The organism is Arthrobacter sp. BGA-UO-ETr-C19, from assembly GCF_059568005.1.
This window is the reverse complement of the sequence record NZ_JCAQPC010000015.1, coordinates 284,029-341,699: the sequence shown is the minus strand read 5'-3', so window position 1 is coordinate 341,699 and position 57,671 is coordinate 284,029. Positions and strand designations below refer to the sequence as shown.

At 64.3% G+C, this 57,671-nt stretch carries 46 protein-coding genes and 3 pseudogenes (2 of these 49 only partly in view); 33 read left to right on the top strand and 16 right to left on the bottom strand.

Translation table 11 applies throughout. The features are described 5' to 3' along the window. A protein-coding gene (locus tag AC57BR_RS08770; RefSeq protein ID WP_496359553.1) for an MFS transporter crosses the window boundary here: on the bottom strand, positions 1-851 show its 5' portion. Its footprint begins 634 nt before the window's first position; 851 of the gene's 1,485 nt are visible here — the first part of the coding sequence; its start codon is at positions 849-851; the stop codon falls past the left edge of the window. A 250-nt stretch (positions 852-1,101) separates the two neighbouring features. Here AC57BR_RS08770 and AC57BR_RS08765 point away from each other — a divergent pair, with 250 nt between their 5' ends. Then, entirely contained in the window at positions 1,102-2,316 is a 1,215-nt protein-coding gene (locus AC57BR_RS08765) for an alpha-hydroxy acid oxidase (protein WP_496359551.1), read from the top strand. Positions 2,317-2,353: 37 nt separating this feature from the next. Here AC57BR_RS08765 and AC57BR_RS08760 read toward each other — a convergent pair whose 3' ends face one another. Next, positions 2,354-3,100, bottom strand: coding sequence for an IclR family transcriptional regulator (locus AC57BR_RS08760; RefSeq protein WP_496359549.1), 747 nt, complete (start codon positions 3,098-3,100; stop codon positions 2,354-2,356). A 132-nt stretch (positions 3,101-3,232) separates the two neighbouring features. On the opposite strand from AC57BR_RS08760, the gene AC57BR_RS08755 reads away from it, so the two are divergent. From AC57BR_RS08755 to AC57BR_RS08740, 4 genes are all read left to right on the top strand, one after another. Next, on the top strand, positions 3,233-4,705 hold the full coding sequence (locus tag AC57BR_RS08755) for an aldehyde dehydrogenase (NADP(+)) (protein ID WP_496359547.1): 1,473 nt from the start codon (positions 3,233-3,235) through the stop codon (positions 4,703-4,705). Beyond that, complete coding sequence (locus AC57BR_RS08750; RefSeq protein WP_496359545.1) at positions 4,702-5,898, top strand: fumarylacetoacetate hydrolase family protein; 1,197 nt, start codon at positions 4,702-4,704, stop codon at positions 5,896-5,898. Before AC57BR_RS08755 ends, AC57BR_RS08750 begins: the two co-directional genes overlap by 4 nt. Before the next feature lie 1,147 nt (positions 5,899-7,045). Beyond that, positions 7,046-8,221, top strand: a complete 1,176-nt coding sequence (locus AC57BR_RS08745; protein WP_496359543.1) for an NAD(P)/FAD-dependent oxidoreductase — start codon at positions 7,046-7,048, stop codon at positions 8,219-8,221. A 4-nt stretch (positions 8,222-8,225) separates the two neighbouring features. Beyond that, positions 8,226-9,101, top strand: a complete 876-nt coding sequence (locus AC57BR_RS08740) for an RNA polymerase sigma-70 factor (protein ID WP_496359541.1) — start codon at positions 8,226-8,228, stop codon at positions 9,099-9,101. A gap of 106 nt (positions 9,102-9,207) precedes the next feature. Here the strand turns inward: AC57BR_RS08740 and AC57BR_RS08735 are convergent, their stop codons facing one another. Beyond that, positions 9,208-9,624 (bottom strand): CBS domain-containing protein, encoded by a 417-nt coding sequence (locus AC57BR_RS08735; RefSeq protein ID WP_496359539.1) that lies wholly within the window; start codon positions 9,622-9,624, stop codon positions 9,208-9,210. Positions 9,625-10,001: 377 nt separating this feature from the next. Between AC57BR_RS08735 and AC57BR_RS08730 the strand changes: the two genes are divergently transcribed. Both AC57BR_RS08730 and AC57BR_RS08725 read left to right on the top strand, forming a co-directional pair. Continuing rightward, positions 10,002-10,286: a hypothetical protein gene (locus AC57BR_RS08730; RefSeq protein ID WP_496359537.1), complete on the top strand. Its 285-nt coding sequence runs from the start codon at positions 10,002-10,004 to the stop codon at positions 10,284-10,286. Positions 10,287-10,544: 258 nt separating this feature from the next. Beyond that, positions 10,545-11,105, top strand: a pseudogene (locus AC57BR_RS08725) (DNA/RNA non-specific endonuclease); the annotation flags it as partial. A 185-nt stretch (positions 11,106-11,290) separates the two neighbouring features. Here the strand turns inward: AC57BR_RS08725 and AC57BR_RS08720 are convergent. Continuing rightward, complete coding sequence (locus tag AC57BR_RS08720) at positions 11,291-11,788, bottom strand: response regulator transcription factor (RefSeq protein WP_496359535.1); 498 nt, start codon at positions 11,786-11,788, stop codon at positions 11,291-11,293. Between the two features lie 1,963 nt (positions 11,789-13,751). Here AC57BR_RS08720 and AC57BR_RS08715 point away from each other — a divergent pair. Further along, positions 13,752-14,189: a DUF7793 family protein gene (locus AC57BR_RS08715; protein WP_496359533.1), complete on the top strand. Its 438-nt coding sequence runs from the start codon at positions 13,752-13,754 to the stop codon at positions 14,187-14,189. A gap of 102 nt (positions 14,190-14,291) precedes the next feature. Here AC57BR_RS08715 and AC57BR_RS08710 read toward each other — a convergent pair whose 3' ends face one another. Then, positions 14,292-14,777, bottom strand: coding sequence for an Lrp/AsnC family transcriptional regulator (locus tag AC57BR_RS08710; protein WP_496359532.1), 486 nt, complete (start codon positions 14,775-14,777; stop codon positions 14,292-14,294). 220 nt (positions 14,778-14,997) lie between these two features. Beyond that, positions 14,998-15,684 (bottom strand): TetR/AcrR family transcriptional regulator, encoded by a 687-nt coding sequence (locus AC57BR_RS08705; RefSeq protein WP_496359529.1) that lies wholly within the window; start codon positions 15,682-15,684, stop codon positions 14,998-15,000. A gap of 226 nt (positions 15,685-15,910) precedes the next feature. Here AC57BR_RS08705 and AC57BR_RS08700 point away from each other — a divergent pair, with 226 nt between their 5' ends. From AC57BR_RS08700 to AC57BR_RS08665, 8 genes are all read left to right on the top strand, one after another. Continuing rightward, entirely contained in the window at positions 15,911-17,413 is a 1,503-nt protein-coding gene (locus AC57BR_RS08700; protein WP_496359528.1) for an amino acid permease, read from the top strand. 86 nt (positions 17,414-17,499) lie between these two features. Then, positions 17,500-18,381: an urea amidolyase associated protein UAAP1 gene (locus tag AC57BR_RS08695; RefSeq protein WP_496359525.1), complete on the top strand. Its 882-nt coding sequence runs from the start codon at positions 17,500-17,502 to the stop codon at positions 18,379-18,381. Beyond that, positions 18,378-19,055: an urea amidolyase associated protein UAAP2 gene (locus AC57BR_RS08690; RefSeq protein WP_496359523.1), complete on the top strand. Its 678-nt coding sequence runs from the start codon at positions 18,378-18,380 to the stop codon at positions 19,053-19,055. Before AC57BR_RS08695 ends, AC57BR_RS08690 begins: the two co-directional genes overlap by 4 nt. Beyond that, complete coding sequence (gene uca, locus AC57BR_RS08685; RefSeq protein WP_496359521.1) at positions 19,052-22,801, top strand: urea carboxylase; 3,750 nt, start codon at positions 19,052-19,054, stop codon at positions 22,799-22,801. Before AC57BR_RS08690 ends, uca begins: the two co-directional genes overlap by 4 nt. Next, on the top strand, positions 22,798-24,648 hold the full coding sequence (atzF, locus tag AC57BR_RS08680) for an allophanate hydrolase (RefSeq protein ID WP_496359519.1): 1,851 nt from the start codon (positions 22,798-22,800) through the stop codon (positions 24,646-24,648). Before uca ends, atzF begins: the two co-directional genes overlap by 4 nt. Before the next feature lie 459 nt (positions 24,649-25,107). Further along, positions 25,108-25,698: a sulfite oxidase-like oxidoreductase gene (locus AC57BR_RS08675; RefSeq protein WP_496359517.1), complete on the top strand. Its 591-nt coding sequence runs from the start codon at positions 25,108-25,110 to the stop codon at positions 25,696-25,698. After that, positions 25,649-26,446: a ferredoxin reductase gene (locus AC57BR_RS08670; RefSeq protein WP_496359515.1), complete on the top strand. Its 798-nt coding sequence runs from the start codon at positions 25,649-25,651 to the stop codon at positions 26,444-26,446. The genes AC57BR_RS08675 and AC57BR_RS08670 overlap by 50 nt, the downstream gene beginning before the upstream one ends. After that, positions 26,443-26,775 carry a DUF6510 family protein gene (locus AC57BR_RS08665; protein WP_496359513.1) on the top strand — a complete coding sequence of 111 codons (333 nt, stop codon included), beginning with the start codon at positions 26,443-26,445 and terminating at the stop codon, positions 26,773-26,775. Before AC57BR_RS08670 ends, AC57BR_RS08665 begins: the two co-directional genes overlap by 4 nt. Positions 26,776-26,977: 202 nt before the next feature. On the opposite strand, the gene AC57BR_RS08660 is transcribed toward AC57BR_RS08665, so the two are convergent. The 3 genes from AC57BR_RS08660 to AC57BR_RS08650 all read right to left on the bottom strand — a co-directional run bounded on the left by AC57BR_RS08660 (position 26,978) and on the right by AC57BR_RS08650 (position 30,229). Next, positions 26,978-28,006 (bottom strand): NADPH:quinone reductase, encoded by a 1,029-nt coding sequence (locus AC57BR_RS08660; protein WP_496359511.1) that lies wholly within the window; start codon positions 28,004-28,006, stop codon positions 26,978-26,980. A gap of 216 nt (positions 28,007-28,222) precedes the next feature. Beyond that, positions 28,223-28,507: a hypothetical protein gene (locus AC57BR_RS08655; RefSeq protein ID WP_496359509.1), complete on the bottom strand. Its 285-nt coding sequence runs from the start codon at positions 28,505-28,507 to the stop codon at positions 28,223-28,225. 816 nt (positions 28,508-29,323) lie between these two features. Further along, positions 29,324-30,229, bottom strand: coding sequence for a helix-turn-helix transcriptional regulator (locus AC57BR_RS08650; RefSeq protein ID WP_496359507.1), 906 nt, complete (start codon positions 30,227-30,229; stop codon positions 29,324-29,326). Between the two features lie 775 nt (positions 30,230-31,004). Here AC57BR_RS08650 and mgrA point away from each other — a divergent pair. The 3 genes from mgrA (at position 31,005) to AC57BR_RS08635 (ending at position 35,225) form a co-directional block, all read left to right on the top strand. Then, positions 31,005-32,051 carry an L-glyceraldehyde 3-phosphate reductase gene (mgrA, locus tag AC57BR_RS08645; RefSeq protein ID WP_496359505.1) on the top strand — a complete coding sequence of 349 codons (1,047 nt, stop codon included), beginning with the start codon at positions 31,005-31,007 and terminating at the stop codon, positions 32,049-32,051. 148 nt (positions 32,052-32,199) lie between these two features. Continuing rightward, positions 32,200-33,045, top strand: a complete 846-nt coding sequence (locus tag AC57BR_RS08640) for an aldo/keto reductase (RefSeq protein ID WP_496359630.1) — start codon at positions 32,200-32,202, stop codon at positions 33,043-33,045. A 194-nt stretch (positions 33,046-33,239) separates the two neighbouring features. Next, entirely contained in the window at positions 33,240-35,225 is a 1,986-nt protein-coding gene (locus AC57BR_RS08635; RefSeq protein WP_496359503.1) for a glycoside hydrolase family 15 protein, read from the top strand. A 531-nt stretch (positions 35,226-35,756) separates the two neighbouring features. Here the strand turns inward: AC57BR_RS08635 and AC57BR_RS08630 are convergent. Then, complete coding sequence (locus tag AC57BR_RS08630) at positions 35,757-36,266, bottom strand: MarR family winged helix-turn-helix transcriptional regulator (RefSeq protein WP_496359501.1); 510 nt, start codon at positions 36,264-36,266, stop codon at positions 35,757-35,759. Between the two features lie 59 nt (positions 36,267-36,325). Here AC57BR_RS08630 and AC57BR_RS08625 point away from each other — a divergent pair, with 59 nt between their 5' ends. The 5 genes from AC57BR_RS08625 to AC57BR_RS08605 all read left to right on the top strand — a co-directional run bounded on the left by AC57BR_RS08625 (position 36,326) and on the right by AC57BR_RS08605 (position 41,058). Beyond that, complete coding sequence (locus AC57BR_RS08625) at positions 36,326-36,967, top strand: LUD domain-containing protein (RefSeq protein ID WP_496359499.1); 642 nt, start codon at positions 36,326-36,328, stop codon at positions 36,965-36,967. A gap of 409 nt (positions 36,968-37,376) precedes the next feature. Continuing rightward, the gene (locus tag AC57BR_RS08620; RefSeq protein ID WP_496359497.1) at positions 37,377-38,609 is read left to right on the top strand and encodes a low temperature requirement protein A; all 1,233 of its coding nucleotides are present in this window, start codon (positions 37,377-37,379) and stop codon (positions 38,607-38,609) included. Between the two features lie 518 nt (positions 38,610-39,127). Further along, a complete protein-coding gene (locus AC57BR_RS08615; protein WP_496359495.1) occupies positions 39,128-40,120 on the top strand; it encodes a DUF5996 family protein in 993 nt (330 codons plus the stop codon). Positions 40,121-40,242: 122 nt separating this feature from the next. Then, the gene (locus AC57BR_RS08610) at positions 40,243-40,590 is read left to right on the top strand and encodes a UBP-type zinc finger domain-containing protein (RefSeq protein WP_496359493.1); all 348 of its coding nucleotides are present in this window, start codon (positions 40,243-40,245) and stop codon (positions 40,588-40,590) included. 276 nt (positions 40,591-40,866) lie between these two features. Beyond that, entirely contained in the window at positions 40,867-41,058 is a 192-nt protein-coding gene (locus AC57BR_RS08605) for a hypothetical protein (protein ID WP_496359632.1), read from the top strand. On the opposite strand, the pseudogene AC57BR_RS08600 reads toward AC57BR_RS08605, so the two are convergent. After that, positions 41,054-41,818, bottom strand: a pseudogene (locus AC57BR_RS08600) (response regulator transcription factor); the annotation flags it as partial. The gene AC57BR_RS08605 and the pseudogene AC57BR_RS08600 sit on opposite strands and share 5 nt — an antisense overlap. A gap of 821 nt (positions 41,819-42,639) precedes the next feature. Here AC57BR_RS08600 and AC57BR_RS08595 point away from each other — a divergent pair. The 4 genes and pseudogenes from AC57BR_RS08595 to AC57BR_RS08580 all read left to right on the top strand — a co-directional run. Further along, a pseudogene (locus AC57BR_RS08595) lies at positions 42,640-42,968 on the top strand (glutathione-dependent formaldehyde dehydrogenase); the annotation flags it as partial. A 337-nt stretch (positions 42,969-43,305) separates the two neighbouring features. Then, positions 43,306-44,208, top strand: a complete 903-nt coding sequence (locus tag AC57BR_RS08590; protein ID WP_496359491.1) for a TerC family protein — start codon at positions 43,306-43,308, stop codon at positions 44,206-44,208. A gap of 727 nt (positions 44,209-44,935) precedes the next feature. Beyond that, a complete protein-coding gene (locus AC57BR_RS08585) occupies positions 44,936-45,991 on the top strand; it encodes a helix-turn-helix domain-containing protein (protein WP_496359489.1) in 1,056 nt (351 codons plus the stop codon). 755 nt (positions 45,992-46,746) lie between these two features. Next, a complete protein-coding gene (locus AC57BR_RS08580) occupies positions 46,747-46,968 on the top strand; it encodes a hypothetical protein (RefSeq protein ID WP_496359487.1) in 222 nt (73 codons plus the stop codon). Between the two features lie 76 nt (positions 46,969-47,044). Here AC57BR_RS08580 and AC57BR_RS08575 read toward each other — a convergent pair whose 3' ends face one another. The 5 genes from AC57BR_RS08575 to AC57BR_RS08555 all read right to left on the bottom strand — a co-directional run bounded on the left by AC57BR_RS08575 (position 47,045) and on the right by AC57BR_RS08555 (position 52,231). Then, on the bottom strand, positions 47,045-48,772 hold the full coding sequence (locus AC57BR_RS08575; protein ID WP_496359486.1) for an FAD-dependent oxidoreductase: 1,728 nt from the start codon (positions 48,770-48,772) through the stop codon (positions 47,045-47,047). A 24-nt stretch (positions 48,773-48,796) separates the two neighbouring features. Then, positions 48,797-49,060 carry a UBP-type zinc finger domain-containing protein gene (locus tag AC57BR_RS08570; RefSeq protein WP_496359484.1) on the bottom strand — a complete coding sequence of 88 codons (264 nt, stop codon included), beginning with the start codon at positions 49,058-49,060 and terminating at the stop codon, positions 48,797-48,799. Positions 49,061-49,098: 38 nt separating this feature from the next. After that, entirely contained in the window at positions 49,099-49,671 is a 573-nt protein-coding gene (locus tag AC57BR_RS08565; protein WP_496359482.1) for an HdeD family acid-resistance protein, read from the bottom strand. Positions 49,672-49,738: 67 nt separating this feature from the next. Continuing rightward, positions 49,739-50,608, bottom strand: a complete 870-nt coding sequence (locus AC57BR_RS08560; RefSeq protein ID WP_496359480.1) for a S1C family serine protease — start codon at positions 50,606-50,608, stop codon at positions 49,739-49,741. Positions 50,609-50,956: 348 nt separating this feature from the next. Then, positions 50,957-52,231 (bottom strand): PucR family transcriptional regulator, encoded by a 1,275-nt coding sequence (locus tag AC57BR_RS08555; protein WP_496359477.1) that lies wholly within the window; start codon positions 52,229-52,231, stop codon positions 50,957-50,959. A 721-nt stretch (positions 52,232-52,952) separates the two neighbouring features. Between AC57BR_RS08555 and dnaK the strand changes: the two genes are divergently transcribed. The 5 genes in view from dnaK to clpB are tightly spaced (at most 8 nt apart) and all read left to right on the top strand, a layout consistent with a single transcriptional unit that may run on beyond the window. Next, the gene (gene dnaK, locus AC57BR_RS08550) at positions 52,953-54,851 is read left to right on the top strand and encodes a molecular chaperone DnaK (protein WP_496359475.1); all 1,899 of its coding nucleotides are present in this window, start codon (positions 52,953-52,955) and stop codon (positions 54,849-54,851) included. An 8-nt stretch (positions 54,852-54,859) separates the two neighbouring features. Then, positions 54,860-55,402: a nucleotide exchange factor GrpE gene (locus AC57BR_RS08545; protein WP_496359473.1), complete on the top strand. Its 543-nt coding sequence runs from the start codon at positions 54,860-54,862 to the stop codon at positions 55,400-55,402. Beyond that, a complete protein-coding gene (locus tag AC57BR_RS08540; protein WP_496359471.1) occupies positions 55,395-56,330 on the top strand; it encodes a DnaJ C-terminal domain-containing protein in 936 nt (311 codons plus the stop codon). The genes AC57BR_RS08545 and AC57BR_RS08540 overlap by 8 nt, the downstream gene beginning before the upstream one ends. Then, complete coding sequence (locus AC57BR_RS08535; RefSeq protein WP_496359468.1) at positions 56,327-56,641, top strand: chaperone modulator CbpM; 315 nt, start codon at positions 56,327-56,329, stop codon at positions 56,639-56,641. The genes AC57BR_RS08540 and AC57BR_RS08535 overlap by 4 nt, the downstream gene beginning before the upstream one ends. Further along, positions 56,638-57,671, top strand: the 5' end (the start) of a protein-coding gene (gene clpB / locus AC57BR_RS08530) for an ATP-dependent chaperone ClpB (RefSeq protein WP_496359466.1). Its footprint extends 1,603 nt past the window's final position; only the first 1,034 of its 2,637 coding nucleotides appear in the window; the start codon lies at positions 56,638-56,640; its stop codon lies off the right edge, out of view. Before AC57BR_RS08535 ends, clpB begins: the two co-directional genes overlap by 4 nt.

The window sequence follows — 57,671 nt, the reverse complement described above, 5'->3', positions numbered from 1 at the left end:
TATTTCTTGCTGACCAGCTTGCCCCACGCCTGGGCCATGGTCATCTGGAACTGCTTGCGCTCGGCACGGGGGTCGGCGGCGTCCGGGGCCACTTCAGCGTCGACTCCGTAGGTCTTCTTGAGGATCTTCGCGGCCTCGTGCAGGCCGAGGTTCTGTGCTGCCCAGGAGGGTGACTCCGCCATGTACTTCTGGCGGAAGACCATGATGAGGAGGGCCGGGACAGCGCCGAATCCGACGACGATCCGCCACATGTGGTTCTCACTCCAGTTCATGGACTGGAACAGGAAGTAGACGGGGATCAGGAGGGCGAAGGTGGAGGCAACGGCGACGTACCACATTGGCTGCCAGAGGGAGACGGTGCCTCCCTTCTTCTTGCGGGAGGCGTATTCGGCGAGGAAGCTGAACGCCACAGGGAAGTCGACGCCGATGCCCAGACCCATGATGAACCGGGCAATGATGAGGGTCCACACATCCGGAGCGATCGCGCAGGCGATGGCTGCGACTACGAAGAAGACCATGTCGGCCATGAAGACCTTGAACCGGCCCAGCTTGTCCACGAAGTAGCCGCCGAAGACCGATCCGACCAGAGCGCCGACCATGATCGAGGCGGACACCACGGCGAGCATCCCCGGGCTGAGGTTGAAGTCTTTGGCGATATACGGCATGCCGAAGGCAAGGGAGGTGAAGTCATAGGCGTCAAGGAAGATGCCGCCCAAAGCGATCAGCGTGATCGCGAAGGCCTTGCCCTTCTGCAGACGGCCGCTGTTGATCAGGTCGGTCACATCCTGGGCGGAACGGAGCACAACGCGCTCGATGCGTTGCTCCGAGGGAAAAGCGGGAACGTTTTTCACAACGTGTCCTTTCATGAACCCACAGCTTTGTGTGTTCTAAATTTCGAACATTGATCGAAGTAGCGGTGAATCCCGTAGTCCTGTTAGGGTGATCGGGAATTGTTTGAACTCTACGATTGATGCGATTTTCCGTCAAGCAGAGTGAGAGCGAAGCGGTCCCGCCTTGGGGTTCCCCAAGCCGCGATCGCGCTAGTGCGAATTGAAATATCAGCGCGCTGTCCTAAATATCGAACAACGAGGAAGTTGACTGATGGATGAACGTCAAATGCCAAAATGGTCGGATCTTCGGGAGCTGGTGAGATTCCGCAAGCTTGAGCTGGACCCGGTGGAGCGCAGGCTCGCATCGGCTTTCACCATCGCCGATCTTCGCGAGAGCGCGAAGAAAACAACGCCCAAGGCAGTGTTCAATTACACCGATGGCGCGGCAGAAGAGGAAATCACCATCAGCCGCTGCCGGCAGGCCTACAAGGACGTGGAGTTCATCCCCACGGTCCTGCGGGACGTGTCGGATCCCGATCCTTCAACTGATCTTTTTGGCAAGAAGATCGCCTTTCCGCTGGTCCTGGCGCCTACCGGCTACACGAGGATGATGCACAACGACGGCGAGAAGGCCGTCGCCAGGGTGGCCTCCAGGTTCAACGTGCCCTACACCCTCTCAACAGTAGGGACGACCACGGTTGAGGATGTGGCCGCTGCAGCTCCAGAAGGGAACAACTGGTTCCAGCTCTATGTGGCGAAGGACCGGCAGAAGACTTCGAGCCTGATCGACCGTGCCCTGAACAGCGGTTATGAGGTGCTGATGCTGACTGTGGACACCCAGGTGGGCGGTTCCCGAGTGCGTGAACTCAGGGACGGACTCACCATCCCGCCGACTCTGTCAGCGAAAACCTTTGCGGACATGGCCCTGCATCCCAGCTGGTGGTTCGACAAGCTCACGACGCCGCCGATTGAATTTGCTTCCCTGCGAGGCTTCGGTGGCAACTCCGCCGAAGTTGCTGATCAGATTTTCGATCCCGGCCTGACATTTGAGGACATCGCCTGGCTGCGGAAGGTGTGGCCGCACAAGCTGCTGGTCAAGGGTATCCAAAATGTCGATGACGCCGAGCGTGTGATTGAGCTTGGCTGCGATGGCGTGGTCCTGTCCAACCATGGCGGGCGTCAGCTGGACCGCTCCCCGACGGTACTCCGGATCCTTCCCGCAGTCAGGGAGCGTTTGGGTTCTGACGTGGCGGTTCTGATTGACAGCGGCGTGATGTCCGGCAGCGACATCCTCGCTGCGGTGGGGCTGGGCGCGGACGCGGCCATGGTTGGACGCGCCTACCTGTACGGGCTCATGGCCGGCGGCGAACGCGGCGTTTCCCGCTCTTTGGAGATCCTGCGCGGGCAATACGTCCGGTCGATGCAGCTTCTGGGTGTGCAGTCCACCGCCGGCGTCACCCCCGGCCATGTTTCCTTCGTCAGCTGACATGCGGTGGGGAAGGGGCGGCACGCGGTGGATGTCGTTACTGGAAGCCGAGCTCGGAACTGAACCGGGCTGCCCCTGTGGAGGCAAGCTCGCCCCATTCATCAGGAGTGCGCTGGTTCCAGCGCATGTCAGGAACGGAAATGCTCAAGGCCGCGATGACACTTCCGGTGTGGTCGCGCACTGGGGCGGCGACACAGGACACGTCGGGGTTGGATTCGCCGGCCTCGAACGCTATGCCGGACGCCCGGATCTGGTCCAACTGGTTGGCGAGCACATGGGGCTCCGTGATGCTTTTCGGCGTCAGCTTTGCCAGACCCTTTCGGAGAAGTTTTTTCCGCTCCGCCTCTGGAAGGTGGGCCAGCAGAGCCTTGCCCACAGCCGTGCAACTGGCCGGAACCCGGCCACCCATCCGCGAAACCATCCTCACCGACTGCGTACTGTCGACCTTGCAGACATACACAACGTCAGAGCCCTCCAGGATTCCGACATGGATTGTCTCGTCACACTCCTGCGCCACCGATTGGGCAACCCGGAGTCCCACCGAGTGCAGGTCCAGCCTCTCGGCGAAGGCATTGCCCAGACGGAAGACGCTCAGCCCGAGGTGGTAGGTGGCCGTCCTGTCGTCCCGCCGAAGGTACTTGCGCTCGGCCAAGGTGGTGAGCAGTTCGTGGGCCGTTGTCCTAGGAAGACCGGTCCGCTGCACAACTTCGGGGGCGGTCAGTCCGTGCCGGGCGTCCAGGAAAAGCTCCAGGACGTCAAGGCTTCGAACCACTGCGGGTGTCAAGCGGGCCATCATTCCCTTTCGTGCCGGCCGGGTGGATGCTCCGGCATTGACACCCATTCTACAAGCAGTTCGAAATATCGTACGACGTCCGGAAGCGGCGTCGCGCACAAGAGATAAGTAAGGAAGGCAGGAATGAAAACAACAGCTGAGAAGGCAAATGCCCAGATCACAGCAGCCCACGCCGCCTACGAGCACGCACGGGACACCAGCCCGAAGGGCCGCGGGCGTTGGCTGGAAGCAATAGCGTCCGCCTTGGAGAACCACGCAGACGAACTCGTCGATCTTGGCCAGCAGGAAACGCACCTGGACGAGGCACGACTCCGCTTTGAGCTCAGGCGCTCCGTCTTCCAGTTGCGGCTCTTCAAGGATGAAACGGTCCGCGGCGAGCACCTGGGGGTCACCATCGACCACTCCGACCCTTCCTGGGGCATGGGACCGCGACCCGACATCCGGCGCGTCAACGTTCCGCTGGGCGTGGTCGCCGTCTTTGGAGCCAGCAACTTTCCCTTCGCATTCAGCGTCATGGGCGGAGACAGCGCGTCAGCCCTTGCCGCCGGCTGCGCAGTCGTGCACAAAATTCACGAAGGCCACCTGCAGCTCGCCCTTCGCACCGGTGACATCGTCGTGGAAGCCCTTAACAGCGCGGGTGCCCCCAAGGGACTTTTCTCGACCGTCGTGGGACGAGAAGCCGCGGAAATCCTCGTCGGGCACCCGCTGGTCAAAGCTGTCGGGTTCACCGGATCCACCGCAGGAGGACGTGCCCTGTTCGACCGCGCCTCCCGCCGGCCCACCCCGATTCCCTTCTACGGAGAACTCGGCAGCATCAACCCCGTTTTCGTCACCGAAAAGGCATGGGCGGCCAGGAGAGAGCAAATCCTTGCCGGATACGCAGCATCCTTCACCATGGGAATGGGACAGTTCTGCACAAAGCCCGGACTGCTGTTCGCCCCCATCAACAACACCGAGGAAACCGCCACGCTGTTGCAGCAGGAACTGGATGCCAAGCAAAGCGCCCCCCTGCTCAGCCCAAAACTCCGGGAAGGGTTCGACGCCGCCCTCACGGCAGTCCGGACTGCCCCCGGAGTTGAAGTGCTCGTGGCAGGGAATGAAGCCGAGGCACCGCGCCCGACCGTCCTGATGACCACATCAGAGGCCGTAAAGGAAAACCCGGATCTCCTGGAGCAGGAAATGTTCGGACCGGCCACCCTCGTCATCCAGTACTCGTCCGATACCGACCTGGCCGAACTCGCTGCGCTCATGGAAGGGCAACTGACCGCGACCGTGCACGGGGAGCCCGACGAAGACCTGGGCGGCCTTCTGACAACGCTGCGGGAACGATCCGGGCGCCTCCTCTGGAACGCCTGGCCCACCGGAGTGACCGTCACATACGCCCAGCACCATGGAGGACCATACCCCGCGACCACGGCTGCGAGCACAACATCGGTCGGAACCGGCGCAATCGGGCGCTTCATGCGCCCCGTCGCCTACGACTCCTTCCCCTCATCACAACTGCCCCAGCCGCTCCTGGACGAAAACCCCTGGAGAATCACCCGCCGCGTAGACGGCATCTGGGAACCGGCGAATGAAAAGGAGGACCTGGCATGAGCCAAACACTTTCACAGCAGATATTGCCCTCTGAACACCAGGACGCGCTCCTCGTGGGCAGACTATGGGATCCACAGTCCGGGGGACCGAGGGTGGTTTCCGTGCGGGGGGAGGAGGTTTTCGACCTCACCTCCGCCGTAGGCACTGTCGCGGAACTGATGGAACGCGACGACCCGGCCGGAATCGTCCTCCACACGCAGGATACGCCGCCCCGGTGGAACCTCGCGGAACTCGCCGAGGCCGCCCTTGCCCAGGACCACAGCCGTCCGCACCTGCTCGCACCCGTCGATCTGCAGGTCATCAAAGCCTGCGGTGTGACATTCGTGGAAAGCATGATTGAACGCGTCATCGAGGAACGATGCGGGGGTGACTCCGAACGCGCGGCGGAAGTCCGCGGGTCCGTGATCAGCGCGCTCGGTGGCAACATCTCCGCCATTCGGCCAGGATCACAGGAAGCCAGGGAAGCGAAGGAAGTCCTCTCTGCGCAGGGCATGTGGTCCCAGTACTTGGAGGTGGGACTGGGCCCCGACCCTGAGGTGTTTACCAAAGCACCGGTGCTGTCCTCCGTTGGCTTCGGTGCAGACATCGGAATCCCTGACTTTTCCTCCTGGAACAACCCCGAACCGGAACTGGTCCTCATCCTCGACGCGACAGGAACGCCCAAAGGCGCCACCCTCGGCAACGACGTGAATCTCCGGGATGTGGAAGGGCGAAGCGCGCTCCTGCTGGGAAAGGCCAAGGACAACAACGCCTCCAGCGCGATCGGCCCATTCGTCAGGCTCTTCCACAATAGCTTCAGCCTCGACACCATCCGCAGCGAAGAAATCAGCCTAACCGTTCACGGGAACGACGGGTACAGCCTGGAAGGCCGAAACAGCCTCGCTCGGATAAGCCGGCCCTTCGAGGAACTCATTAGCGCAACCGTCGGCACGCACCATCAATACCCGGACGGCTTCGCCCTCTTCACCGGAACACTCTTCGCCCCCACCCAGGACCGAGACACGCAAGGCCTCGGCTTCACCCACAAACCCGGCGACGTCGTCACTATCAGCAGCCGGCATCTCGGTGCGCTGATAAACACAACGAGATCAACGAAAGACCTACCGCCCTGGACCTTCGGAATTCGGGCTCTGACAAACTACCTGGCCCGGTCCAACGCGCAAGGGCTGGTGGACAGCGGGATGTCGCCGTAACAACCGGCACCCAAGGACGGTTGGACTTGGTTCCCCGCCTGGAGCGGTGTCCGCGGCACCGCTCCAGGCGGGGAGCACGAGCGCGTCATGGCGATGGCCTTGCAGGGCTAAAAACGGTGCTTTTGAGGGTTCCGCCCACCGTTTGGCCGGTTCCCGCCCACCGCCCGCCCTACGTGGCCGACTCCGGTGAAGGTTTCAAAGTCCGTGTAATTCCGGGGTTTTTGGAGTCCCCGCCCTACCTGCCGACCCCAGACAGCTAACGGCAAGTACAAAGCGTCCGCGACAACCACCAAGGTCATCGCAACGAAACACTAGCTGTCTGCCAGCGAATTGGCCTCCTACGGCGTCCTAGCCGCGGCTCAACTGAGCTGATATTAACATCGCACAAGGAGACGTTCAGGTTCGTCCGGTGATTCGGGAAGAGGGTGCCGCAATGAGCCAGCCCCGTGCTGCTGGCCGCCGCCGTGGATGGCCCGGCGTTCTCCTCTGGACGCTTCTTGTCCTAGCGGCCATTGTTCTGATGGTCATTGGCCTGTGGAGGTCCATGTTCTTCGGCTTCATACCCGAACCCGGTCTTGTTGAGGACGCACACGTGGGGAGCCTGTACCTGCTGGCCGGCTCCGTGGCGTCTGTGGCAGCAGCAGTCTGGTCGCTTCTGCGGGGCCATCCTCACTGGGTTACTGCGTGTGTGGCAGCGCCGGCCATCATGGTCGGGGGCACCGCCCTGCTCATGCCGTATAGCCTGACGCGGCATCTCGTTGCCCTCGTCGCCCTTCCGGCCGCATTGGCTGGAGTAATTGGCGGCGCGGTGAACCGTACGATGAGCTCGTCTCGTTACTCTGACATTTGGGGGAATCCTTGAGCTATCCGTAATACCCGTCCCAGCAGCCCTATCCGCCGCATCAGCAGACCTGGCAGGGCGAACCGCCGCTGTGGGGACAGTGTTTCGACGAGCCGACGGGCTGCTGACCAGCATCGCCTCATTGCCCATGCAAGGCCCCGCCCTCGCGAACGCGAGGCCTTGCTCGTTGCTGCCAGCAAGTTCGACAGAACACCGCTTGCGAATGTCCTATGTCGGGCGCCTGTCACATTCCGTGTTCCGGCGGTGTCCTATGTTCAACAACGGATCTACTGATGGGAGTTGAAAATGTCAGCGCGTCGCGTGGTCATCATCGGAGCAGGGTATGCCGGCATCATGGCGGCGAACAGGCTCGCCGGGAGCAAGCAGGACGTTGAAGTATCGATGATCAATCCTGTAGCCGATTTTGTTGAGCGTATCCGGCTGCATGAGGTGGCTGCCGGGGCCAGGGCAACCGCGGCGGTGCCGATGGAGTCGCTGCTGAGTGAGCGAGTGGATTTCATTGAGGACAGCGCAGCGCGGATCGACGCGGAGAACCGCTGCGTGCACCTCTCAAACGGCCGCGCACCAGTCAGCTATGACGTGCTGCTCTACGCCGTCGGCAGCGGATCGGCCGCCTCGGGAGTCCCGGAGGGGGCGTACCGTTTCGGCGACGCAGAGTCTGCTGCCCGGCTCCGGGTGAAGCTTGCACGGCTGGCTCAGGGCACCACCGTGAGCATAGTCGGCGCTGGCCTGACCGGCCTCGAACTGGCTGCCGAAGTAGCCCAACAGTATCCGCAGCTGCAGCTCCGGCTCATCTCCCGCGGCCGCATTGGCGGCGACCTGTCCGTTTCGGGTACCCAGGCGGTGCGGACCCGCCTCGCCGCGCTGGGCGTCGACATGGTGGAGAATGCTCACGTGCAACGCTGCGACCGTTTGACGCTTACAACATCAGACGGGGTTACGCTTCCCTCTGACTGCACGGTCTGGGCCGCGGGATTCAATGTGCCGCGCCTGGGACGGGACAGCGGGCTGCCAACCGATGCGGAGGGCAGGCTCCTCGTCGATGAGTCCTTGTCCTGCCCGGACTACCCGGACATTTTTGGTGCAGGTGATGCGGTACGGGTTCCGGACTCGGTCGGCCGACATCTGCGCATGAGTTGCGCCTCGGCCCTGCCACTCGGGGCACACGCGGCGGACAGCATCATCGCCCGCCTGGAGAACCGTGCTCCGTCCCCGCTATCGGCCGGATACATGATTCGGTGCATCAGTCTGGGCTGCAGGTCCGGCCTCATCCAGACCGTCACCGCCGATGACCGACCACGGCCGTTAGTCGTGCGGGGGCGGCTGGCCGGGCTGGCCAAAGAACAGATATGCCGAATGACCGTGTCCTGGCTCCGAGGCGAGATGCGCCGGGGCGGTTCGTTCACGTGGCCCAAGGGCCCGCTGCCGGCGAACGTTCCGGTACCAGTGGAAGCCGGGTAGCAGGATGGGCTCGGCCAGCGTCTTCGAAGAACACCGCTCCCTGCTGTTCACCATTGCTTACGAAATCACTGGAACCGTCACCGACGCCGAAGACGTCCTCCAGGAAAGCTACCTGAAATGGTCGGCAGTGGACACCGGAACCATCAGCAACCAGCGGGCCTACCTGGCCAAAACTGTCACCCACCAGGCACTGAACTCCCTTCGGACAACCCAGCGGCGCCGGGAAGACTATATCGGTCCCTGGCTGCCCGAGCCAGTATTGACCCTCCCCGATGTGGCTGAGGACGCCATCCTGGCGGATTCGCTGTCCTTTGCCATGCTCGTGGTCCTCGAGAGCCTTTCCCCGGATGAGCGGGCCGTCTTCGTCCTCCGCGAGGTCTTCGATTTCCCGTACTCCGAGATCGCCGAGGCGACTGGCAAATCGTTGGCGGCCATCCGCCAACTGGCAAGCAGGGCGAAGGCGCATGTGCAGGCACGGCAACCACGCTTCGAAGTGGACGCACAGCGGCAAAAGACTGTCACCGACCGGTTTATCGCAGCCACTCTGGGGGGCGACGTCCAGGCGCTCATGGACGTTCTCGCGCCCGGGGCCGTCCTGCTCTCGGACGGTGGTGGAAAGGTCTCGGCTGCCCGCAGGCCCGTTATCGGTGCTGACCACGTCGCCCGCTTCCTGCTCGGCATCGCCAGTAAACCCCTTCCGGACATGCGGGTCGAGATGTCATCGCTGAACGGGATGCCGGCCATCCTGGTTTACAGCGGAGACAGGATAGACCTCGCGGTCATGGTGGAGTCCAACAATGAACACGTGATCGGCATTTACCTCGTCCGGAACCCCGACAAGCTCGGCGCCGCCAGGACGGCCAGGCACCTCACTCGCTAATGCGGGATCCGCTGGCCGATCTTGGGCGGTGGCCAGGCGGGGAGGGCCCCGCCACCACCAGGCAGCGGGCGCCTGTCGTTGCTGGGCTTGGGCAGAGCTGTTCAGGCTAGTAGAAGGAAATGAGCTCTACGAGTTCTCCGACCCGGTCCTCGGGGTAATTTCGGGCGATGTCGGCTTGGCTGATGATCCCGATCAGGTCGTGGCCATCGATGACGGGCAGACGGCGGACCTGATGCTCTCCCATCGTTCTGATGGCTTCTTCGATCGAGTCGTCCGCTCCGACGGTGACTGGCTTTCCCTGGCCGTAATCTCCAGCCTTGGCCGTGCGCGGGTCGCCGCCTTCGGCGAAGCATTTGATGACGATGTCGCGGTCCGTGATCATGCCTTTGAGCCGGTTGTCCTCCCCGCAGATCGGCAGGGCGCCGACGTCCAGTTCTTTCATCTTGCGGGCCGCCGCTTCCAGGGTCTCGTTTTCACCGACGCATTCGACGCCGCCGGTCATGATTTCGCGTGCTGTCGTCATGGCGCTCTCCTCAAACAGGGTGGCTGATTCTTGACCGCACCCGTGCCGCCGTCCTCCATTGGCTCGGGCACGCCTTAACGCTAAGAACGCTGGGCGTCAGTGTCTAGAGCGGGAAGGCGCCGGTGGCAAAACCGGCGGACGTCATAAGGGACCGGGTCCGGGGAGTCCGCCTTTCCCGGTGCCCAGCCGGCCTCGGCGCTGGCAGGTTGCGTGGCCGGCGTGCTCATCATCGGTGGGCCTTGGGAAAACTCCTAGGAGTGGAAGGCTGCCTGCTGAACCTTCGCTTGCGACTTGATCCAAGGGGCGCGTGCCGCGCCGTTGACGACACGCGGGGTGCCGTCCGCAAGGCTGTCGGTGGCCAGGAGCACCATAGTCCTATGACGGCTCCAACAGTGGAAGCGGCGATCAACGACCTGATGGATCGCGCGTGGAATGTTCTCTATGACCTGCTCTCTGAGCGGGGACTGCTCGGTGACGGGCTGGACGTCGAGGAGTACACCGGGATCCATTCCTGGGTGGACGACGCCATCCGCTACACCGTCGTCCACTCCCGGACCGTGGCGGTGCTTTTCGCCGACACCCGGCCGGTGGACGCTATCCCGTTCCATCACGACCTTCGCGGTGCGGACGACCCGAAGGCCTGGTTCAGCGTCCCGGAATAGGGCCGGCCGACCGGCCGTGAAGCCAGCGCACGGTCAGGGCAGCGCAAGGACGAGGTATAGGCCTGCGAGAACCAGTGTGGTCGGGGTCATGACAAGGCGTTCGGGTTTATCGCCGACAGCTGGTCCAACGTCATCAAAACCATCCTCTGTCCGGTCCCTTCCCCTGCGGCCCGAAGGGTCTGGGACCGCTCACCAGGGAGACATCTTCTGCGGCAAAACTATCGCATCGCTACGTCGTTCACTTAGCAGGCGGCCAAGTTCAACCAGGGCCTGGAGCTGTGGCTGGGCATCGAGGACTACCTTCAAGAACACGCGGCCCAGTACAGGCGTCGCATCGTAGTGTTCACCGGAGCGATCTTTAGCGCCGTCGATCCGGTGTACCGGGGCGTGGACATCCCGCTGCGCTACTTCAAGGCTGCTGCCTTCATCCACGAGCGCGAGCTGGCGGCCATCGGATACGTCGTGGACCAGTCCCCGCAGCTGGCCGAATTGTCCGACGTGCCACGGCGCCGGGTCACCGAAGACGTCCCGCCTCTGGGCCCATTCCGGACCTTCCAGGCACCCATCCCGGACGTCGCCGAACTCACCGGCCTGGACCTGGACAAGCTGATCGAGTCGGACCGGATGCCTATCGCCGCAACCATCGGCGCTGCCCCGGTCGGCTCCACTTGGCGGGAACTAGGCGACGTCCAGGATCTCACCTGGACTTCGACCTGGAGGACTAAGGCGCAAGGTCGTCCTGTTTGCGTATCGTTCCCAGGTTGGCACGTTAAGAGACCATTCCAGCAGGTACGTATTTGTGCTTATTCGGGCAAATAGCCCTTCTATATACTCTTGGGTTCAGCAGACATAGGACCACAATGATGTGGTTGCACTGGCACGAAGGCCATCTGCGATCGAATGGGGGGAAGCGCCCCGGCGAGCTCGCCGGGGCGCTTCGGGGTCAGGGCTTGCGTCTGTGGCTTTGCTACCTGAGCGATGGATCGGGCGGCGGCCGGACATCATCATGGATCAAAAGGCGTGCTGCTGGACTCGCCGGTAAGTACGTTGCCGGCGGGCGGTGTCATCAAGCCCAGGTCGTGCGCTCGTTTTACTGCCATCAGGCGGTCGCTGACGTCCAGTTTGCGGTAGATGTGCTCCAGGTGCTTTCCGGCGGTGCGCGGCGAAATGCCGAGCCGTCTGCTCAGGGCCTCGGCGGTCAACCCCTCGGTCAGCAGGGACAGGACGGTCATCTCGCGTGCCGTTAGATCTTGCGCGGAGCCGTCCAAGTTTGCTCCAAGATCTGACCGGGCAATCTTAAAGTGCACGGCAAGGGCGGTCAGGATCGGGTGCAACAGCCGGGCCAGGGCAAGCTCCTGGTCGGTGAAGTCGCGGTCTGGTCGGGAGACAAGCAAGGCATGAAGGTCAAATCCGCCGACTTGTAGCGGGAAGGTCAGCTGTTGGTTCACGCCCCACGGCCGGGCGACTTCTTCCCACGCCGATTTCAGCGTGCTGCTGGCCACAGTGTCAGGAACCCTCCCGAAGGTTTGTGGTCCTGTCTCTCCGGAATATGCATACCAGCGCAACAGTGGTTGTTGCCTAAAGTCATATCCCCCGGGTGGCTCGCTCGGTATGAAATTCCGGGGCCAGCAGGCGAGTATCTGATTCTCCCATTGAGGAGTCACCGCGTTTCGCGTAGTGCATGCCCCGTTGAACGATTGCGTGAGGAGCTCAAGGAGTTGCCCCTCAAACTGAGAGGACAAACCAAGCGGCTGCCGCAGGACTTCTCCTAAGAACTCCAGCCATGTCCGGTAGCACTCCTCATTGCGGGCCACGCCTGAATTTTAGACCTCGAAACAGCATGGCGACACGGGGAAAGTTTCCGGTGGTGCGGTTCCTGCGCTACCTGGGGAATTGACCTGGCTTCTGTGCCTGGACGGCGCGTACGTCATCGAGCAATTGCAGCAACGGGATCTGTAGCGCACCGGCCCGATGCGACTTGCCGGTCTCGCCCCGCGGCCCTGTACCGGCACGGCGGGCTTCCTTGGGCACCCTGGCGCAGCCTCTTCCCGGATCTTTCACTGGCCCGCAACCGGGTCGAGATGCACCCGTGTGCTGGCTCCGGTCGTGCCATGGGAGGGCCGGCTTGTCTTGTTGCCGGATCGGCGGTCCTGCTGTGGGGGCAACCAACCGTTTCCTAGGCTTTGCGAACGATGCTTGCACGTGTCCGGGATGGTGGGGTTTGAAGCGCCGTCACCGCCGGGACTGCCAGGTCCGGACGCGCACTCCCTGGGCATGGCAACCCGGCCCTGTCGGCGCGGAAGCGGGCAATGCGCGGTGTTGCTGCCATCTCGGATCAAGGTCACATCCATGATGCTGAAGATGCGGGGCGCCGATAAGGACCGACGACGGAGCCGGCGGGCATGGGGGACCCCGGCCAGCAGACCGCCGCCGGCCGCTTAAAATTCTACGCCCGGTGCCGGGTTGGAGGAGGGGCTGGCGTCTCACCCTAGGTCTCTACATGACGGCTTGCGGGGGAGGGGTCATGGAAGTTTCCCCGCTGTTGCAGCTTCGGGCGCCGGCGCAACTTCCGGCTCGGGAGCCGAGCGCAAGATCCGCCATATGATCACTCCGGCGGCCATAGCCGCCACGATGACAGGGATGAACCTCCAGAGGATCCTGGTTGACTTCTGCGCGGACAGTGCTTGTGCCGGCGTCTCAGCCACTGGCAGAAGCGTCGCTATCCGCTCGTGGAGTCGGGGGGACCGTTTCTACCCTGCCGGCGAGTTCATCGGCGATGGTCCGCAGGCTGGCCCGCAGGCGTGGTGACGCTGCCTCCAGCCCTGTGTCGATGCCTGTCAGGGTGCGGCGAAGGGCAGCTTCAATGCCTGGAGTAGCCCATTCCCTGCCCATGGCAAGGCGCGTGAGGAGAGCTTCCTGAAGATGGCGGGCCTGAGTCGCCTGGTCGATCTGGTCAGACGGGCAAAAGCCGGGTGCCCCTGGCCACCGCAGTCGCTGGAAACATCCTTCGGTGGACGCTTCCAAGATACTCCCGGCAGCTCCCGTGAGATGACCTGGCTCACTTTGCAGAACCTCTCCACGGTGACGAGTCAGCAGAAAGACCCGATAATCAGCAGCACGGGTATTCGGAAACCATGTAACCACCGGCTCGGGCTGGAGTGGCAGCCGTCGACTTTGGCGGCATACCGGGCTGCACCCTTGTCCCGCACTGGCCGGCGCCCTAGGTTGGAGAGCAGCAAGAGCACCTTCCGCCTCGGGGCCCTCGTGGCCACGGTGGAATGGTGAGTTCTCCCTGCAGGAGGGGCAGTCGGCGTCGTCGTGTCGCAGACATCTACATGTTCGTGATTCATGTCACAGCGCGGTGGTATTATGATCCGCATATCAGGCTGGCTCCGCCCCAACTCCTTATGAAGGTCCTTGGCAGGTGGAGCTGTGCGCATTCGCATCGTCCGGGGGATCAGAAATATGGAAACGCGCAGTGCCGCCAGTTCGGTGACGACCCTGCCGGCCAGGCTGGAAGGCCCAGTGAACTATGTGCCGCACGGCACTTTGGGCGGCGTAAGCGTACGCCGGATTGAGGACAATCTGGTGGCCATCACTCTTACTCCCGGGGCGCTTATCACGTCGCTGCACACTTCGCAGGTCCGCGAACAGCTCATCGCCGTCTTCAGTAATCAGCCCGCTGGCCTGCTACTGCATCTGGCTGACGTCGCGGCGATCGACAGGGACGCGATGGTCCTCTATGCGCGGGCCGTAACGGTAACCGCGTTGGCAGTTGTGGGACGAACCCCAGTGGACCGGGTCATAGCCCACAGGCTGCTGGGCATGACCTCCCCCCAGTGCCCCAGCCGATACTTCACAGGCACTCCGGCGGCACTCGAATGGCTTCGCCCGCGGCTATAGCCTCCGGCAATCTCGTCAGCACGGCAATAATTGCTGGTTCTTTGACTGAGCCTGCGACGTAGCCTGGACGAGATGCAACACGAAGTCAGCTCTCTGCCATGGCTACGGGTGCGAACTCATTGTGGCCACCTGTGCCATTACCGTCTCGCCCGAGGCTGCGGCCCAGCGGGTCACAGGAAGGCTTGCCAGGTACTCACTGACCCCGTGGACCTGTGCGTTCGTTCGGGTCAGGGTCAGCAGCGCCTCCACCGGGAAGCCAAGGACAGCAGGATCCACTACCGCCCTGATGAACAGGACGCCGGCGTTGATCATGGGCTCCAGCCGGCGGCTGACGGTTGCCTTGGACACGGACAGCTCGCTGGCCAGCTCCTCTACGGCAGTTTTGGTCTGCAGAAGGCCTCCGGCAGCAGCGCGCTTTGCCCCGCCGTGTTCCTCGGCCGGAGTGCCCGGGAGCACCACGCGCAGGCCGAGCTCTTCAGCCACCTCGTCCAGTGCAAGCGCTGCACCGAGCCCGGCGGTCGCGATGATGTTGTGTCCGCAGGCGTGGCCGATCCCCGGCAGGGCGTCATACTCAGCGCAGATCGCCACAGTGAAGTCGCCATCACCGCGAGCCGCTTCGAAGCAGGTTTCCAGCCGTACGCTCCGCGTTCTACCCCGAAGCCGGCTTCCTCGACAAAGGTGGCCAGCGTTTCTGCCGCCAGCCGTTCCTCGAAGGCCAGTTCCGGGTTGTCGTGGATGGTGCGGCTGACGGCTAACTCGCGTGCACCTTGCTTTCCCCCCCCGCGGCGCCTCTGTCCCTTGCCCCTGGTTATTCAGGGGCCTCCCTCGCGAGACGCGCGATGAGCGCGTGGCTCTCGGCCCGGATAGCGGGCAGTTCCCGGGCCAGCCCGCAGAGGATCAGTCCTGCGTCCGCCACCTGCAGCGGAGATTCAGGTGTGACCATTCCGTCTGCTCGAAGACTGATCAGGGATTCGACCAGGCGGAAGGTGAAATCGCCGCCCCTGGTGTCCGGGCTCCCGGCTCCGCCAGCGGGCGAGAGGCCGGTGCCCAGTTCCGCGTACAGGCCGCGCAGTTCCTGCCGGTCGGCCAGGAATCGTGCAAAGCGCGCGCTCCGGACTTCGGGAAGGTGGTACAGGATGCCGAGGTTCCAGCGTGCGCTGCAGAGTAGCGTTCCGTCGTAAAGCGCGACGGCGTGAAGCCGGCTTCCGGGAACAGCCTCGCCTGCTGCTTCGGCCGCGACGGCGCGGGCGAACTCCAGCCCGCCGGAGACGGTGCCCTCCAGCAGGTCCTCGAGAATATCGTCCTTGGTCTTGAAGTGGTGATAAAGCGAGGACTGCCGGATTCCGACAGCGTCCGCGATGGACCGTGTGGAGGTGCTGGCGAAGCCCTGCGTGGTGAAAAGCTCAGCTGACGCATCGAGTATTTCATCGCGGGCGGTCGCCCCCGGTCGGGAGGGCTGTTGATGGCGTGGTCGTCCCGGTCCGGCTGAAGTCACCGCATCATTCTTGCATTCCTGATGCCGCCGGACACGGTCAGCCGAACATGTGAGAGGACGGAAACAGGCCCGAAACAAGATGTCAATCTGCCTTTTACAGAAGTGAAACTGTTTGGGGACATCGCACTGGAAAACTGTCAAGTGACCGGTAATCAGCAGCCATCGGCCGAGCGCTGCGCTGCCGGGAGGCTTTACCCCCATGTCATTTCCAGACCCGGAGATTCCGATGACTTCAACCGTTTTGCCCACCGTCCACCAGGACGATGCGGATCTGACCTCTCTTGGCTATCAGCCCACCCTCCACCGAAAGCTCGGCCGCTATGCTTCCTTTGCAGCCGGTTTCTCCTTTGTTTCCATCCTGACCACCATCTTCCAGCTGTTCGCGTTCGGCTACTCGTTCGCGGGACCTGCGTTTTTTTGGACATGGCCTGTTGTGCTGGTGGGCCAGCTCCTCGTTGCCTTGAATTTTGCTGAGCTCGCCGCCCGCTACCCGCTCTCCGGTGCCGTGTATCAGTGGGCCCGGCGCGTAGGCGGTGAGGGAGTTGGCTGGTTCGCTGGCTGGTTCATGGCAATCGCCCAGGTGGTCACCGCAGCAGCCGCCGCCATCGCCCTGCAGGTGGTGCTGCCCCAGCTCTGGGACGGCTTCCAGGTGGTGGGCGGCGATCCGGCCCTCAATACTGTCACCGGTGCCGCCAATGCCGTGGTCCTGGGCGCCGTGCTCCTGGTGGCCACAACTGTTATCAACTCGTTGGGCGTGAAGCTCATGGCGCACGTGAACTCCGTCGGAGTGACCTGCGAAATCATCGGTGTCGTGGCTGTGATCCTTGCCCTCATCAGCGCCGCCCAGCGCGGACCTGACGTGGTCGCGGATACCAGTGTGCTGCACGGTTCAGAGCTCGGGGCGCTGGGAGCCTTCCTGGTCTCCGGGCTGATGGCCGCCTACGTCATGGTGGGCTTCAACTCCGCCGGCGAACTGTCCGAAGAAACCAAGGACCCCCGCCGCACCGCTCCGCGCACCATTCTTTCCGCGCTCCTCATCTCCGGCATCGGCGGCGCCCTGATGATCATTACTGCCCTAATGGCCGCACCCAGCCTCGACGACGGCCGGCTGGCCACCGAAGGGCTTCCCTACGTCCTCACGGCCGTGCTGGGCACGTTCTGGGGCAAGGTCCTGCTGGTGGACGTCGCCATCGCCATCTTCGTCTGCACCCTTGCGATCCAGACCGCCGGTTCCCGGCTGGTGTTCTCCATGGCGCGGGACGGGAAACTTCCCGCTTCAGCGTTGCTCTCCTCCGTGCACCCCACCCGCGGCACGCCAATGTGGCCGTCGATTGTCATCGGTGCACTGGCCGTTGGCGTGCTGGCCATCAACGTCGGCAACGCCGCCCTGTTCACGACCCTCTGCAGTGTCTGCATCGTCATGGTCTACCTTGCCTACTTGCTGGTGACCGTGCCGCAGCTGGTCAACCGCCTTCGCGGCGACTGGAACCGGGTGGGCCAGACCATGCCGGCCGGACTCTTTACGCTCGGCCGCTGGGGCCTGCCCGTGAACATCCTCGCAGTCCTCTACGGGGCCGTAATGGTGGTCAACCTCGCCTGGCCCCGGCCGGAGGTGTATGACCCGTCCGGCGAGAACGGGATCCTTCTCTATTCGGCGCCCGTGATGGTGGCGGCGGTCCTGCTCCTGGGCCTCTGGGTCCGCCGCCGCAACCTGGCGGCCAGTGCTTGACAGCGAACGGCAAAATGCCCGCCAGGCTTCACCGGCTCCCCGCCGGCCCGCCCCGGAACGACAGCCTCGAAAGAACCAGGACTGACATGACACAGACCATCGAAACACCAGCGACCGGCACGGCCACCACCGCCGGCGCCCGTGCCCACGCCCGGGAACAACACGGCCGGACTGCGGAGACCATGCGCCATGTACCGGCCGTTTCCGCCCCGGCGCGGCTTCTGGCCGGACTTCCCGACGGCGCCGCCGCTTCCCTCAGCTGGGCCGAATCACTGGCCTTTGGCCGTTACACCACCCTGCACCTGGCCCGCGGCGCCCGGGTCCGGCTCACCGACACCGCCGGTGATGCCTGCGTGCATACCCTCCTTTACCGGGCCGGGGCCCTCCACGAACGCCTCAACACCGCGGACACGGTCAAGGTTCCATGGCAGGCTTACCCCGGGGCGGGCCACCCCCTGCTGTCGGACGCCGGCCGCCTGATGGCCACCATCGTGGCTGACACCTCATCCCGGCACGACGCCCTGACCGGTGCCACCACGCTGGCCGGAAACACTGCACGGTATGGCGCCGGAACAGCCCACAGTGCGTCCCCCGCAGCCCGCGAGCTCCTCACCCTTGGGGCACTGAAGAACGGGCTGGGCCCCCGCGACGTGGCGCCGTCCCTGTCCTTCTTCAAGGGCATCCATGTTGATCCCGCTGGCAGCATCACTTTCACGGGAAGCGCCGGCCCGGGTGCCGCCGTCGAACTTCTGCTCCAGATGGACACGGTCCTGGTCCTCGGAAACACCGCCCACCCCCTGGACCCCCGACCCACCTTCACCGGAACCGCCGTGGACGTCGTCGCCTGGCAGGCACCGCAGGACCTCGCCGCACTGGAGGCGGGCAGCCTTGCCGGCCCCCTGGCGCCCGAACACCTGCAGGCACTCCGCAACACCGAACACGACCGCACCGCAAGGAACGCCCGATGAATACCTTCATTGAAACCCAGCCCATCCCGGACGCGGGCAAGACAGCACTGGTGCCCGGCACCGTGGTCCTCGACGAATTCGTGGAAGCCCGGGGCCCCTGGTCAGCCGTGCTGGCAGCCGGTGACGTGCTGACCATCGTGGACCTGGACGGAAACCAGGCGGTGGACTGCCTGCTGTACGCCGCCAAGGACACCACGGTCCGCTACTCCGCACCCGTCACCATCGCGCGGCAGCAGTCGATCGTGCTGACCACGGGTTCCGTGCTTCGGGCGGACACCGGAGCGCCGCTGATGACTGTGGTGGCCGACGAGGTAGGCGTTCACGACACCATCGGTGGCGCCTGCTCGCAGGAATCCAACACCCTCCGCTACGGCCAGCACACCCGTGAACAGCACGCCTGCGTTGAAAACTTCCTGATCGAAGGCTCCCGGTGGGGCCTGGGAAAGCGGGACCTGGTATCCAACATCAACTGGTTCATGAACGTTCCGGTTGACCCGGACGGCGCCCTGGGCATTGTTGACGGGCTCTCCGCCCCCGGCAAGCGGGTAGCGCTGCAGGCCGAGGTGGACACCCTGATACTTGTCTCCAACTGCCCGCAGATCAACAACCCGTGCAACGGTTTCAACCCCACCCCTGTCCGTATGATCGTCACCCGGCCGGAGGCAGCAAAATGAGCGGCTTTGACACCCTGCTGATTGCCAACCGCGGCGAGATCGCCTGCCGCATTATCGAATCGGCCAAGAAACTCGGATTGCGGACCGTTGCCGTGTTCTCCGAAGCGGACCGCGGCGCCCGCCACGTCCGCCTGGCCGACGAAGCAGTGCTCCTCGGCCCCGCACCGGCCAAGGAGTCCTACCTCCGCGTGGACGCGCTCCTGGCCGCGGCCAAATCCACCGGGGCAGGCGCCATCCACCCTGGATACGGATTCCTCTCCGAAGACGCCGCCTTCGCCGAAGCCGTGGAAACGGCCGGGCTGGTCTTTGTTGGTCCCACATCAGAACAACTCCGCATCTTCGGCACCAAGCACACGGCACGCGATGCCGCCCGGGCCGCCGGAGTGCCCATGATCGCCGGATCCGGACTGCTGGCAGATGTGGACGGCGCCGTAGCGGCTAGCACTACGATCGGCTTCCCGCTGATGCTCAAGGCCACCGGAGGTGGTGGCGGCATCGGAATGACGGTTTGCCGCACCGAGGCCGAACTGGTGGAGAGCTTTCCCCGCGTCGCCCGCCTGGCCGGGGCCAGTTTCGGCACTGCCGGCGTCTTCGCCGAGCGCTACGTCGAAAACGCCCGGCACATTGAGGTCCAGATCTTCGGCGACGGTGAGGGCCGCGTGGTCAGCCTCGGCGACCGGGATTGCTCACTGCAGCGCCGCCACCAGAAGGTCCTGGAAGAAGCACCTGCCCCGGACCTGCCCGAGGAGTTGCGCGAAGAACTGCACAGCAGCTCCCGGGCGCTGTGCGCCTCGCTCAACTACCGCTCCGCCGGGACAGTCGAATTCGTCTACGATTCCACCCGCCGCGAAGCCTCCTTCCTGGAGGTCAATGCAAGGCTCCAGGTGGAGCACCCCGTCACGGAGGCCGTCACAGGCGTGGACCTCGTGGAATGGATGCTCCGGCTGGCGCAGGGCGGCGCGGAAGCGGAGAGCGTGCTCGCCGGCGTCCCGCACAGCTTGCCTGTCTCAGGCAGCGCAGTGGAGGCCCGCGTTTACGCAGAAGACCCTTCCCGCGGGTTCCAGCCCAGCGCCGGAACGGTAACCAACGCCGTGTACCCGGCCACAGAGGACGTTCGAGTGGACGCCTGGGTGGAAACCGGCACCGAGGTGTCCACCAACTACGATCCGCTCCTGGGCAAGATCATTACGTCTGCAGCAACCCGCACGGACGCTTTCGACCGGTTGGCCGCCGCGCTTGCCGGGACCCGGATTGACGGCATCGAGACCAACCTCGGAATGCTCCGCGCCGTGGTCGGGTTGGACGTTGTCCGCAGCGTCGCACACTCCACCAGCACCTTGGACTCGGTGGGGGACCCCGAACCCCGCATTACTGTCGGCCGCCCCGGCCTTCAGACGAGTGTGCAGGACTGGCCGGGCAGGACGGGCCTGTGGCAAATCGGTGTTCCGCCCAGCGGCCCGATGGATGACCTCTCCTTCCGGCTGGGCAACACGGCGCTGGGCAACCCCGAGGGCGCCCCGGGCCTGGAATTCACCATGACCGGTCCCAGCCTGACCTTCACGCACGCCACCACCATCTGCGTCACCGGCGCCGAGGTGCCGGTCACCGTCAACGGAACACCGGTTCCCACCTGGGCACCGGTAACGGTTCCGGCAGGGGGAACGCTTGATGTCGACACCGCAGCAGGCCACGGGCTCCGCGGGTACATCCTGTTCCAGGCCGGTCTGGACATTCCGCAGTACCTCGGCAGCGCTTCCACCTTCACTCTGGGGCAGTTCGGTGGGCACGCCGGGCGTGTCCTGCGCACCGGTGACGTGCTCCGCCTCGTGAAGCCGGCCGCCACTGCAGTTGAAGAAGCCCCAGTGTCCGGGGTGCCGTTGGACAACCGGCCCGCCTTGACCTCAACCTGGGAATTGGCCGTGACAGAAGGCCCCCACGGGGCCCCGGAATTCTTCCAGCGTGAAGACATCGAAGAACTGTACGCGGCAGAGTACGAGGTGCACTTCAACTCCGCCCGCACCGGTGTCCGGCTGACCGGTCCCAAACCGCGCTGGGCCCGCACCGACGGCGGTGAGGCGGGACTGCACCCATCCAACATCCATGACACCGCCTACTCCGTGGGCGCCCTGGACTTCACCGGCGACACACCCATCCTGCTCGGTCCCGACGGACCCAGCCTGGGCGGGTTCGTTTGCCCGGTCACCGTGGTGACCTCGGAGCGGTGGAAGCTCGGCCAACTCAGGCCGGGGGACAAGGTCCGCTTCGTTCCCATCCAGGTCAGCCAGGCGCCCTCGGCCAAGGACCTCGGCCCTGGCCGCCAACTGCTCCTGCCCGGTGACGCCGGCTGGTCGGCTGAAATGTCAGTGAACCTGTCAGAAGAAACAGCAGGAACGCGGGCGGGCAAGCGCGCAACACGGGGGGATGGCGACGACGGCGTGCTGGGCCGGGTTCCGGAAGGACACGGCCGGCCCGCGATCACCTACCGCCGCTCCGGTGATGACAACCTGCTGGTCGAATACGGCCAGATGGTCCTGGACCTCAGCCTTCGTGCCAGGGTCCACGCACTGCACCAGCACATCGAACAACTCCGCGTGCCGGGAATCGTGGACCTCACGCCGGGAATCCGCTCCCTCCAGATCAAGGTCGACCCTTCTGTCCTGTCCACCAAGCGACTGCTCGATATTGTCCGGGACATCGAGGCCGCGCTGCCGGCGAGCTCCGAACTGGTGGTTCCCAGCCGTACGGTCCGGCTGCCGCTGTCCTGGGACGACCCCGCCACCAGGGAAGCGATTCAGCGCTACATGGCAGGTGTCCGGGACGACGCCCCATGGTGCCCCTGGAACATCGAATTCATCCGCCGAATCAACGGACTGGACTCCGTCAACGACGTATTCGACACCGTCTTCAACGCCGAGTACCTGGTCCTGGGACTTGGGGATGTCTACCTCGGCGCCCCGGTGGCCACTCCGCTCGATCCGCGGCACCGGCTGGTCACCACCAAATACAACCCGGCCCGCACCTGGACGCCGGAGAACGCGGTGGGCATCGGCGGGGCCTACATGTGCATTTACGGCATGGAAGGACCCGGCGGCTACCAGTTCGTGGGCCGCACCACCCAGGTGTGGTCGCGCTACGCAGACTCGGCTCCGTTCGAGCCGGGATCGCCTTGGCTGCTGCGCTTCTTTGACCGGATCTCCTGGTATCCGGTCAGCCCCGAGGAACTCCTGGACCTGCGGGCCGACATGGCCGCCGGCAGGGGCCGCGGTGTCGAGATCGAGGACGGCACGTTCTCCCTGGCAGAGCATGAACTGTTCCTCGAGCAGAACCGCGATTCCGTCACAGCGTTCCGGGAGAAGCAGGGCGAGGCTTTCGCCGTGGAACGTCAGGCATGGGCCGACGCCGGCGAGTTCGACCGCGCGGAAGCCCTGGCCGCCGTCGTGGCCCCCGCGGCAGACGACGTAGAGGTACCGGACGGCGGTTCCCTCGTCACGGCCCCTTTCGCCGCAAGCGTCTGGAAAGTCGATGTGAACCCCGGGGACCGCGTGGCCAAGGGTCAGCCGCTGGTTTCCCTCGAGGCCATGAAGATGGAAACCGTCCTGGAAGCGCCTTGCGACGGTGTGGTGCTCCGTGTCCTGCCAGCCGCCGGTTCACAAGTGGTCGCGGGCGAGGCAGTAGTAGTCCTTGGCGGCGATGACCTGGAGCCTGGCGAGCTCGAAACCCCGGAACTGGAAGAGGCAGCAGTATGAACAACACCACCACCACCGGCGCTGCCGCCCTGCGGGTGCGGGCGGCTCTCGCCGCCGTCGCCGCAGTGGACCGGCCCGAAATCTGGGTAACGCTGCGCCGCGAGGACGAACTGCTGGCCGAAGCCGCCTCCATCGACGCAGCCGTAGCCGGCGGCGCCAACCTGCCACTCGCCGGGCTACTGCTGGCGGTCAAGAACAACGTGGACGTGGCAGGCATCCCCACGACGGCCGCCTGCCCCGGCTTCGCATATATGCCGGACAAAGATGCCGAAGCGGTGGCCCGCCTCCGCGCCGCCGGGGCACTGGTCCTCGGTGCCACCAACCTGGACCAGTTCGCCACAGGACTTGTCGGCACCCGCAGCCCGTTCGGTGCTGTCCGGGACGCCCGCCGCCCGGAGTTCATCTCCGGCGGCTCCAGTTCCGGCTCCGCAGTGGCGGTGGCACTGGGCCTTGTGGACCTTGCCATCGGAACGGACACGGCAGGATCAGGGCGGGTGCCCGCCGGGCTCCAGGGAATCGTGGGCATCAAACCGACGCTGGACGTCGTGTCCACCGCCGGCGTGGTGCCTGCCTGCCGGTCCTGGGACGCCGTCACCATCTTCGCCCGGCAACTGTCCACGGCGGAGCTCGCGATGGGCGTCATGGCTGGCAGCGTCCGGACATGGCCGGCTGACGTCAGGCTGGCGGCACCAGCGAAGCCCCGTGTGGCCTACCCAGCCCGCCTGCCCGCCTTGCCGGATGCTTGGGCGGCAGAGTTCGGCCGCCAGGTCGACCGGCTCCGCGGCTCCGGGGTGGACGCCCAGGCGATCGAATTCGACGCTTTCCTTGAGGCAGCCCGGCTGCTCTACGACGGCGCGCTGGTGGCTGAGCGCTACGCTGCAGTCGGCGAGTACATCGAAACGGCCGGCGGCGGGATGGACGGGCAAGCGGGCATCGACCCCACGGTGGGGGGAATCGTCCGGGCAGCCGGCGCACTCCCCGCACACCGGTACGTTACCGACACAGCCAGACTGGAAGAGCTGAAGCACAAAGCCATGGCACAACTCGAGGGGTTCGATGCGCTCCTTGTTCCCACGGCGCCCTTCCATCCGACGCTGGCCGAGGTGGCCGCAGACCCGGTGGGGGTGAACTCCCTGATGGGCACCTACACGAACTTCTGCAACCTGTTCGACCTGTGCGCGGTGGCCGTCCCGGCAGGCGAGGTGGAAGGTGCCCAGTTCGGGTTGACGGTGGTGGGCCGGACCTTCGATGACGCAGTTGCTGCTGACATCGCCCGCAGGGTCGAAGCAGCCACTGCGGCGCCGGAGCTCTTCGCTGCCGGCGCGGTACCGGCGGTGGAGGCGGCGGCCGGCCAGCCGTCGTCGTGTACTCCCTGGCCGGTGGCCGGCGGCGCCATGGCCGTGCCGCTGGTGGTGGTGGGCGCGCACCGCAAGGGCCAGCCGCTGGCCCCGCAATTGGAGGAACTCGGGGCTGTCTGGGACGGGCCCGTGCGCACCGCCGCCCGCTACCGCATGGTGTCCCTTGACACCGTGCCGCCCAAGCCGGGCGTGTACCGGTCCGACGACGGCGCGGAGCTCGTCGGCGAACGATGGCTGCTGTCACCGGCAGGGCTGGGCTCGTTCCTGGCAGCACTGCCCGAACCGATGCTGCTCGGATCCATGCAACTCGCCGACGGCTCCACAGCCGTCGGGTTCGCCTGCGATGCCGTGGCAGCGGCGGGCGCCGAGGACATCACTTCTTCGGGGGACTGGCTAGCGGACCGGAACAACGCGGCCAAGGCACGAAACGTCTGGCAGAACCTCGGCGAGGCGGCCCTGGCCGGATTCAGCCGCGGCGAACAGCGCTAACCCGCGTTAGGCAAGGGGGAGGGCGGCCGGGGGCATCGGCCCTGAACTATTCCGACATCCGTAACGAGTCCATCCATCGCCACTTGTAGGAAGCCTGTCAATAATTGGTACCGGTTCCCTGCATTTTTCAAAGGACCGCATCATTCCTTCGTCCGTTCACCAAGGGGAAGCAGCAGGCCACGAGGTGAGTGGCCTGCTGGGCGGTAGCCGGGCGACGCGTCCCGGCAGTTTGAGCTGATTTGCGGACGCCGATAGTGGGGATTCGGTCAACCTGGCTTGGCGGTTCCGCCGAGGCATGGTGGGTGGGTCTGAGAGGAGGAGTCTCACGCCGTCAGGCATTGTTTATTGCCCGGCACACCGGTTGAGTCCCGTCGGTCCCTAGACCACGTCCAGACGTTGCCCTATGGTTGGGGCATCAACGGCCGTTGGCCGGGTGGGGCTCCACTGCGGAGGTGCATCGTGGGTATCATTTCTTCCGGTTTTCGTGGGCGGCGGTCCGAGAATTCTTCGCTGCCTCCTGGACAGCATGAAACACAGGACTTTCCCGTCCTGACCGCGGGACCCGCTCCGCTCATCCCCGTCGACGAGTGGGAGTTCTTCATCACCACGGAGAATGGCCAGCGGCTCTCGTGGTCCTGGGACGAATTCATGGCCTTGCCGCAGGAGGAAATCACTAAAGACATTCACTGTGTGACCAGCTGGTCAAAACTGGGAACAGTGTGGCGAGGAGTTTCGTTGGACACGCTCTTCGAAAACGTGGAAACCACCAGCGACTTCGCCACGGCCCATTCCTTCGGCGGCTACACAACCAACGTTCCGCTGTGGGACCTCCTGGGCGGCAAGGCGTGGGTGGCCTGGGAATTCGATGGCAAACCTCTTGAACGGGCCCACGGCGGCCCGGCGCGGCTTTTGGTGCCACATTTGTATTTCTGGAAAAGCGCCAAGTGGATTCATGGTTTGGAACTGACAGGGGAAGACGTTCCCGGGTTCTGGGAATCGAATGGGTATCATCTTCACGGCAATCCGTGGCGCGAGGAGCGGTACTCGTGAGGCTCTTGCAGTGAGTTCTGTATGGCGTGTCGCTGAAGTGGTGGGCGGGGTACCGGAAAACGCCGCGGCCCGGACCATTAGGCTGCGGGTGGATGGTTTGATGGGGCATCTGGCGGGCCAGCACATTGACATCCGCCTCACTGCAGACGACGGGTATAGCGCCATCCGGTCATACTCGGTGGCATCCGCAAGTGCGGACGAGCATCTGGAAATCACCGTTGACGAGCTGCCGGACGGCGAAGTGTCGCCTTACCTGGTCCGGGACCTGGCTGTCGGGGACCGGCTTGAAATCCGGGGGCCGGTGGGGGGCTGGTTTGTCTGGCGGCCGACAAATGCGAACCGGGTGCAGTTGATCGGGGGAGGGTCAGGTGTAGTGCCCTTGATGTCGATGATCCGCGCCCATCACGCTTCGAACAACGCTGCCCCTTTCAGGTTGCTCTATTCCCTCAAGTCTCCGGATGCTTCGCTTTACCACGACGAGCTGCGCCGATTGGACCAGGCATCAGCCAAGCTGATGGTCGACTACGTCTATACGCGTTCGACGCCGGAAGGCTGGCCGGCCACGCCGGCGCGCCTTACGTCGGAGAGCCTTTTGGGCAAGATCTTCCCAGCAGAGGAGAATCCGGATGTTTTTGTTTGCGGCCAAACAGTCTTCGTGGAAACCGTTGCGGACTGGCTTGTGATGGCCGGCTATTCGCCGGCGTCGATAAAGACCGAACGGTTTGGCGGGACGGGAGGTATCCGGTGAGCAGCCCCGACAACTTTGCTGTCCCCGACTCCGAAGACCAGGACATTGCAGCGGGACCCCATGACCCGATTCCGTATGTGGACGGGAACGCCGCGGCCGGCGCCCTGTCCGAAGTGTTCCGTATCGACATCATCGCCGCGCTCGGGCGCTGCAGACACTGCGGCTCGGTCAGGGCGTTTGGCGAGGCCATGGTCTTCACAGACGCGCCCGGTATTGTGGTCCGGTGCCGCGACTGCCAGGGCGTGCTGCTGAGATTGGTGGAAACACCAACGCGGTACTGGTTGGATTTGAGCGGGCTGAACTACTTGGAGATCGACCGCGAAGAGTAGGCCCCAGGAGCCCGGGGGTCGAGGCGCCTCATGCGGTTCCTCCTCCGCCGCTTCCGAAGGCGGATAATGGAGATTCCGTCAACGGCGGTGCGGACGATTTGGCCCCGGCAGGCCGAGCGGTCACTGGTGTACAACGGCTTGGTTGAACTGCGGCTCGTTCTGGTTGGACCCTGGTTGGTCCCGCGAGTCCGGAGGCTGTGGGTCAGGATGATGGTGTGGCGTCGATGAGCACCTTTCCGATGGTGCCCTGCTCCACGGCGTCATGTGCCGCGGCGGTTTCTTCGAGCGGGAAACGGGTCAGCGGCAGGCCGTGTTCTTCGCCGACGCGCAACGCGCCGTCTTTCAGCGCCTCGGAGACGGCGGCCACGGCGTGCTGTTTCTGTTCCTTGGTGACGGTGTAGGTGAGGATGAACTGGTAGCGGATGTTTTTCGTCATGCTTTCACGGATGGGTACCGTCACTGAGTCTCCGGGGTTCGCCGCGTAGATGGCGATGGTTCCGTTTGGCTTGAGCACCTGCACGTCGGAGTCGACGTTGGCCGGGGCGTTGACGTCAACGATGGTGTCGACGCCGCCGGGGGCTGCCTGGCGGACGGCAGTGGCGACGTCGTCGGTGCGGTAGTTGACGACGGTGTGGGCTCCGGCGCGGCGTGCGAGGTCAGCTTTCCGGTCGCCGCTGACGGTGGCGATGACGGTTGCTCCGGCCCAGTGTGCGAGTTGAATGGCAGCGTGTCCCACTGCGCCTGCGCCGCCGGTGACCAGTACCGTCCGTCCCGCCAGTGCTCCGGGGGAGAGCCTGGCAGGGCCGTCCTCGTTCGAGGTCAGCGTCCGGTGTGCTGTCAGGGCGGGGATGCCGATGGACGCGCCGGTGTCGAAGGATTCAATACCCGGCAGCGGGACGGCTTTGGCCGCCGGTACCACGGCATACTCCTGCGCCGTGCCCTCGTTGCCGCCCCAGGCGACGTCCCAGAGCCAGACGCGGTCGCCGATGCTGAGTCCTGTCACTCCGGAGCCGATCTCGTCGATAACGCCGGCGCCGTCCTGGTTAGGGACCTTTGGTGCTGACAGCGTGCTGCTTCCTCCTCCGCCTGCCCGGGACTTCCAGTCGGTGGGGTTCACCCCGGAAACGACCACACGGACCCGGACCTCACCCGTGCCGGGATCAGCCAGCGGCTTGTCCTGGAGCTTCAGCACCGAGGACGGACCTGTCTCTTCGTACACAATCGCTTTCACGTCTTCTCCAATGAGTCGGCTTACCCGTGGCCTGCCTTACCCGAACTAACCTACCGATTCCGGTCCGCAATGAAAGTGTCCCCTCGGGATGCTGCTCACCAGCAGCGTTCCCTGGCACCAAGACCACGGACGGGACGTGCCCATGATCCTCTGGCCATCTGGCACACGGTTGAGGAGGAAGTCGGGCGGGAATGTCTTCACCGGACAGTGCCCAGCTCAGCCTTGAATCCGGACGGCCCGCACGACATCGTCGGCACGCAGCGCATGGACTGCTGCCTGCCAGGTTTCGAAGCGTCCGTAGTACGTCGGATCGAGCATGAAACTCACAACTGTTCTCAAGCTCTGTGCGCACGTCCGGGGCCAATGCCGGTATCCGGCGTCCAGCGACACCCCCAGCTGCACGGACGCGGCCGTCGACGTCCTCGAAGATACGGTCGAGGCGGCACGGTATGCGTCGTCGCTCTCGTCGGGGTGCTCAATGATCAGTGGATGCCGGTTCAAGACGGCATGCCAGTCGCCAAAATGCGACAACAGCACCCGCTCCCGTGGCACCTTGCAGGTCAGCAGAACCTGCCCCCGGAGCGAGCCCGCACAGTTCCACGAGCTTTTGGCGCCGTATCCGGGCCCAGAGCCAGATCGCTCCGTCACCGGACGTGGGCAGCCGTCCATCCATTTGTACCAGCCGGCAACCTGCCCCGGGCGTCAATGCTTGGGCTCGGTAGTTCGCCACCCCTTGAGGAAAACATCTGGACTAACAGCTTCCGGTGGAATGAGGGCGCAGCATGCCCGGGTTCCCAGCCCGCATTGGCGCGCCATTTCGAGACAGCTCGGAAACAGTGGGCGAAAAAGAGGGTGTGGACAGTGTCCACACCCTCGGCTTCGGATTCAGTTGTACCGGCAGGCTGTCGAGTCCCACCTCGGGCACACTGTTTTCCTAGGTCGGCCACCTCTTCGGGTCGCCGACTGTCGATAAGAACCAGAAAATGTTGGCACGGGCGCTGCATGTCTCGCATGGCCAGCATCCGAAAGCGGGTGAAAAAGACGGTACGAAGTCTTTCTTGGCCTGCTCGCGCGGCTCGAGAGACTGCAAGCAACAGGGCATGACCGTTGCTCAGTAGCGCCGCCACGTGGCGGATCATCTCGGCTGCACTGCCCACGGACGAGTCCGCGGCAGCGGACCCGTCCGTAGTGGCGGCTTGCGTCCCGTCACAGTCAGCCGGATTCTGCGAGATGTGCACCAACCGCCATTACGTTGCGGCAACTCTCGTCCTTGAGGCAGTGTTGCAAAATGCTGGGCATACACGGTCCCTATTGGATTCACCCGGGGGCCTGGGTGTCGGGTGCTGTGGTGTGTCCGGGTGTGCGGGTGGGTTCCGTAGTGGGAGCTGGTCGGGCGCCGTAGCTGCCGAGTAGGGTGAGGGAATCGGCCGACGGTGAGCCGGGTTTGGCGGTGAATACCCGCAGCGCCTGGTCGGGGTCATCGGGCAGGGACAGGTTTTCGACGTTCAGTTCCAGGTCTCCGACGACGGGGTGATGGAGTCGAACGGTGCCGGCGGACGCGGCGGCCACGCGGTGTCCGGCCCACCAGTGGCGGAAGTGTTCGCTTTGTACTGCGAGTTCGCCGACGAGCTGGTTGGCTTGGACGTCGTTGGGGTGCCGTCCGATATCGGCGCGCAAGGTTCCGACTGCTTCGGCGGCGATGGTTTTCCAGTCCCGGAAGAGTTCCCGCGCCTGCGGGTCGAGGTGGATCCAGCGGGTGAGGTTCCGTTCGGCCGCGGGCATGGCGGGGAAGTCGGCGAGCAGGAGGAAGGCCAGCCGGTTTCCGGCCAGGACATCGGTGCGGCGGCCCAGGATCAGGGCGGGCACGTTCCCGACGGCGTCCAGGAGCTGGTGAAGCGCGGGGCGTACGGTCTGGGACGGATCGGGGGAGCGCCGGGTGCTGGCGCAGTTTTCCAGGAGGGCGAGCATGTGCGCGTGTTCCCCGGGGTCCAGGTTCAGTGCCCTGCCCACTGAATCGAGCACGGCCCGGGAGGGGTGGATGTTGCGGCCCTGTTCCAGCCTGGTGTAGTAGTCGGTGCTGACGTCGGCCAGCCGGGCGATCTCTTCACGCCGCAGCCCGGGGACCCGCCGGGTTGTGGGGCTGGGCGGCAGCCCGGCCATCTCCGGGGTCATGCGTGACCGCATGGCCTTCAGGAATTTACCGAACTCTGCACTTTGACCCATGTCTCCCATTCTCCATGCCCGAGCCTCCGCGTTCCACGGCCGAAGGTAGGACTGGAAGTCCTAGGAAAAGCAGGCCGTGGCGTACGTGCTGACATGCCGCACGGGGGCGCATAGCGTTGATTGCGCAGCCGGGCATGTAACCCGGTGCCCCGCCGGGCTGATCGGCTCCGCGGGTTCCTGCACCAGAACAATGACGCCCCTGCGGCTGACAGACCCATGCACGTGAGATGACAAGAAGACACCCATGGACTTTTCCCTTGCGATGGCAGCTTTCGCCATCAACGCCGTAAACCACGAGGCCCGCAGCGCCCTGCCGGACGCGCCTGTTATTTCGCTGCCACCATCACGCCGGCCACGCCGAAGCGCCGCGTTCACACGCCGACGGCTCGCTCCGCTGAAGGGATGGCTTGCAAGTTCCCTGCACCGGGCCGCCTGGGCACTTGAGCCTGCACCTGAACCTGACGGGCACGCTGTGACCGGTCGGGGCTATTCGCGCGTGTCCGCCATCAACTGCGCGGCTGACCGGCAATGTAGCACCCGGGCCGGCACCCGGTGACGGGAGAGTCCCCGATCACCGCGAACGCCGTGCAGGCTCAGAAGCCGCTGGTCGGGGGGAACGAAATCCTCGGCTCCTCGCTGTTGGTCCGCGATCATGCATACACGGGACGGGACCGGCCCCACCGTCATGGACGAAGAAATCCGGGGCCACCCGCATCCACACCGCGAGTATCCCAACCCCGGGAATCGGGACAACAAACCGAAGGACATTGAACACATGAGCTATACCCCAGCACAGGACCGCTACGATTCCCTGCCGTACCGCAGGGTCGGGCGCAGCGGACTGAAGCTTCCGGCCGTTTCGCTCGGCCTCTGGCACAACTTCGGCGATGACAGGACCTTCGAAACGCAACGCGCCATCCTTCGCCGGGCGTTCGACCTGGGCGTCACGCACTTCGATCTTGCCAACAACTACGGCCCGCCGGACGGGTCCGCGGAAACGAACTTTGGCCGGCATCTGGCGGACGATTTCAAACCGCACCGGGACGAACTGGTCATCTCTTCCAAAGCCGGCTACCGCATGTGGCCGGGCCCCTACGGGGAGTGGGGGTCCCGGAAATACCTGCTGGCCAGCCTGGACCAGTCCCTTAAACGCATGGGCCTGGATTACGTGGACATCTTTTACAGCCACCGCCCGGACCCGGACACACCCCTCGAGGAAACCATGGGCGCGCTGGACACGGCGGTCCGCTCCGGCAGGGCACTGTACGCCGGAATCTCCTCCTACTCACCCGAAAAAACCCTCGAGGCCGCCGCCATCCTCGCCGAGCTGGGCACACCGCTGCTCATTCACCAGCCCTCGTACTCCATGCTCAACCGGTGGACCGAGTACGGGGACCCCAACCTGTTCCAGATCCTGGAACAGGTCGGCGCCGGTGCCATCGCCTTCTCACCCCTGGCCCAGGGACTGCTGACCGCCCGCTACCTGGACGGTGTCCCGGAAGACTCCCGGGCAGCGGCGGGCAAGTCCCTGGCGAACAGCCACCTCTCCCGGGAAAACCTGGCACGAATCCGCGGGCTGAACGAGATCGCAGCCGGGCGCGGGCAGACCCTGGCCCAGATGGCCATCGCCTGGACACTGCGCCCGCAGAACAAGGGGATACCCGTCACGTCAGCACTGATCGGGGCCAGCAGCGTCCGCCAACTCGAAGACAACCTCTCGGCAGTCTCAGGCCCGGAGTTCACCACCGATGAGCTCGACAAAATCGATGAATTCGCGGTCGAATCGGACATCAACCTCTGGGCCGGAGCGCTCCAAGCCTAGACTCACGCACGCGCCCAGAGCATGAAGCCACCACAACCGCGCGTCAACAACCCCGACGCATCAACGCCGGGACGCCGTGCAGTCCCGGTCGCCCTGAATCCCCTCGCGCCCGGTTACCTCCGACACCTCACCGAAGAAAGAGCAGATGATGTCCCAGACACAGGCAACAACGATCCCCACAGTCACCCTGAACAACGGCGTGAAGATCCCGCAGCTCGGCTTCGGCGTCTTCCAGGTCCCTGAAGAGGACACCCAGCGCATCGTTGAAGACGCCCTGGAAACCGGCTACCGCCACATCGACACAGCGGCCGCCTACCGGAACGAAACCGGCGTGGGCGCCGCGATCGCCGCATCAGGGATCGCCCGAGAGGAAATCTTCATCACGACCAAGCTCCGCAACGGCGAGCAGGGGCTGGTCTACGAAGCCTTCCAAAACAGCCGAAACGCATTGGGCTTGGACTATGTGGACCTGTACCTGATCCACTGGCCGGTACCGTCCCAAGGGCTCTTCACCACGGCCTGGAAAGCCATAGAAAACCTGTACGCCGACGGACTGGCACATGCCATCGGAGTGTCCAACTTCCTCGAACCCCACCTGGACACCCTCCGCGCGGCGTCAGACATCACCCCGGCCGTCAACCAGATCGAAATCCACCCCACCTTCCAACAGCGCGACCTCGTCGACACGAGCCGCTCCCGGGGTATCGCCGTCGAGGCATACAGCCCCCTGGGCCAAGGCGCGGACCTGGACGCCGGCGCCGTGAAGTACCTTGCCGCCAAGCACGACGTCACGCCCGCCCAGATCGTGCTCGCGTGGCACCTTCACACCGGAAACATCGCCATCCCCAAAACCTCATCGCCCAAGCGCATGCAGGAAAACTTCGATGCCGCCGCGATCACCCTGACCGCGGCCGAACTGATCTCCATCAACGCACTGGACGAGGGCAACCGGATCGGCGCGGACCCCGCCACAGCCGCCTTCACACAGTTCTAAGAGCCGGCGGCGGTGCCAGGGCCTTTACCCCCACAGGTTCTGGGCCCATCGCGCCAGTAGCGGCGAGGCTGCGCGTCGACCCTTGGGAGGGTTCGCGTGGCCGGAGCCTCTCGAGACACGTCCGGGACGTGGCGGCCACGTGCCTCCTTGAGGGATAGGACTGCCGATGAGCCATCGGCAGGTTCGCAGTTGCTGTGGGTAGGGGAGTCGGGATTCCGGCTTCCGGTCCGGGGGACCATACTGGGGTGGTGAGGATCGACGCCGGATCGGGGGCTCAGGGGAGGCGGCGGCCCGGGGCAGGCACGAGCCCTTACCCGCCGATCGCGGACTATGGGTTTTTGTCCGACTGTGAGGCCAACTGCTTGATCGCATCGAGCGGGCAGGTGGAGTGGATGTGCGTGCCGCGTCACGACTCACCGAGTGTGTTCTCCACGTTGCTTGACCGCGCCGCGGGTGGTTTCAAGGTGGCGCCGTACGGTGTCCGGGAGCCCGCCGCGCGCCGCTATCTGCCGGGCAGCCTGATCCTGGAGACCACGTGGCAGACCAGGACGGGCTGGATGATCGTGAGGGATGCCCTGGTGATGGGTCCGTGGCACCACACCGAAGAGAGGGCCGGCCGCTACCGCCGCCCGCCGATGAACTACGAGGCTGAGCATTGCCTGCTGCGCACCGTCCGGTGCGTCAACGGTGCAGTCGAGCTGTCCGTGCTGTGCGAGCCGGTCTTCGGCTACGGCCGGCGCCGGGCACGGTGGGAGTTCTCCAGCCCCGGATACGGGGAGGTCGTGACCGTCAGCGGCGATGAGGGGGATCCGGTGCTGCGTCTGAGCACTGACCGCCGGCTGGGCATCGAGGACTCCATAGCGGTCATCCGGAGCCGGATGACCGAGGGCGAGCAGGCCTTTTTCGCGCTCTCCTGGGGGTCGCTGCCCCCGCCGCGGACGTGGGAGGAAGCCACGGCCAAGCAATGGCAGACCACCGAGTTCTGGCGGCAATGGATCACCGGGGGCGAGTTCCCCGACCACCCGTGGCGTGAGGAACTGCAGCGCAGCGCGCTGACGTTGAAAGGCCTCACCTACGCGCCGACCGGAGCTCTGATCGCGGCGCCCACCACGTCGCTGCCCGAGGCGCCCGGGGGAGAACGGAACTGGGACTACCGGTATACGTGGGTGCGTGATTCCACGTTCGCGCTATGGGCCCTCTACACCCTCGGCCTGGACCGGGAAGCCGACGACTTTTTCGCCTTCATCCGCGACGTCGCCGCCGAGGACGACCTGCAGATCATGTACGGCATCGACGGCGCAAGGGACCTTCCCGAGGTCATTCTCGAGGGGCTCGACGGCTACGACGGCGCCCGCCCCGTCCGGATCGGCAACGCTGCCGCACACCAGCGGCAGCTCGACGTCTGGGGCGCCATGCTGGACTCCGTCTACCTCCACGCCAAATCCCGTGACCAGCTCCCCGAGCCGCTCTGGCCCGTCCTGCTCCGCCAGGTCGAGCAGGCCGCCGACCACTGGCGGGACCCCGACCACGGCATCTGGGAGGTCCGCGGTGAACCGCAGCACTTCACCGCCTCAAAGCTCATGTGCTGGGTCGCCCTGGACCGGGGTGCCCGGCTGGCGCGCCTGCACGGTCAGGCTGATTACGCCCGGAAGTGGGACACTATCGCCCAGGAGATCCATGAGGACATCTGCCGCAATGGTGTCGACGACCGCGGTGTGTTCGTCCAGTCCTACGGCACGACGAACCTCGATGCCTCGCTGCTCCTTGTCCCCCTCATCCGGTTCCTGCCCGCCAACGATCCGCGCGTGCGCGCCACCGTCCTGGCCATCGCCGATGAACTCACCCGGGACGGGCTCGTCCTGCGCTACCGCCCCGAGCAGACCGACGACGGACTCACCGGCGAGGAGGGGACCTTCACGACCTGCTCGTTCTGGCTCGTCTCAGCCCTCGTGGAGATCGGAGAAGTGGTTCGCGCCAAGGCACTGTGCGAACATCTGCTGTCCCTCGCCAGTCCCCTGGGCCTCTACGCTGAGGAACTTGATCCGGTGAGCGGCCGTCACCTCGGAAACTTCCCACAGGCCTTCACCCACCTGGCCCTCATCAACGCGCTCGTGCACCTCATCCGCGCCGAAGAAACCTACCGCGCGGCGCAGTTCGCCCCGGCACACCGCAACACCTGACAGCAGCGGCACTCCAAGGCATTCCAGAGGGCTCCCGGTGGACAGGCCGATATCGACGCCCGCGCCTGGTCGCAAGCTTCATGTCAGTGCGTCCCCCATAGAGATGACTGTCTGGATCTCCCGTTGGCACCACCAGGCCCCCGATCCACTAGGGCAGCCTTGTCTTTGACACACCGCACAGAACCGCCACAGCCTGGCCAAGGATGCCGCACACGAATGCCCCTAAGACTGTGTCAATGGTTGCAGGAGCCGCTACTTTACCGGCGATGGCTGATGATGGTGCCAACTCCTCAAGCCCGGCTCCTTCAGACGGCTACGCAGCGGCATCGGGAACAGGCAAGGAGCCCTGGGACAGCACCAAGCGAACGGTAAGACAAAGGAAATCCTGACCGGTGATACCTCAGCCAGGTAGAGGCCGCTGATGAGGCAGCCCAGCCTGATGCAACACGCACAAGGGAGGTGAAGGGACGCCGTCCGGCAGCGGGCGGCGCTTTGTCGATGGATCAGCAAGGCTCGCCCCTTGCCGGACCCTCAGCCGAACGTGCAGTCGACGATGACTTTTCCAAGGGCGGTCTCGAGCACGGCGAGTTCCTGGTCGTCGAGTCGCTCGACGAACAGTTTGGACACGCCTCGAAGATGGACCGGCACCGTTTCCGCCAGACGCGCGACACCGGCGTCGGTCAGCGCGACAACTACGCCGCGTCCGTCCCCGGCGACGTTCGCCCGGCGTACCAGGCCCTCCTCAACCAACCTCGCGACGCGGCGCGTCAGTCCCGAGCGCGAGATGAGCGTGCGGGCAGCGAGGTCAGTCATCCGCAACTCGCCGCCCGCCCCTGCCAGCTGAGCCAGGACGTCGAAGTCGGCCAGGCGCAGGCCGGTGTCTTCCCGCAGATCCGTGTCGAGTTGGCGCATGAGCGTGGCGTGGGCGTGCAATAACGCGCGCCATGCATTCTCGCCGCGCTGCCCGGGAAGCGACTCCTCGACAAGCCGGCCGAAGAGAGCGGCCACGGCAATCGGTGGGGAATTTTCGTCCACGTCCACCAGTTAACTCCACAGGTATTTGCAATCGCAAGTACATTGGCGGTGAGGAGGACCGTCTCATGAGTGAAGTACAGTCCAAGAAGACCCTGAGCCGTGAATTCTCGACCCCGGCCGAGGAGGACCGCCTGGCGCGAACCGCGGCCGCGCTGGAAGCGAACGGCATCACCGTCCTTCGCGCCTTGAACAGCGCAGAATCCAAACGCATGGTCCTGGATCTCATCCCGGCGGGGTCGCAAGTGCATCAAGGCGCATCGGCCTCGCTTGAGGCTGCGGGCATTACCGAGGAGATAGAGACGTCCGGCCGGTACAAGCCGCTCCGACCCCGGCTCCACAGCATGGACCGCGCGACGCAAGGCACCGAAATCCGCCGCCTGAGCGCGTCGCCGGACGTCATGCTCGGCAGCGTCCACGCCATCACCGAGACCGGGTCGCTGGTTGTCGCCTCCGCCAGCGGCAGCCAAATCGGACCTTACGCATCGGGCGCCGGGAAGGTCATTCTCCTGGTTGGGACGCAGAAAATCGTTCGCGGCCTGGAGGACGCGCTGCGCCGCGTCGATGAGTACGCCTTCCCGCTGGAGGACGCGCGGGCCCAAGCTGCATACGGTGTGCACAGCGGCGTGAACAAAGTTCTCGTCATCAATCGTGAGTGGGTCCCCGGCCGCATCACCGTCGTCCTCTGCGAAGAGGCGCTGGGGTTCTAGCCGTGTCCGGACGGACGCCGGGCTGACCGGACCCTTTGGCGGCCGGATCCTTCTTGGCATCCGGGCACCCGGGCGTCGGGGTTGTCGGTAACCGTCAGGGGAGGGACTGAGGTGCGACCGCCCCCTTGGTCCATGACGCGTCGGTGCCCGCCGCTGACCCCGGCCGACGGAGTGATTCGATTGAGTTTCTCGACGGGTACCGGCCGCGGTGGTACTCCCGGCGCAACGCCACAGGCAGGGAACGGTCCGGGGCCACCTCTTCGCCGGTAACCGGTACCGTTCCCCGCCAGGCCCTGGGTATCACCGGCCAGCGGCGGTTCATTAGATGGCCGCGACAACCGGGTCATGTGGCGCACGTCCTTGCGTTCCTGGGCTCCCCGGCGATGCGTCACCGGAGTAGCCTTCCTGCATGAGCCCGACCCATCGGCTCGCGCGCATGTCGGGGCGCGATCCGACCGAGCAACACCGGACCGCGACCCCGCTCGAGCTGTTCTTCGACCTCACCTTCGTCGTGGGCTTCAGCGCGGTCTCGACGCAGACGGCGCTGCTCTTGGAGCAAGGACACTGGTCGGCCGCGGTCACGGGGTTCGGCCTCGGGGTCTTCGCGATCAGCTGGGCGTGGGTGAACTACGCCTGGCTGGCCTCCGCCTACGACAACGACGACGTGTTCTTTCGCATCGCGACACTGATCGAGATGATCGGAGTGCTCGTGATCGCCCTCGGGATGCCGCCCTTCTTCCACTCCATCGACGAGGGCCGTCATGTCGACAACGCCATCATGGTGAGCGGGTACGTGATCATGCGTGTCGCCGCGGTCACGCTCTGGCTGCGCGCGGCGCGGCATGATCCCAGGCATCGAAGGGCCTGCCTGGCTTACGCGGCCACCGTCTCGGTGGCGCAGGTCGGATGGGTATTACTCATCGTCGCCTCGCTCCCGATTGGGCCCACGTCGTGGATCATCGCCGCTCTCACCGGGGTCGAGCTGGCAGGCCCGCTCCTGGCCGAGGGCAAAGACGGCGGCACCCCTTGGCATCCGCACCACCTCGCCGAGCGGTATTCTCTGCTCGTGATCATCACCCTCGGCGAGGTGATCCTGGGCACTGTCTTCGCGATCTCGGCTGTGGTCGAACGGTCGGGCTGGTCGGGCGAGGTTGTGCTCGTCGCGTCCGGCGGTACTGCCCTCGCCTTCTTGATGTGGTGGCTGTACTTCACCCTCCCGGCCGGCCGGGTGCTGGGATATCACCGCCGGCGTGCGTTCGGATGGAGCTACGGGCACATCGTGGTGTTCGGCGCGGTCGTTGGCACCGGCGCCGGCCTCCATGCCGCGGCGGTATACATCTCCGGTGAGAGCCACATCGGAGCCACTGAAACGGTGCTCACTGTGGCCCTCCCGGTGTTTCTCTTTGAACTGACCCTCGTAACGATTTACTCGCTCCTTCTGCGTACTGCCGATCGCTACCACATCTGGATATTCGGTGCTGCCGCGATCGTCCTTGCATCCGCCGTGGCCGCGGTGGGTCTGGGTGCGAGCGTTGGCGCCGCGCTGCTCCTCGTCGCCGCCTCGCCCGCGCTCATCGTCGTCGCGTACGAGACGACAGGCTACCGACATGAGGAACAGGCCCTGAAACAGGCCGGGGCCTGACCCTTCCGGGGGGTGGATGGTCGCCGGACCACCTCGACTCCAACGGCGTTTTCCTGCCATTACCCCATAATCAGGGCCACGTCCGGCGATCCGGCAATCGGTGGCTGACGCCTGCCTGGCCACTCACCGGTGCCTCATCCTCCTTGCAGGATCGTTCCTTGACGCACTCGGACGGAGCCTCATTATCCGCGGGACCGCATCGCCGTGACCCAGTGCTGTGACTGCACTTTTCGCGCCCGGAGTCCGCGCAGCGGCTGTGCGCATTGACAAGCCTCGGCGGCGCTGTACGTGGCCGGGCCCGCCCGGGCCGTTGCACGCCCTGATTGCGCAGGGCACGCGCGAGTAGGAGCCCGGGGGTCCGGGTGTACATGATCAGTTGGAGCACTTGCCTCGTGCCAGTGACGCCACGGAAGGGATGCATTCAGAGGAGTGGGAGAATTGTTGAGGTGGGGATCCCTCCTGCGGGGGCAGTGCTGAAGATCCCATCGGGTGGACCCCGGATAGCGGAGGAGCCTGCAATGGACCAGATGGATGCTGTTGGCACGGACAACGGTTGGCCTCGGCTCCGCGTGAGTGACTGGGTTGAAACCCGGGATACGGTGCACATGTGGACGCAGATCGTGGGCAAGATCCGGATGGCCCATGCGCCGATGCTCAATCACTGGTGGCAGGTGACGCTGTACGTCACGCCACGCGGGCTGACGACCTCGAGAATCCCGTATGGCAGCAGGGCCTTCGACGTCGAATTCGACTTCTGCGACCACCGGTTACGCGTTCGCACCAGCGAGGGGGCTGCCGCGAGCGTGGCACTCGAAGCAAAGTCTGTTGCCGAATTCCATGCAGAGGTGTTCCAGGCCTTGAGGGGGCTCGGCATTGTGGCCTCCATCCGTGCGGTTCCGAACGAGGTGGATCCGGCCATACCCTTTGCCTCCGACGACCGGCACGCCTCCTACGACCCCGGTGCTGTCCGGCTGTTCTGGCAGCAGTTGGTTCAGGCGGACCGGGCCTTGAACGAATTCAGGTCCTATTTCAGCGGCAAGGCCAGTCCCGTGCACTTCTTCTGGGGATCGATGGATCTGGCCTACGCGAGGTTTTCCGGGCGCGCGACCGCGTTTCAGCCGGGCGGGGCCCCCAACTGCCCCGACTGGGTCATGGCCGAGGCATACTCGCACGAACTGAGCAGTTCCGGGTTTTGGCCGGGCGGAGGTGATGAAGGGGCTTTTTACGCCTATGCCTTCCCCGAGCCGGCAGGTTACGCCGACTATGTCAGCGAGTCCGACGGGGCCTTCTACAGCAAGGACGAGAAGCTGTACCTGCTTCCGTATGAACATGTCCGCTCCGCCATGGACCCCGACGGGACGCTGTCGCGGTTCCTCCACTCCACCTACGAGGCGGCCGCGGAGACAGCACACTGGGACCGGGCCGCACTCGAAACCGATCCGGACCGCTGGCGGCAGAAACGTCACCGCCTGCAGCCACCGCAACAGGCGCCCGTCGACACCCCGCCCTGACCTCCGTGCTCTCCGGCGGCAACCCCGAGCCCTGCCGAACCAACTTTCCTTCGACCCGGCATGGGCCAACTCCGTAAAATAGTGCGTGGGCGACGGGCACACGAATCCGGAAGAGGAGCCATGTGAACGCTGTACAGGGCATCAATGTCTCCGTCCCGCCCAGCGGCACCGGTTGTGTTGAATGTGAATCCGGGGGCGGGTGGTGGCTGCATCTTCGCCGGTGCGCCCAGTGCGGCCACATCGGCTGTTGCGACAACTCCCCGGCCCAACACGCTTCCGCTCACGCCCGGTCTACCGGCCACCCCGTCATTCGCACCTTCGAACCGGGAGAAGCCTGGTTCTACGACTATCCCAGCTCCACGTTTTTCGACGGACCGGAGCTCGCACCGCCGACCCACCACCCGCTCGACCAGAGCGTCCCGGGACCGGCCTCCCGTGTGCCCCAGAACTGGCGCCAGCAACTGCCCTGACAAATACCGGCCCGACCCGGTAAACCGTGGATCAAAGGCAAACCCGGCCACGCCTCAAAATGTGGCACCACTGCGCGGACAGCGGCTTGCGTGAGGCCGAACTCTTACCCGCGATGCGCGGCCGCCTCCTTGATCACGACGATTTCCGCCTCCGGTGCCTGGTGCCAAACATGCGGGGCAGAACTCACGGCGGCAACCACCGCATGGAACCACCCAAAATCTGAAAAGCTCATCGACCTCGCCAAAGCCCGAACACAGCCTCGATAAGGAAGGGTCGTGAGACGGCAGGGGCGTTGGACGATCATGGATCTCGCCGCGTCCTCCCAGCCGCCCATCATGCCAGGCTGGGACGGGTTCGACGTGCCCGGCTATGTTCAACGCACCTTTGACGTGGCCGTTCTCGTGGATAACGACGTCGGGCGGTATCTTGGCCGTCACGTTGCCCCCCGCTCTGCGGATGTGCTTTGACGGGTGCGAGCCGATATCCCACACCGCGCACCGTCTCTACCCAGCGCGGGCACTGCGGATTATCGCGTAACTTGCGGCGAAGATTAGCGATATGGGCCTCTACTGCCCGTTCATCGACTTGGCTGATGTACATGCGGTCCCAGCTGTACTCACTGTGGAGTACCCGAACGAGACGCGCCCTGGAGCAGACCATTCCTGCCACACGTAACAGCTCGTGAAGGAGATTGAACTCGCTTCGTGTCAGACTTACGGCGGACCCTCGAACCACGACCGTCCGGGTCTTGTGATTAAGTTCCAACCCGTTGTGCCGGATGACAAATTCCTCGCCTACTTCCCCGGGGGACGAAGGCATGGGATCAGGCACGGGCAGGGCCATACTGAAGGATGCGTTACGAGGTCGGCGCATCACCGCCATAAGCCGTGCCCGCAACTCACGCGGGCGGAACGGCTTCGTGATGTAATCATCTGCCCCACCGTGAAATGCCGTCAAGGCATCGCCCTCTTCATGCCTGCCCGTCAGCATGACAACGTAGGCGTCGCTGAAATTGCGAATTCGCCTAAGGACCTCGAAGCCGTCAATATCCGGCAAGCCAACGTCCACCGTGACGACGCTGGCATCTTCACGTCGGACGAGTTCAACGCCCTCCCTTCCATGAGCCGCTGAACAGACTTCAAATCCTGACTGCAGGAGCACGGCCTCCAAGAGATTGCGCATGTCGGCGTCGTCCTCGATTATCACCGCCAGGCCAAGGTCGCTCATAGAGGTCGCCAGGTCTGATGCTGCCCTCGAGTAGCGCGAATGAGGTATTCGTTGCCCGGGCAATTAGGCGTGTTTGTGCAGTTCAATGTGGGGTTACCTCCGGAACGGCCTCGGTAGGGACTTCAGCAAGCTTGTGTTGCCCGGCCGTTCTCCAGACAGCCGGCGGGCGCCCTGGCTCGATCATGGATGTGATGTCCGGATCCTCCTGAATGCGAGCGGCTTCTTGAATTACTCCAGGGTCGTTTTGTCCTACGCCTTCCTCCAAGGACAGAAAACCGCCCACGACCCCCTGGTGCCGAGGCGGCGCGCCTGGTCGTTGAAGATCCCACCCCGCCGATATGGGGGAGATGGCGGGGTGGAACCGGGAACGTTGAAAAGTCTAGGGCTCTTCACGACGCGAAGAAGCGTTAGCAACTTCGATGGGTGCAGACCTTCGCAGTCAAAGCATCATTCCATGCAAGGCGCGTGGACCCCAGAGCCAGCGGGATGGAACGCTTTGTGGCCAGAGTCGCAGTACTTGGGGTGATCCCTTCGGCATCGCCATTAGAGGCGCCCCGCAGCGAGACCCGCCGAAGAGGGTCCGAACCGGGGTGCCCGGGCAAGCGATCACCACCCGGTCCTTGGCTGTAGCTCGTGAATAGAACAGCGCAAAGATCGACGGTCGTCGGTAAGAACAAGCTGATCCCATTGACGGCGGAGTATGGCGGGATGGCAACTCGGTGCAGAACCTGAAGCCCAGGGACCGGGTGAAGGTTCCGTTCAACATCTATTGCGGCTCGTGCTATTTCTGCTCGCCGGGGTTGTATTCCAACTGCCATTACCTGGGCGCGGAGGTAGCGATCGACGCCGTGGGGGCAGAAGCGGACGGCAACCTCATCCAGCACGTCATGTCCTCGCAGCTGAAGCTGCAGGGTGGGTCCCCGTGGCGCTTAACTGGGCCATCGACTCCGTCGGCAAGGGCGGAACCGTGTCCGTGATGGGGGCCTACGGCCCGATGTTCAGTGCCGTGAACTTCGGCGACGCCAAGAACAACGGCCTGACGCTGCGGATGAACCAGTGCCCGGTCAAGCGCCAATGGCCGCGGCTCTTCGAGTACGTCCGCAACGGCTACCTAAAACCCGGCGACGTTGTCACGCACCGCATCCCCCTGGGAACGGTCCGTTGAGCACAAAATCCTGACCCTAGTCTTCGGTACCTCCACTCCGCCCGCCGGCCTTTCCGGAATGATGCGGAAGTTCGCCTACCGGCACGGCATCCAGTCCAGGAAACGCGCGGACCCCGCCCACCAGTGGATCTCCCCGGCCATAGCTGCGGGCCCTGGATCCTCGCCGGCGCGGGCCTGTACGCCGTCGCCAGAACCCTGGCTCGCCCCCGCAAACTCCTTGATCCTGTCTTGCCCGCTACTGTGGCCGCAGGCCTCCGCGACTGCAGTGGTCTTCTTCGTCGAATTCCGTCGCCAGCGCAGGAGTGGCCGTTACACTTCGTAAGTGGACTTAGCATTTGAACTGACCCCTGACCTGGCCATCGCCTTCGTGACCCTGTTCGTTCTCGAGATTGTCCTGGGCGTGGACAACGTCATATTCATCTCGATCCTGGCCAGCAAGCTGCCCGTGGAGCAACAGGCCAAGGCCCGCAACCTCGGTCTGACCCTGGGGATGCTGATGCGGATAGTGCTGCTGTTCGCGGCATCCTGGATCATCACGCTCACCAGCGACCTGTTCGAGCTCTTCGGCCAGGGCTATTCAGGCAGGGACCTGATCCTGATTTTCGGCGGCCTGTTCCTGGTCTACAAAGCAGTCACCGAGATCCACGAAAAACTCGAAGGGCGCGAGTCACACGGCCCGGGCCGGGTAACCAGCGTGACGTTCGGTGCCGTGCTGACCCAAATCATCCTGCTGGATATGGTGTTTTCCTTCGATTCGGTGATCACCGCCGTCGGCATGGTCGATAACCTCCTGGTCATAGTCACCGCGGTCCTGCTGTCCTTCAGCGTCATGCTGTTCTCGTCGAAGTTCATCTTCGCCTTCGTCAACCGGCACCCTACGGTGAAAATGCTGGCCCTGGCCTTCCTGGTGCTGATCGGATCCTTCCTCATCGCCGACGGCTTCGAGGTCAAGATCGACAAGGCCCTGATCTACGGCCCAATGGCCTTCGCCATCATCGTCGAAGCCCTGAATCTGACCTACAAACGACGCCAGGAAAAACTCGCTGGGGAAACCATCGAACCGGTTCATCTCCGCCACGCCTACTCCAAAGCCGATGACCACGACGCCATCGCCGCCGCCACGTCAACCGGACCCGAAGCCGGGGCGGTCTGCCTCTCCCGCAAACCCGTCACCGGCCGGACCGTCGACGGCGACGGCCACCAGGAACCCGCCGGCCTCGGATAAGCCGAACCCGGAGATACCATCTTCCAGCCGCCAGAGCTATACGGGGCATCGGGAGCTGGGAGGTGAGCTGCCGGCAGGGGGCACATCACTCCCATGTCTGAACCGCCCCTCAGACCAGGGGGTTGTCAAGGAAGACGGGGACGCGTTTCGCGTAGCCCGCGGGTCATTTGGCGAGCAAGACACACTGCCTGGAACCCGCATCGCTACGGAAACGGCCTCAGCTTTCGCGCCGAGCACCATTCCTGCAGGGTCAGACCCACAGCAAGGGACCGCTCGTAGCCGGACGCTTTGAGTCTCGTGAGCAGGGGCGAAAGTGTTGCTGGTCCGAGCACTCGGGGACTGGCTGAATTCTTTGACCGAACCGGAGCCTTCTCAGAGGACCAGCAGAGCCAGGAACCGCGGTGGGTCAGATCAAGGTCCTTGAGAACTGGCCGGTAGGCGGTGATGGCGTGCGGGAAACGACAGCTAAAGCGACGCAAGGCTGTCGCTCAGGCGGAAAGGTTCTTCAGTCTGGGAAAGGGTCGAAAGCCGCGCGCGGCTTTCGTTAGGGGGCGAATTGTTTGGAGGCGAACTGTCTGATAGCTTTTCTGTGGCCCTCTCGGCAGGTATGCCCCCCAAATGCCTGCCGGGAGGAACTACCGAATAGAAAGTCCCCGGGGAAGTAAAGGGGACAGGCTGTCCGTGCAGATTGAAGCTGGGTTTTCGTTCTTAACAGCGAGAAGGTTCCATGGGATACATCTCTGCCGCCGGCCATGATACTGGCGGGCTGGGTGCGGGTGAACCACCGAGTGGGCAGATCCGGCGTTATGGCGTTCCGGCCGGGTTGACTCCGGAGGAACGATTTGAACACTGGCGCACGTGGTATGGCAGTGCAGTTGATACTCCCATGCGGCTGGAAAAAGTCGAAAACTCAGTGCATCGCAATTTTAATCCAACCGCTTCAAGCCTGGGTGGTTCTGGTTTCAGCATTGTCGAGCTCGTGAACGAGCCAGTGGCTGGCTACTGGAACCGGGATTCATGTTCCGGGGACATCAGGCTTGTCCATTTCAAAACCTCATCGGCCGAATTCAACTTCTCAGGACGCTCAGAAGTGATCTCTCCTGGCACGGTGAGATTTCTGGATCTTTCCTCCGGCGGGGGCTTCAGTGCGCATGCCGGGTTGGGCACGGTGCAGATCAACATCGACTGTAGCCTGCTTGGCCTGGACGAAAAGTCGGTGAAACGACTGCAGGGAATGGCCGATATCCGGGAAAACCCGCTGGTCCGGGGATTGCTTCTTCCCTGGTTGTCGGACTGGCAGCGGACGGGTATCGAGCGGGAGGTGCACCGGCTCGAGCCGGTCGTCCGATCCATGATGGCGGCCCTGACCAGTTCCCTGCTGGAGGCCCCCGGCGCGGCCGGCGACCTTAAACCGGCGCGTCTCGCGGCGGTCAAGAAGTTCATGCACAGGAACTACAGAAACCAAGACCTTGATGTGGACGCGGTGGTGGCTTACTCGTTCCTTTCCCGCCGCGCCCTCTACTACCTCTTTGACGATGAAGAGCTGCCCGTGAACGGGTACATCCGCGCGCTCAGGACACTGGAGGCACTGGAACTCCTCGCGGACCCCAACTCCAGGAGGCGTTCCCTGGCAGGCATAGCATACGCCAGCGGATTCAAGACCCTGCAGGCCATGCGGCGTGCGGTCAAAGAGTCAACTGGCTCCTCTCTCAGGGACGTGCAGGAGAACCCCGAAGCACTGCGAAGCCGCGCGCATGAGCTCAGGAAACTGATCGGGACTTAGGGCGAGTGCCTGGCATCTTGCCCGGCGGCACTGCCCGCGACTGCTGCGCGAAGTCCCCTGCACGAAACAGTGGGCCCGATAACTGCGCCTGACGTTCCTCATCCGACCAGTCCGGGTCATATCTTGGCCCATCCAGCCTTCGCCACACCCATTAGATACTTGCGAAACGAGTCACGCCCCAGGGGGCAGGCACAGATGACCCGCTGGTTTGGCCAATGCTTTGCACGAGAGGCCTCATTGAGGCTCAAAGATTGCACGAACTGAAAGCTGTCGCCAGTTGCTCCCGGCGTCACCAGCCGTAGGCTTTTAGAGAGCCGCCGATGGTGGAAGCCGGAACGGGAACCACAGTATTTCCCTCTCATCGGGGTCAATCTGTCGTTGCGCTGAATTTGGGCATGCGCCCGGCGACTATTAAGCCGCGGTTCCATAAGGGATCGCATTGAGGCGGACATCAAGGCGGCGAGTCCCCAGCACGAGAGAGAGCGGAACGGCAGAATGATCACGGCCACGGAGACCGGGCATGTCTATCAAGTCACGGGGGACAAGCCGCGGTTGATCGACGAGGACCTGGGAAAGGCTGTCGAGTTACTCCAACGGCGAGCCATAGCAGAGGGCAGGCATGGCATCCTCGTAACGCGGCATTCCGCTGGGTCCTTCAGCGTGGCCATGAGCGCCGGTGTGCCCTACGGAGTGACGCGGGAATCGTGCGAGATGGGGACCCCTCGCCCATGACTGGAAGCCAATATCCTGAATCAATGACAGCTGCATTTGAGTTCATTCCGGAGGGAAGCCATGTGGATCTGTTCAGCCACGGCCACCAAATTGGGAGTGGCGTCATTGATGAGTGGATGCCCGATGGTTCATCGTTCTGGATCTGGCTCGACAATGGAGCGGGCAGGCGCCTTGTACATGAGAGTGACGTCGTAAATATCGTCGCCTCGGCCCCGAGTCGCGACAGCTGGTCTGGGCGTGCGTGACAACCGAGCTGCGGGGGCGGAATTTTTCGCCGGCTGCCACCACAAGAGAAGGGATCGGACGCTATCCTGGCCCCGCCTAACGCGCACTGGCCGGCCCATCCCGAAGGAGGCGCAGGTGCTCGTGGATCATTGCCACTGCCGTTGAGCCTTCACCGGCGGCAGCCGTTACGCGTTTCACCGATCCATGCCGAACATCACCGGCCGCGAAAATGCCGGGGACGCTGGTTTCCAAGGGCAGCCGGCTGCGGCCCAGATGGCTGAACTCAGGAGGAAGCTCCTCGAGATCAGCCCCGGTGAGAACAAAGCCGTGGTCATCCAGGGCGAGCGTACCCTGCAGCCATTCTGTGTGGGGCTTGGCGCCGATGAAAATGAAGAGGTACCGGGAGTCGAAGGTGCGTTGTTCACTCGTGGCTGCCAGATCGACGACGATCCGTTCAAGGGCGTCTGAGCCGTCTACACCCACGATGTTGGCCCCCAGCAGCACCTCTATGCCCGGGTGCTCTTCAATCCGTTCCGCGAGGTACCTCGACATGTCCGCGCGGAGGTCTGCCCCGCGCACCACCAGCCGCACCGGTGCTCCCGTTCCGGCCAGGAAAAGCGCGGCCTGCGCCGCGGAGTTTCCACCCCCGACGACGGCCACGGGCTGCAGTCCGCAGAGCCTGGCCTCATGGACAGTGGCGGCGTAAAAGACACTGATCCCCTCGAATTCCTCCAGCCGGGGTACTGGCAATCGGCGGTAACGCACTCCGGTGGCAAGCAGCGCGGCCCGTGACACGGCCGGGCCGCTCTCGTTGAACTCGGCGCGGAACTCGCCTTCCCTGAACACGATGGTGCGTGCCCGGCAGGCGACGTTGATCTGGACTCTGAACTTTCGGGCCTGAAGGATCGCTCTTTCAGTGAGTTCCCCGCCGGAGATTCCGGCGGGAAAGCCCAGGAAGTTCTCGATCCGCGGCGATGTGGCGGCCTGCCCACCTATTGCAAGGGCTTCTTTGAGGACGACCGACAACCCGTCGGACGCCGCGTAAACCGCGGCCGCCAGGCCGGCCGGGCCGGCCCCGATCACCATGAGATCGTACGAGCCCGAATGCTCTTTCACCGTCCGCAGGCCCATGGCGAGGGCCAGATCTGTGGTGGACGGGTTTCGGAGGACCTGCGAGGCGTTTAGTACCACGACGGGCAGGTCACCCGCGAGGATCCCGGCCCGGTTCAGGATCGCCTGCGTCTGCTCGTCCTCCTCCAGGTCGACCAGCCGGTGAGGCAGGCGGTTGGCGGCTGCAAATTCCAAGAGGCGAAGCGTGTCACGGCTGAAGCGGGATCCAACGATGCGGATGCCCGCGCCCGCGCTGATCAGCTGGATTCGGCGCTGCAGATATGCCCGCAAGATGGTCTCGCCCACCGCGGCGTCCGTCAGAACCACACGGCGCAGGTCGTCCCCGCGGATCTGGAGCACTTCACCCGCCTCGGCGGTCACAGTGCTGACGAAGGCCGGTTGCCCCTCGACCAGGCCCAATTCCCCGAGGAAGCGTCCGGGACCGTGAACTTCGAGGATCCGCGTGCCGGGGCCCGGTGCAGCAGGCTGTCTGCCACCGGCGGCCCGCAGCCCCTCCACGACCAGTACCGTGCCTTGCAGTATGACGAAGAAGTCAGTGTCGAAGTTTCCCTCGGGTATGAGGATTTCACCGGCTCGAGTAGCCCTCCGGGTGCCGGCACGGCCTAACAATTCGATCTGGGCCTGGCCGAGCCGTGGATAGGCGCCGAAGTCATCCGGCGTCTCGGTCAGCGTCGAGCGTGCGGCAGGTTCCATCAGTTGGCCGCGCCTGCCGGAATCCTAGACGAATGTCTCATGGGGATAGCACCAGCGCCAATCCTCGCCGGGCTCCAGCGAACGAACGATTGGATGCAACTCGGTGGCGTGAGCCCGGGCGTGCCGCATCGGGGAGGAGTCACAACACCCGACATGGCCGCAGGTGAGACACAAACGCAAATGAACCCAGGCAGTGCCCAAAGACAGGCATTCCTCGCAACCCTGCGGTGTGCGCACCCGAACCGGACGAATACGCGCCAGATGCGGATCATGAATTCCAGGAATCATGGTGGCTCCTATGTCGGTCCGGCCCCGTCGGCAGGCTTTTAGCCCATCGAGAGCCTTGTATCGGGGCTTCCGCCCAGCCTGCGCAGTCCGGCTCCGGAAACGATCAGAAGTATTCCGAACAGAATTGCGAAGGACGAGAGCAGACCCAGGAGGCTCAGGATCCCTGGGCCGGGAAAGGTGACCAGGAAGAGGCCGAAAAGAGTGGTGACGATGCCTGTGACCAGCCAGAGCCACCACAGCCCGACGGTCCTTTTGACTTCAAAGGCGAGAGCCATCTGGGAGATACCGAGAATAACCGCCCACACGCCTATTACGAGCGCGAGCGACAGGGCGGTGATGCCCGGCCAGACGAACGCGACGAGACCCGCGAGCACGGAGATGATGCCGCCTACCAGTTGCCAGACGGACCGGCGCCTCTTGCGCGTGACGTAGTGCACGATGTTGGTGACGCCGTCAAAGACAGCGTAGATTCCGAAGAGGATCACCAGTGCGAGTACGGACACGCCGGGCCAAACGACAACTAAAATGCCGAACAGAACGGCCGCAACGCCCCGGATAATCAGCGCAGTTCCTGATCCCTTAAACAATTGTTGTGCCAGTGTGTCAGACATAGCCAGACCTCTGTTTCTGGAAATGGTTCATTCGTAAACTTGCTGGCCCGGGGCCTTCGAACAGGGTCTAGTCCTTTGCAGTGCTCCCCAGCGTGACTTTCGAGGATTTTGTGTCTTGCCCGCGCTGGAACTCGACGTCGGACTGCTGCCCCGGCTCTTTCTTGCGGATTGCGGCCAGGAGGTCGGTCACACTGGCGATCTTCTGCCCGTCGAACTGGGTGATGATGTCTCCTGGTTGCAGCCCCGCTTTGGCTGCCGGTCCTCCCCGGACAACTTCGATGACCAGCGCGCCTGACGTTATGGGCAGGCCAAAGCGGCTTGCGACCTCAGGAGAGATGTCGGTCGGAATAATCCCAAGGACCGCGTGCGCGGCCACCCCGCTCTTCAGTATCTGGTCTGCTACGTCGATCACGGTCGCCGCGGGGGTTACGAACCCGATCGACACGGCGCCCGAACTGGGCGGCAGATACGCTTCTGAGAGCCCGATGATCTCCGAGCTGCTGTTGACCACGGCTCCACCGGAATTGCCCGGGGAGATGGGCGCGTCCGTCTGGATAAGGTCGATAAGCCCCTGCGGCGATCCCTCTGACGGTGGCATATTCCGGTGAAGTGCGGAAACGATGCCCGCCGTGACGGTCTGCTCCAGCCCCAGCGGACTGCCAATAACAACCGCCAGCTGTCCAACTTCGGGAAGCGTCGTCGAGAACTTGGCGGCGGGAAGATTGCCCCGGTCAGCCTTCACCACTGCCACATCGGTCGGGTTGTCAACGCCGACGACGGTGGCCACCGCCTGAGATCCGTCCGCGAAGTGGATCCGGACGCTCTTGAACGGCTTCTTGTCCTGGTCCTCCACCACGTGGGCGTCCGTGACGATGGTGCCGTCGCTGCGGTAGACCACTCCGCTGCCGATGCCGCCTGATGTCTGGATCGTGACCACAGAGGGCTCGACTTCTCTAACGATCCCAGGAACGGCTGAAAGGTCCCCTGTGGAACTGGAACCCCCAACGCTGGCCGACTGGGATGCCGGAGCCGGAGGCGACCCTGTGCACGCTGACGCGAATATGAGTAGCCCCGCGCCGAGAATGGCGGTCCACGCCCTCCTGCGTCCTGGGGTAGGGAGCGAGGCCTTGCCCTCGGCGGCCGCTGGTCTGCTCATACTCATTGGATTCCCGCTGCCTTCTCTGGCTGTCTACGGCGGCATGTATCAGTTCGAGTCTCCTCCGCCGCCATCGCGCCCGCATGGCCCCGGGACGCCTAAAAACCGCCGGGATTTGGGTCCCCCAGGTCAAATCCGAGGCAGCGGGTGCGCGCTTCCGCTTCGCGCTTGATCTGAGCCGTGCAACGGCTCAGAGCGGCCGCGTGGACGCAGGCGCCAGGCACGCGTGGCAACGTGCAGGTTGAGGCGGGTCTCGGGGTCAGCAAGGTCAAAACCCGTGATCTGCCGTATGGACTTCAGCCGGTATCGCAATGTGCTCCGGTGAATGGCAAGGCTGTCGGCCGTGTCGTCGTAGTTGCCGCCGTGATCCAGATACTGCGCCAAGGTGTGCACCAGATCAGATCCCCGGCGGGCATCGTTGCTCTGCAGCGCACCTAGCCACTCCTCGACGTAGCCGGAGAGGTCAGTTTCGCTGCCTGGCATGTCGAGGATGCGGTAGATCCCCAGTTGGTCGTAGCGCGTGAGCCCGTAGGGATCGATGGAATGTACCCGGATGTGCAGCGCACGCAGGGCCTCCGCGTAAGAGCGTGGGAGCTGGGTGACATCGCGGCTCGGACCTCCGATGCCCACGGCTCCGGTGGCGCTGCGTAGAGTCCTTGCCGCAACGGTAAAGAGCTTTGTATCGAGCGGATCTCCCGTAGCCACGGCAAGTGTTATGTCCGAACGCCGTGAAACGAGCGCAGGCGTCTGGAGTTCCCGCAGCGTCCTGCGCAGGGCGACCGTGACCGTATCGTCCGTTCTTGGCGGCTGCCACTGAGCGACGATGACGTGCTGCGGACCCGTGATGTCATATCCCAACGCCTCGGCACGCACGGCTGCGGTCTCTTCATCCATTCCCGACACCAGTTCATACACCAGGTCGCGCCCCAGTTTCAGTTCCAGCTGGGCAATGCTGCGGCGGTGCGACAACTCGACCTGCAAGAGCCGCGTTCCATACTTCAAAGCGAAGACATCGTCGGCCGTGTAGGGCCTGCCGTTCTCGAGCAAGGACATTGCCCCGAGCACGTCCCTGTCCGGCAGAACCAGCGCCACGAGCCCTCGGGGTTCTTGGACCGGCAAGCCGGAGGCCAGCCAGAGCTGCGCCGTCCGCGTCCTGTCGGCCGCGCTGGGCCGGGGGTAGGGACGCCCGGATTTAGTACCGGCCGCGGCGCGGATATTGCCGAACCCGTCCTCAATGCAGACCGGGCGTCCCGTCAGCACTGACAGCACTTCCGCCAAAAGGGACTCCCGGGACGTCAGTTGTCCGAGGGGGGCGGTGAGAGTGCCATCCAGGGCGTTCTGGATCAACGTTCGGGCTTCGAGCTGCAGTACCGTTGCCGTGAGGATACGCAGGCGATCGTCCATGTCACGGGCATTGGAGAGCAGGGTCGTATGCTCGTGCTCGTGTGCTCCTGCAGTTTCCTCAGCCGGGCCGGGGGCAGTTGCTCGGGCCTTTGCGCGTAGCTCGATCATCTGGACCGGACTCGGAGCTGTGCCGGCATACAGGACAAGGCATCCGTTCAGTTCCCCGCTGTCGCCGAAGGTGGAGAGCGCGTATCGCCACCCTGGGCCTTTGGTGGGGAGTGCGGCATCCCTGCCTTGGAGCTGGTGGACATCGTGGTCCTGGGTCGTGGGCGCCCGGTTCGGGCTCGGAAGCAGGTGACCGTCCACCACAACATAGCTAGCCGCTACCTGGCAGAATTCCAGTGCAGAAACAGATTGTACGGCCTCGCTGAGAATCTCCTCGGCCCTTTGTCGATCGAACATTTGCTTGACCTGCAGTCTCTGTACACAGCTGAGGGACTCGTTCGTGGGCAAGATGGGTGGCGGCGGATCCCGAATAATCCCAGCCTCTTTGAGAATACGCCGGTAGACCCTATCCTGATAGGTCAATTCCCTGGAGCATATTTGGACCCCGGAGGGTCATGCCGTCGCTCCCGTCCAAGGGGCAGACTCAACCCTATAAGGCCCCATGACCGCCCTTTGAGCCTCGCGGCCCATCAGGAAAGGGTGTGGAATCATGCGGTGCAATCTCGGGCGGACGTCGCCACAGGACCGGTCGCGCCCTCTAGGACCGGAGTGAGTCATGGCCAAAGCAGTAGGAATTGATCTTGGAACAACCAACTCGGTGATCGCCGTCTGGGAAGGCGGGGAAGCCCGCGTTATACCGAACGCAGAGGGAGCCCGGACCACGCCCTCGGTTGTGGCGTACACGGACAATGGGGAACGGCTTGTGGGGCAACTGGCCCGCCGGCAGGCGATTCTCAACCCCAAGGGAACCATCACGTCGGCCAAGCGGTTTATCGGCCGACACTATGACGAGATCACGGATGAGGCCAAGGCCGTGAGTTTCGACGTCGTAGCGGACGACAACGGCGTGGCACGTTTTCAGGTTCAGGGCAAGAAAGTAGCACCCGAAGAGGTGAGCGCGCTTGTTCTCCGCAAGCTAGTGGACGACGCTGCGAAGCAGCTGGGCGAAAAAGTGACAGAGGCCGTCATCACGGTCCCCGCGTACTTCAACGACGCACAGCGCACCGCGACCAAGGACGCGGGCAGGATTGCCGGGCTGGAAGTCCTGCGTATCATCAACGAACCGACTGCAGCGGCCCTGGCCTACGGCATCGATAAACGTCAGCATGAGACGGTTTTGGTTTTCGACCTTGGGGGCGGAACCTTTGACGTGAGCCTGCTGGACGTGGGGGACGGGGTTGTGGAGGTCCGCTCCACGGCGGGTGACACGCACCTCGGCGGAGACGATTTTGACCGCCGCCTTGTCGATTACCTGGCCGACGACTTCCAGAAGCAGGAGGGCATCGACCTCCGGTCGGACGCCCAGGCGTTGCAACGGCTGTTTGAGGCGGCCGAGAAAGCGAAGGTCGAGCTGAGTTCTGTGACCCAGACTCAGGTCAACCTTCCCTTCATCACTGCCGACGCCACCGGTCCGAAGCATCTGACGACCACCGTTCGGCGCTCCGTTTTTGAAGACATCACCCATGACCTGGTGGAACGCACCATGGATCCGGTCAAGCAGGCGATGACGGACGCCAAGGTTACGGCCAATGACATCGATGAAGTGATTTTGGTCGGCGGCTCGACCCGTATTCCCGCGGTACAGAACCTCGTCCGGCGTCTGACCGGCGGCAAAGATCCCAACATGAGCGTCAATCCGGACGAAGTAGTGGCTATCGGTGCGGCGATCCAGGCCGGCGTGCTTAAAGGGGAGGTCTCGGACGTCCTGCTCCTGGACGTTGTGCCACTTTCCCTGGGTGTCGAGACACGCGGCGGTGTGATGACAAAGATCATCGAGCGCAACACGACCATTCCCGCCAGGCGCAGCGAGGTGTTCTCGACCGCGGACGATAACCAGCCTGCCGTGGACGTGGTGGTCTTGCAGGGGGAGCGGGAACTGGCGGCGGATAACCGGGTGCTGGGCCGGTTCCAGCTGACCGATATCCGGCCGGCGCCCCGGGGAGAACCGCAGATCGAGGTCACGTTCGACGTCGACGCCAACGGCATTCTGAACGTCACTGCCCGCGACAAGGACACGGGCAAGGAACAGGGCATCACCATCAGCGAAGGCTCCAACCTCGACTCCAAGGAAGTCGAGCGCATGATTGCCGAGGCTGAGTCCCACAGAAGCGAGGACCTGCAGAACCGGGAGCGGATCGACACCCTCAACGAACTCGATGCGGTGGCCTACCGCGTTGAGCGGGCCGTGAATGAGCTAGGTGACGCAGTCCCGGTGCACGACAAGGCCCGAGCGGAACTGCTGGTTGGTCAGGCGCGCGACGCCGTCAGCAACCAGGCAGACGTTGGTACCGCGAGGGAACTGATTTCCGAGCTTCAGCAGCTGCAGTCGGCGCTGAGCGCCTCGGCTGCCTCCGCGGCCACCGCAGGGGCGGGTCAGGGATCCTCATCTCAGCCCGCAGCGTCCAACGATGTAGATGAGGATGACATCGTGGATGCAGAATTCGATCGTGGCTAGGAACGGCCATGACCGACCAGGCAGGGCCGACTGGACAGTCCCATCCAGGAGGTGACGAGGCAGAGGCCGCCGCACCCAATGAGAGGGAAACCGACGCGGTGGCACAAGCGGACGCACTGGCCAAAATGGAGGATTTGTGGCGGCGTGCGCTGGCTGATGCCGACAATGTTCGAAAGCGCGCCGCCCGGGACGCCGCACAGCTAAGGGCGCAGGAGCGCGCAGCGGTCTCTTTGGCGTGGCTGCCCGTCCTCGACAATCTGGAACTGGCCTTGGCTCACGCCCCGTCGGCCGGGGACCCGCTTGTTGATGGCGTAGCCGCCATTCGGACCCAGGCCATCGATACCCTGGCCCGCCTGGGCTACCCGCGGATCGACGCCGAGAACGTCCCCTTCGACCCTCGGATTCACGAGGTGGTCAGTGTCTCGGAAACCGACGAGGCTCCCCCCGGGACGGTGCTGACCGTACTGCGTCCGGGCTACGGCGGCACGGACACCACCCTCAGGCCAGCCGCCGTCGTTGTGAGCCGGGCGGTGAACTCTGACCGTGGCTAAGGACCCATATTCCGTTCTCGGCCTCTCCCGGACGGCGGACGCCGACGAGATCCAGCGCGCCTACCGCAAGCTGGCGCGAAAATATCATCCGGACGTCAATCGCGATCCGGACGCCGCTGACCGGTTCAAGGAAATCGGCGAGGCCTACAGCACTCTTTCCGATCCCGAAACGAAAGCACGCTACGACCGTTTCGGCGCTGATTTCCGACAGTACAGCGGTGCCGGTCCGGCCGGAGGCACTCCGCGATGGGGGCCCGGCGGCCCCCGGCCAGGCCCGCGGCCGGGACGGGGCGGATACGGCAACGTCAATGTCAATATGGGTGGCGACGTCGATTGGGAGGACTTGCTCGGGGGCTGGATCCGTCAGCAGGGAGCAGGCCCGGCCCAGGGGGCGGACCACGAAGCCGAGCTTCGGCTGACCCTCGAAGAGGCAATCCGTGGCGGACGGCGCACCGTCCGCCTGGCCCAGCCGGGCGGCGAAACCCGGAATTACGACGTCGACGTGCCCCCCGGTGTGCTGGACGGCCAGCGCATCCGCCTCGCAGGGGAGGGCGCCGCCGGCCGCGACGGGGGTTCGCCGGGGGATCTGTTCCTGACCGTACGCATCCAGCCGGACGCCAGATACCGGCTCAAGGGCCGGGACATTCACTTCGACCTTCCCGTCACGCCGTCGGAAGCAGCACTCGGGGCCAAGATCAAGGTCAACGCGCCTGCGGGACCGGTCACCATCACGGTTCCCGAAGGATCTTCCAGCGGGCGCAGACTACGGCTTCGCGGCCAGGGCATGCCCGACCCGAAAGGACAGCCGGGGAACCTCTACGCCGAGATCCGCGTCATGGTGCCCCCGCGGCTGAGCAATGAGGTGCGCAAGCTATACGAGCAGCTTGCGGTCATGTCCGACTTTCACCCGAGGGAGGGGCTTCTATGAGCCGAGAGTATCCGCTCGCCTATCCATGGCGCCTGAATCTCGAGGCGGTGGCACGCAGCAGCGGCGTCCACCCCGACGTCGTCATGCGGTTCGTCGACCTGGATCTGATCCGGCCGCTGGGCGATGCTTCGGGGGGACCCTGGTTCAGCCCTCGAGCCCCGGAGCTCATAGCCCGCGTCATGAGACTTCATTCGGAGCTGTCGCTGAACTACGCGGCAATCCCGCTGGTACTCGATCTGCTGGTGCGGGTCGACTCGCTTGAACGACGACTGGTTGAAATCACGCAGGTGGAAGGGACAACTTCACGATGAACATGGAGAGTTTGACGCAAAAGTCGCAGGAGGCCTTGGCAGAGGCTCAACGGATCGCCCAACGCAATGGGCACACTGAGACCGACGGCGAACACCTGCTGCTGGCCCTGCTGGAGCAGGAAGATGGCCTTGTTCCGCGCCTGCTGGTGGGCATGCAGGTGGATGTGGATGAGCTGAGGGTTGCTGTCGAAGCCGAGCTGAGGCGCAAGCCAAAGGTCACGGGCCCCGGCGCGGCACCGGGTCAGGTGTATGTGAGCCGCAGGCTGGGCGCACTCCTGGACACCGCCGAACGTGAAGCCAGGCGACTCAAAGACGAGTACGTCTCGGTGGAGCACCTGCTGGTTGCCTTGGCGGAGGAAGGACGGTCCACTGCCGCCGGAAGAGTGCTGGCTGACCACCGGATCACCCGCGAGGCATTCCTGTCGGTACTGACACAAGTGCGGGGAAATCAGCGCGTCACCTCGGCAACACCGGAGCAGACCTACGAAGCACTGGAGAAGTACGGCCGCGATCTGGTGGCGGACGCCCGCACCGGAAAGCTGGACCCGGTCATCGGCCGCGACGCGGAAATCCGGCGGGTCGTCCAGATACTTTCCCGCAAGACCAAAAACAACCCGGTGCTTATCGGGGAGCCCGGAGTCGGCAAGACCGCCATTGTGGAGGGACTGGCCCAACGGATCGTCCGGCAGGATGTGCCGGAAGGGCTGAAGAACAAAACCATCTTCTCGCTCGACATGAGCGCCCTCGTCGCGGGTGCCAAGTACCGCGGCGAGTTCGAGGAGCGGCTGAAGGCGGTACTCGCCGAGGTGCTGGCGGCAGAAGGCAGGATCCTGCTCTTCGTCGACGAGCTGCACACCGTCGTCGGAGCGGGCGCGTCCGAGGGGTCCATGGACGCTGGGAACATGCTCAAGCCAATGCTGGCCCGCGGGGAACTGCACATGATCGGCGCCACCACCCTCGACGAATACCGCAAGCACATTGAGTCGGATGCGGCTTTGGAACGCCGGTTCCAGCCCGTCACAGTTGACGA

Excerpts from the sequence above, each read along its gene's own strand:
- AC57BR_RS08670 (WP_496359515.1), top strand. The coding sequence starts at position 25,649 with ATGGGTATCATCTTCACGGCAATCCGTGGCGCGAGGAGCGGTACTCGT.
- AC57BR_RS08740 (WP_496359541.1), top strand. The coding sequence starts at position 8,226 with ATGGGCTCGGCCAGCGTCTTCGAAGAACACCGCTCCCTGCTGTTCACC.
- AC57BR_RS08620 (WP_496359497.1), top strand. The coding sequence starts at position 37,377 with ATGAGCCCGACCCATCGGCTCGCGCGCATGTCGGGGCGCGATCCGACC.
- AC57BR_RS08585 (WP_496359489.1), top strand. The coding sequence starts at position 44,936 with ATGGGATACATCTCTGCCGCCGGCCATGATACTGGCGGGCTGGGTGCG.
- mgrA (WP_496359505.1), top strand. The coding sequence starts at position 31,005 with ATGAGCTATACCCCAGCACAGGACCGCTACGATTCCCTGCCGTACCGC.
- AC57BR_RS08700 (WP_496359528.1), top strand. The coding sequence starts at position 15,911 with ATGACTTCAACCGTTTTGCCCACCGTCCACCAGGACGATGCGGATCTG.
- AC57BR_RS08715 (WP_496359533.1), top strand. The coding sequence starts at position 13,752 with ATGGAAACGCGCAGTGCCGCCAGTTCGGTGACGACCCTGCCGGCCAGG.
- AC57BR_RS08615 (WP_496359495.1), top strand. The coding sequence starts at position 39,128 with ATGGACCAGATGGATGCTGTTGGCACGGACAACGGTTGGCCTCGGCTC.
- AC57BR_RS08625 (WP_496359499.1), top strand. The coding sequence starts at position 36,326 with ATGAGTGAAGTACAGTCCAAGAAGACCCTGAGCCGTGAATTCTCGACC.
- AC57BR_RS08570 (WP_496359484.1), bottom strand. The coding sequence starts at position 49,060 with ATGATTCCTGGAATTCATGATCCGCATCTGGCGCGTATTCGTCCGGTT.
- AC57BR_RS08695 (WP_496359525.1), top strand. The coding sequence starts at position 17,500 with ATGACACAGACCATCGAAACACCAGCGACCGGCACGGCCACCACCGCC.
- AC57BR_RS08640 (WP_496359630.1), top strand. The coding sequence starts at position 32,200 with ATGTCCCAGACACAGGCAACAACGATCCCCACAGTCACCCTGAACAAC.
- AC57BR_RS08555 (WP_496359477.1), bottom strand. The coding sequence starts at position 52,231 with ATGGACGATCGCCTGCGTATCCTCACGGCAACGGTACTGCAGCTCGAA.
- AC57BR_RS08575 (WP_496359486.1), bottom strand. The coding sequence starts at position 48,772 with ATGGAACCTGCCGCACGCTCGACGCTGACCGAGACGCCGGATGACTTC.
- AC57BR_RS08565 (WP_496359482.1), bottom strand. The coding sequence starts at position 49,671 with ATGTCTGACACACTGGCACAACAATTGTTTAAGGGATCAGGAACTGCG.
- AC57BR_RS08650 (WP_496359507.1), bottom strand. The coding sequence starts at position 30,229 with ATGGGTCAAAGTGCAGAGTTCGGTAAATTCCTGAAGGCCATGCGGTCA.
- AC57BR_RS08535 (WP_496359468.1), top strand. The coding sequence starts at position 56,327 with ATGAGCCGAGAGTATCCGCTCGCCTATCCATGGCGCCTGAATCTCGAG.
- AC57BR_RS08730 (WP_496359537.1), top strand. The coding sequence starts at position 10,002 with ATGACGGCTCCAACAGTGGAAGCGGCGATCAACGACCTGATGGATCGC.
- atzF (WP_496359519.1), top strand. The coding sequence starts at position 22,798 with ATGAACAACACCACCACCACCGGCGCTGCCGCCCTGCGGGTGCGGGCG.
- AC57BR_RS08580 (WP_496359487.1), top strand. The coding sequence starts at position 46,747 with ATGACAGCTGCATTTGAGTTCATTCCGGAGGGAAGCCATGTGGATCTG.
- AC57BR_RS08735 (WP_496359539.1), bottom strand. The coding sequence starts at position 9,624 with ATGACGACAGCACGCGAAATCATGACCGGCGGCGTCGAATGCGTCGGT.
- AC57BR_RS08750 (WP_496359545.1), top strand. The coding sequence starts at position 4,702 with ATGAGCCAAACACTTTCACAGCAGATATTGCCCTCTGAACACCAGGAC.
- AC57BR_RS08755 (WP_496359547.1), top strand. The coding sequence starts at position 3,233 with ATGAAAACAACAGCTGAGAAGGCAAATGCCCAGATCACAGCAGCCCAC.
- uca (WP_496359521.1), top strand. The coding sequence starts at position 19,052 with ATGAGCGGCTTTGACACCCTGCTGATTGCCAACCGCGGCGAGATCGCC.
- AC57BR_RS08545 (WP_496359473.1), top strand. The coding sequence starts at position 54,860 with ATGACCGACCAGGCAGGGCCGACTGGACAGTCCCATCCAGGAGGTGAC.
- AC57BR_RS08765 (WP_496359551.1), top strand. The coding sequence starts at position 1,102 with ATGGATGAACGTCAAATGCCAAAATGGTCGGATCTTCGGGAGCTGGTG.
- dnaK (WP_496359475.1), top strand. The coding sequence starts at position 52,953 with ATGGCCAAAGCAGTAGGAATTGATCTTGGAACAACCAACTCGGTGATC.
- AC57BR_RS08690 (WP_496359523.1), top strand. The coding sequence starts at position 18,378 with ATGAATACCTTCATTGAAACCCAGCCCATCCCGGACGCGGGCAAGACA.
- AC57BR_RS08745 (WP_496359543.1), top strand. The coding sequence starts at position 7,046 with ATGTCAGCGCGTCGCGTGGTCATCATCGGAGCAGGGTATGCCGGCATC.